The organism is Enterobacter cloacae complex sp. 2024EL-00214 (assembly GCF_043945575.1).
Lineage (GTDB): Bacteria > Pseudomonadota > Gammaproteobacteria > Enterobacterales > Enterobacteriaceae > Enterobacter > Enterobacter cloacae_P.
In genome coordinates this window covers 57,672-115,342 of sequence record NZ_JBIMRC010000017.1, presented here as the reverse complement: position 1 = coordinate 115,342, position 57,671 = coordinate 57,672, and the positions used below count along the sequence as shown (strand labels likewise).

Sequence of the window (57,671 nt, the reverse complement as noted above, 5' to 3'; positions counted from 1 at the left end):
GGGGTGAACGAGCGCAGCCAACGCACATGCAGCTTGAAGTATGACGGTTATATGCGAAGTTTTTATTAAAGAGGCTGCACAGCGATGGATTTACAGGTCGTTCCTACACTGGATACATTACGTCAATGGCTTGATGACGCTGGTATCACCTTTTTTGAATGTGATTCCTGCCAGGCGCTGCATTTGCCTCATATGCAAAATTTCGATGGCATTTTCGATGCCAAAATCGATCTCATCAACGACGTGATCCTCTTCTCTGCGCTGGCTGAAGTGAAACCGTCTGCGTTACTGGCACTGGCATCCGATCTGTCGGCTATCAATGCCAGTTCTTTGACGGTCAAAGCATTTCTCGACATACAGGATGATAATCTGCCAAAACTGGTCGTTTGCCAGTCTTTATTCGCCGGAGCGGGACTTTCCTTCAAACAGTTCTCCTGGTTCATGCGCCAGAGCGAAGAGCAAATTTCGATGGTAATGATGGAAGCCAATGCACATCATTTACTGTATAGCACTGAAGATGATGCAGAGAATAATGATGCACCTCCCAATTTTCTCCACTAAACCTGTCTGATATCCGCGCAGTCGCTGCCAGAGCGGCTGCATAACACCATTTTTTCTGCTGCTTTTAACCTTTCCTTAAAGAATATTTCACCTCCCTGAAAGCGGTTTCGGCTTATCACGTAGATATAACGTGCATAAAAAATTGATAAAAGGCGTTTTTTCGTCTGGGCTATAGCCGGAGACACGGGCTACAGTTATTCTTGCGATGCTTAAAAAAGCGAGCGAATACTGCCGGATAGAGTCTGTTATTTTATTTCGGTCAGAGCGACAAAATATGCATGGTTTTTGCATATCTTCAGATTGCATAGTTTTAGTTCGTTTGTTAACGAGCTTTCAGAAGGAATAACAATATGATCGCCTTGAATAAAAAATGGTTATCGGGTCTGGTTGCGGGTGCTCTGATGGCTGTCTCTGTCGGTACGCTCGCTGCGGAACAAAAAACGCTGCATATCTATAACTGGTCTGACTATATTGCACCGGACACGGTCGCCAATTTTGAAAAAGAGACCGGCATTAAAGTGGTTTACGACGTTTTCGATTCCAACGAAGTGCTGGAAGGAAAGCTGATGGCAGGCAGTACCGGGTTTGACCTCGTGGTACCTTCTGCAAGCTTCCTGGAGCGTCAACTGACGGCAGGTGTCTTCCAGCCGCTGGATAAAAGCAAACTTCCGAACTGGAAAAACCTCGATCCTGACGTGCTGAAGCTGGTGGCTAAACACGACCCGGACAACAAATACGCGATGCCTTACCTGTGGGCGACCACTGGTATCGGCTATAACGTTGATAAAGTCAAAGCGGTGCTGGGTAAAGACGTCAAGCTCGATAGCTGGGATGTGGTGCTGAAGCCTGAAAACCTTGAGAAACTGAAAAGCTGCGGCGTGTCATTCCTCGACGCACCGGAAGAGATTTTCGCCACCGTACTTAACTACCTGGGCAAAGATCCGAACAGCAGCAAAGCCGACGACTACACTGGCCCGGCTACCGATCTGCTGCTGAAGCTGCGTCCGAATATTCGCTACTTCCACTCCTCTCAGTACATTAACGACCTGGCAAACGGCGACATCTGCGTGGCTATCGGCTGGGCGGGGGATGTCTGGCAGGCGGCTAACCGTGCGAAAGAGGCGAAAAATGGCGTGAATATTTCCTACTTCATTCCAAAAGAGGGCGCACTGGCGTTCTTTGATGTCTTCGCGATGCCTGCTGATGCGAAAAACAAAGATGAAGCTTATCAGTTCCTCAATTACCTGATGCGTCCGGATGTGATTGCCCACATCAGCGACCACGTGTTCTACGCTAACGGTAACAAAGCGTCTGTACCGCTGGTCAGCGCGGAAGTGCGTGATAACCCGGGCATCTATCCGCCTGCGGATGTCTTCGCCAAGCTGTTTACCCTGAAGGTTCAGGATCCAAAAATTGACCGCGTGCGCACCCGTGCGTGGACCAGAGTGAAAAGCGGTAAATAATATTCAGTGAGTTCCAGGCCGGGCAGGCGTTAGTGCTGCCCGGCGATGCGCACCCTGATGGTGCGTTTGCACCAGTTTTGATTTATGCCGGAGAGCACCCCGTGAATGACGCGATCCCCCGCCCGCAGGCGAAAGTCCGTAAAGCGCTGACCCCGCTTCTTGAAATCCGTAACCTCACCAAATCTTTTGATGGCCAGCATGCCGTGGATGACGTCAGCCTGACTATCTACAAAGGTGAAATTTTTGCCCTGCTCGGGGCATCTGGCTGCGGTAAATCCACATTACTGCGTATGCTGGCAGGTTTTGAACAGCCCACCACCGGACAGATTGTGCTGGATGGTGTCGACCTCTCCCGCGTACCGCCGTATCAACGACCAATCAACATGATGTTCCAGTCTTACGCGTTGTTCCCGCACATGACGGTTGAGCAGAACATCGCTTTTGGCCTCAAGCAGGACAAACTGCCGAAAGCCGAAATTACCGCGCGAGTGGCGGAGATGTTGAGCCTGGTGCATATGCAGGAGTTCGCAAAACGTAAGCCGCACCAGCTCTCTGGCGGTCAACGTCAGCGTGTGGCGCTGGCCAGAAGCCTGGCGAAACGTCCGAAACTGCTGTTGCTTGATGAACCGATGGGCGCACTGGATAAAAAACTGCGCGACCGTATGCAGCTGGAAGTGGTGGATATTCTCGAACGCGTGGGAGTGACCTGCGTGATGGTGACCCACGACCAGGAAGAGGCGATGACGATGGCCGGGCGTATCGCGATTATGAATCGCGGTAAGTTTGTGCAAATCGGCGAGCCGGAGGAGATTTACGAGCACCCGACCACCCGCTACAGCGCCGAGTTTATCGGCTCGGTGAATGTCTTCGAAGGGTTGGTGAAGGCGCGCCATGACGACGGTCTGGTGCTTGAATCGCCGGGGCTGGTACACCCGCTGAAGGTGGACCCGGATGCCTCTGTGGTAGACAACGTTCCGGTTTATATCGCTCTGCGCCCGGAAAAAATCATGCTCTGTGAAGAGCCGCCAGCCGATGGCTATAACTTTGCCGTCGGGGAGGTGGTACACATTGCTTATCTGGGCGATCTCTCTATTTACCATGTGCGACTGACGAGCGGACAGATGCTCAGCGCTCAGCTGCAAAACGAACATCGCTACCGTAAAGGGCTACCCACCTGGGGTGACGAAGTGCGCCTGTGCTGGGATGCAGACAGTTGCGTAGTGCTGACGGTATAAGGAGCGGCCAATGAGTACACTTGAACCTCCAGCCCGCGCAGAAAAACCGGGCGGTTTTGCACACTGGCTGGCGCGCATACAGATGACACATGGCCGCAAGCTGGTGATCGCCATGCCCTACGTGTGGCTGATCCTGCTGTTTATGCTGCCGTTCCTGATTGTTTTCAAGATAAGCCTGGCAGAAATGGCGCGGTCTATTCCGCCATATACCAACCTGATGGAATGGGCCGATGGACAACTGACGCTGACGCTGAATGTCGGCAATTTCCTGCAATTGACGGACGATCCGCTCTATTTCGAAGCCTATTTGCAGTCATTGCAGGTGGCGGCGATCTCGACGATCTGCTGTCTGCTGTTGGGTTACCCGCTGGCGTGGGCAGTGGCGCACAGTAAGCCATCGACACGCAACATTCTGCTGCTGCTGGTCATTTTACCGTCATGGACGTCATTCCTGATCCGCGTTTACGCGTGGATGGGGATCCTGAAAAACAACGGCGTGTTGAATAACTTCCTGATGTGGCTGGGGGTTATCGACCAGCCGCTGACGATCCTGCATACCAATCTCGCGGTGTATATCGGGATTGTGTACGCCTATCTGCCGTTTATGGTGTTGCCAATCTATACCGCCCTGACGCGCATCGATTATTCGCTGGTGGAAGCCTCGCTTGACCTGGGAGCCCGCCCGCTGAAGACGTTCTTTAGCGTGATTGTTCCGCTGACCAAAGGCGGGATTATCGCCGGTTCGATGCTGGTGTTTATTCCGGCGGTTGGGGAGTTCGTGATCCCGGAACTGCTTGGTGGCCCGGACAGCATCATGATTGGCCGCGTGCTGTGGCAAGAGTTCTTCAACAACCGCGACTGGCCGGTGGCGTCGGCGGTGGCGATTGTGATGTTGCTGCTGCTGATCGTGCCGATCATGTGGTTCCACAAGCATCAGCAAAAACAGATGGGAGATCACGGATGAACAACTTACCGGTAGTGCGCTCCCCGTGGCGAATTCTGATCCTGGTGCTTGGGTTTACCTTCCTGTATGCACCAATGCTGATGCTGGTGATCTACTCGTTCAACAGCTCGAAACTGGTGACGGTGTGGGCGGGCTGGTCGACGCGCTGGTACAGTGAACTGTTCCACGATGATGCGATGATGAGTGCGGTGGTGCTAAGCCTGACCATTGCCGCCTGTGCCGCCACAATGGCGTCTGTCCTCGGCACTATTGCGGCAATGGTGATGGTGCGTTTTGGGCATTTTCGCGGAGCGAACGGTTTTGCTTTTATGATCACGGCACCGCTGGTCATGCCGGACGTCATCACCGGTCTGTCGCTGCTGCTGCTGTTTGTCGCCCTGGCGCATGCCATCGGCTGGCCAGCGGATCGCGGTATGCTCACCATCTGGCTGGCGCACGTCACCTTCTGTACCGCCTATGTGGCGGTGGTGATCTCTTCGCGTCTGCGCGAACTGGATCGCTCTATTGAAGAGGCGGCGATGGATCTCGGCGCAACACCGCTGAAGGTCTTTTTCATCATTACCCTGCCGATGATCATGCCTGCGGTGATCTCCGGCTGGCTGCTGGCGTTTACGTTGTCACTTGACGACCTGGTCATCGCCAGCTTTGTCTCCGGCCCGGGAGCCACGACGCTGCCAATGCTGGTCTTCTCCAGCGTGCGCATGGGGGTAAACCCGGAGATCAACGCCCTGGCGTCCATCATCCTCGGCGTGGTCGGAATTGTCGGATTTATCGCCTGGTATTTGATGGCGCGCGCGGAAAAACAACGCGTGCGTGATATCCAGCGTGCAAGACGCGGCTGAAGCATTTAAAATTTCCAGTGAAGTGCCGCGCATGACGCGGCACTGTTTTTCAGGGAAGTAAAACATTGGGATTATTAAAAAAATCACGTATTACGCACGCTCGTCCGAATGTTCCTGCGCTGGTGCAGGTGGCGGCGCTCGCCATTATTATGATCCGCTGTCTCGATGTGCTGATGATTCTGAACACCCTGGGCGCGCGCGGCATAGGGGAATTCATTCACCGCAGCGTGCAGACGTGGAATCTGACGCTGGTCTTTTTAAGCAGCCTGGTGCTGGTGTTTATCGAGATTTACTGCGCGTTCTCACTGGTCAAAGGGCGCAACTGGGCGCGCTGGGTTTATCTGCTGACGCAAATTGTTGCGGCAGGCTACCTGTGGGCGGCGTCACTGGGTTATGGCTACCCGGAACTGTTCAGCATTGCGGGGGAATCGAAGCGCGAGATTTTACGCGCACTGGTGATGCAGAAACTCCCGGATATGCTGGTGCTGTTCCTGCTCTTTGTGCCCGCATCCAGTCGGCGGTTCTTCCGTCTGCAATAATGTGTATAATCGCAGCCCTCGTGATTCTTAAGGTCTTCATATGCAGTGCGCACTCTATGACGCCGGTCGCTGCCGCTCCTGTCAGTGGATAGAACAGCCGGTTCCCCAACAACTCACCGCCAAAATGGCCGACCTGCAACAGCTGCTGGTTGAACACGCGGTGGGAGAGTGGTGCGCACCCGTTAGTGGGCCAGAGCAGGGTTTTCGTAATAAGGCCAAAATGGTGGTCAGCGGCAGCGTTGAAAAACCGCTGCTGGGGATGTTGCACCGCGACGGTACACCGGAAGATTTAACCGACTGTCCGCTTTATCCTGCGTCGTTTGAACCTGTTTTTGCCGCACTGAAGCCGTTCATTGCCCGTGCCGGGTTAACGCCCTATAACGTTGCCCGTAAGCGCGGCGAGCTGAAATACCTGCTTCTGACCGAGAGCCAGATTGACGGCGGTATGATGCTGCGTTTTGTGCTGCGCTCAGAGGCTAAGCTTGAGCAATTGCGTGCGGCGCTGCCGTGGCTTCAGCAGCAGCTTCCTCAGTTAAAGGTCATTACCGCGAATATTCAGCCGGTGCATATGGCAATCATGGAAGGGGACACAGAAGTTTTCTTCACCGGGGAGCATGCGCTGGCAGAAAACTTCAACGGTGTGCCGCTGTGGATCCGTCCGCAAAGTTTCTTCCAGACAAACCCGACGGTTGCGAGTGCGCTGTACGCCACTGCACGCGACTGGGTCCGCGCGTTAAATATCCGCCATATGTGGGATTTATTCTGCGGCGTGGGGGGATTCGGTCTGCACTGTGCCACCCCTGAAATGCAACTGACCGGGATTGAGATTTCTGCAGAAGCGATTGCCTGTGCAAAACAGTCCGCCGCTGAGCTGGGGTTAACAGACCTTCATTTCCAGGCGCTGGACTCAACCCAGTTCGCCACCGGCCAGGGCAATGTGCCGGAGCTGGTACTGGTCAACCCGCCACGGCGTGGCATCGGGAAAGCCCTGTGCGATTACCTGAGCCAGATGGCACCGGATTACATTGTCTATTCCAGCTGCAACGCGCAGACAATGGCAAAAGACATTGCCCATCTTCCGGGCTACCGTATCGAACGCGTTCAGCTTTTCGATATGTTCCCGCATACCGCGCATTATGAAGTGCTGACATTGCTCGTGAAATCTTAAACAAAATGTGAACTCTTCCCCTCTGCGAAATCAGGTAAGCTTAAGTCATCAGAATTGAATGAAGGCTTGTCCATGAAGCAGGTCCTGCTGGTGGAAGATGACCACGATATCGCGGCGCTTCTGCGCCTCAATTTAGAAGATGAAGGTTACGCCATTACCCACGAACCCGATGGGGGCAGTGCCTTGCACCGGCTGGAAAAACAGCCGTGGGATGCCGTCATCCTCGATTTGATGCTCCCTAATGTCGACGGACTGGAAATTTGTCGCCGTATCCGCCAGATGACCCGTTACCTGCCGGTGATCATCATCAGCGCCCGTAGTAGCGAAACCGACCGCATTACCGGGCTGGAAACCGGCGCTGATGATTACCTGGCAAAACCGTTCTCAGTGCAGGAGCTGATTGCACGCATCAAGGCGCTGTTTCGCCGCCAGCAGGCGATGGGGCAGGCGCAGACCACCGGACACGTTCAGGCTCACGGCCTGACGCTCGATCCGCTTGCGCGAACGGTACGCCTGCACGGGCAGGAGGTCGATCTCACCCCGCGCGAATTCGAACTGTTGTACTTCTTTGCCCGTCATCCTGGCGAGGTTTTCTCGCGTCTGGCGTTGCTTGAGCAGGTCTGGGGTTATCAGCACGAGGGTTACGAACATACCGTCAACACCCACATTAACCGCCTGCGTATCAAGATTGAAAAAGATGCCGCCGAGCCGGAGATCATTCGTACCGTCTGGGGTAAAGGCTACAAATTTGCGGAGCTGAATCAAGATGCGCCGCTTTAACCTGAGCCAGCGGCTGACGGTGCTGTTTATTCTGCTGCTGATGCTCTGCGCCACCGTTGCCTGCGCGGTGCAGCTCTACAGCAGCATGCAGTACGGCAACGCAATGGTGCAGCGGCTGTCCGGGGGACTGGCGCAACAGATTGTGCAGCGTGAACCGATTCTGGACGCCCAGGGCAGCGTCGACCGCCGCGTGTTGAAACCGCTGTTCGATCGGCTGATGACCTTTAACCCGAGCGTTGAGCTGTATGTCATCTCTCCCGACGGCGATCTGCTGGCCGATGCAGCACCTCCGGGCCATATTCAGCGGCAAAAAATCGATATTGCGCCATTGCAAACCTTCCTCAACGGTGCGGCAATGCCGGTTTTTGGAGACGACCCCCGTAGCCAGGGGCAGAAAGTCTTCAGCGTTACCCCATTGCGTCAGGACGGTGAGCTGAAAGGCTATCTCTACATTATTTTGCAGGGCGAAGAGTCAAATGCGCTGGCAGAGATGGCCTGGCATAAAGCGCTCTGGAGCACGGCACTCTGGTCGTTGTTGCTGGTGGCGCTGTTTGGCCTGCTGGCGGGGCTGCTGGTCTGGTACTGGGTGACGCGTCCGGTGAAACGCCTGACGCTGGAGGTCGCCGGGCTGGAGCAGGACAGCATGACTGCCATCAAACAGCTGGCGGCACAACCGCCGGAGCCCGCGGCAAATGATGAAGTGGCGATCCTGCGCAATACCTTTATCGAGCTGGCGCGCAAAATCACCACGCAATGGGATCTCCTGGCCGATAGCGACCGTCAGCGCCGGGAGTTTATTGCCAATATTTCGCACGATCTGCGCACGCCGCTTACCTCATTGCTGGGCTATCTGGAGACGCTGTCGCTCAAATCCGCCACGCTGACGCCGCAGGAGCACCAGCAATATCTCACCACCGCGCTGCGCCAGGGACAAAAGGTGCGGCATCTGTCGCAACAGCTGTTTGAACTGGCGCGTCTTGAGCACGGCGGTATAAAACCACAGCGCGAGCGCTTTGCGATGGGAGAGCTGATTTCCGATGTGGCGCAGAAGTTTGAACTGGCGGCGCGCACGCGTGAGCTGAATCTGCATATTGATGTGCCGGGGCCTCTGCCACTTTTAAACGCCGACGTGTCGATGATTGAGCGGGTGGTGACCAATTTGCTGGATAACGCGATACGCCATACGCCCCCGGGTGGCGAGATCCGCATGGCGGTGTGGCAGGAGAACGAGCAGCTGCAGGTCGAAGTGGCGGACAGCGGGGCAGGCATTGATGCTGCGCTGCGCGACGGGCTGTTTCAGCGTCCTTCTGCGTTAAACCCGCAGGCGTCACGGGAGAATCGCGGGGGGTTAGGGTTGTTAATTGTGAAACGGATGCTGGAATTGCACGGCGGTGGGATCAGGCTGATGGATTCGGTGAGCGGAGCCCGTTTTCGCTTCTTTGTACCACTGTGAGACGTTGCCGGATGGCTCGGGCTACAGACCCCCCGTAGGCCGAGCCACCCGACAACAAAGTATTACTGCGGGAACCACTGCTCGCTGATTTTCTGATACGTCCCGTCTGCTTTAATTGCTTTCAGCGCGCCGTTCAGTTTTTCCAGCAGGGCTTTGTTATCCGGACGAACCGCGATACCCAGACCGGTGCCAAAGTACTGCGGGTCGGTCACTTTTTCAGTGGCGGTACCCAGCTGCGGGTTGGTTTTCAGCCACTCGTTGACCACGGCAGTGTCACCAAACACGCCATCGATACGGCCATTTTTCAGGTCGATAATCGCGTTCTGGTAGCTGTCGTAGGCCACGGTTTTCACTTCAGGATGTTTGTCCTGCAGGTATTTCTGGTGCGTGGTGCCGTTTTCCATCCCAATGCGTTTGCCTTTCAGCTCGCCAAAGGATTTGTACTCGCCTTTTTTGGCAATCACTACCGCAGAGTTTGCATAGTACGGGTCGGTGAAGGAGACCTGTTTGCTACGTTCTGGGGTGATGTCCATACCGGAGATCACCGCGTCGTATTTCTTGAATTTCAGAGACGGGATCAGGCTGTCAAATGCGTGGTTGGTGAATGTGCAGTCGGCCTGCATCTGTTTGCACAGCGCTTTTGCCAGGTCAATATCAAACCCGACAATCTGGTTGCTGGCATCCAGTGATTCAAACGGTGGGTAGGTAGCAGAAACACCGAAATTGATTTTCTCAGCGGCGGATGCGCCAGCGGCGAAAGTTGCCAGTAATGCGGCCAGAACTAACTTTTTCATTGAATACTCCCGTCTGTCAATCTTGTCATTATGCGCCGTGTCTGCGGCATGGATGTACAATGCCAGTGATTGAATTTATATGCAATAAAAATGATTAAATATTATTTTTATCACAAAAAAAAGCGGGCAACCCATAAGGTTACCCGCATCGGGAATATAGATTTATGCACCTGAGTGATTAATTTCTGCGCTCGAACGCCAGCGCTTTACGTTCAATCAGACGCATCATCAACGTCAGCAGACCGTTCACCACCAGATACACCAGACCCGCTGCACCGAACACCATCACGTCGTAGGTACGTCCATACAGCAGCTGTCCGTGGCCCATCACTTCCATCAGCGTAATGGTGTAGGCCAGAGAAGTACTTTTGAATACCAGCACCACTTCGTTGGAATACGAGGACAGCGCACGCTTAAAGGCGTACGGCAGCAGTATAGCCAGCGTGTCTTTTTTGCTCATGCCCAGCGCACCGCAGGACTGCCATTGCCCTTCCGGGATCGCCCGGATAGCACCGTAGAACAGCTGGGTGGTATAGGCCGCACTGTTCAGGGAGAGAGCAATCAGGGCACACAGCCACGGTTCAGAGAGCAGATGCCAGATAACCGGATACTCCTGCAGCGACGGGAACTGGCCCGGGCCGTAGTAAATCAGGAAGATCTGCACCAGCAGCGGTGTACCGGTAAACAGGGTGATGTAGCCGCGCACAATCCACACCAGCACTGGCGTTTTCAGCGTCAGGATGATGGTGAAGATGAGTGCCAGGATCAGCGCCACGATGATGGACGCCACGGTCAGCGTCAGGCTGGTGTGCAGCCCTTTCATCAGCTCGGGTAAGTAGTCAAGCATCAGCCTGGTCTCCGTTCAAAACGTGTTGCACGCAGGTCAATCCGCTTCAGGATGTACTGACTCAGCAACGTGATCACCAGGTAGATAGCGGCCGCCACAATGTACCAGGTAAACGGTTCCTGGGTACGGGTGGCGATACTTTTGGTTTGCAGCATCAAATCATTCACGCTTATCAGGCTCACCAGCGCGGTGTCTTTCAACAGTACCAGCCACTGGTTACCCAGACCCGGCAGAGCATGACGCCACATCTGCGGCATCACCAGACGGAAGAAAATAGCCGCTTTCGATAAACCTAACGCCTGGCCAGATTCCCACTGCCCCTGCGGTACCGCTTTCAGCGCGCCGCGCAGGGTCTGCGAGGCATAGGCGGAGTAGAGCAGGGAGAGGGCGATCACGCCACACAGGAACGGGCTGACGTCAAAGTTTTCAATCTGCATCTGCACCGGGATCTGCGCAAACCCAAGATTGATGGTAAAGCCGTCTGACAGCGTTAACAGCAGCTGTGAGGAACCGAAATAGATAAACAGGACGACCAGAATCTCGGGTAATCCACGCAGCACGGTCACCAGCGCGGAACCCGTCCAGGCGACAGGGAACCATTTCGCTGATTCCCATACCGCAAAGAACATCGCCAGCACGAGGCCGATAATCAGTGCACAAACGGCAAGGCCGACGGTCATCCCGGCGGCGCTTGCTAAAGGAAAAATTTCATTCATCAGGAATTACTTCTGGAACCATTTTTTGTAGATGGTTTCGTAGGTGCCGTCTTTCTTCACTTTTTCCAGCGCAACGTTGAATTTCTGCTGCAGGTCAGTGTTGCCCTGACGCACGGCGATGCCGAGACCGGTACCGAAGTACGCTTTATCTGTCACTTTGTCACCAACAGCCGCCAGTTTGTCGTTCGCTTTCAGCCATTCAGTCACCACGGCGGTATCACCAAACACACCGTCAATACGGCCATTCTGCAGATCCAGCTTCGCATTCTGGTAGCTGTCATACGGAACGGTGGTGATTTCCGGGTGCTTATCGGTAATGAATTTCTGGTGGGTGGTACCGTTCTGCACGCCAACTTTCTTGCCTTTCAGCTGATCAATAGAGGTGAATTTCCCTTTCTGACCAATGAACAGGGCGGAGTTGTCATAGTACGGCGTGGAGAACAGCACCTGCTTTTCACGTTCAGGGGTGATGTCCATACCCGCCATCACGGCGTCGATACGGCGGAACTTCAGGCTTGGGATCAGGCTGTCAAACGCCTGGTTGCTGAAGGTACAGGTGGCGTCGATCTCTTTACACAGGGCGTTAGCCAGATCCACGTCGAAGCCAACAATTTTGTTGTTGGCGTCGATAGATTCAAACGGAGGATAAGACGCTTCGGTAGCGAAACGAATGGTCTGGGCTGCGGTAGCGGAAAGGCTGACGCTAGCAAGCAGCGCGGCAATCAATACTTTTTTCATTATCATTTTCCCTAACACATCAGTGAGATAAGTAATTTTTGAAGGCATCAGTTTGCGGGTTCGTGAAGCAGCTCGCATCACCTTGCTCAACGATATACCCGTTTTCCATGTAAACCACGCGGCTGGCGGTTTTGCGCGCCACTTCCACTTCATGGGTAACGATGACTTGTGTAATGTTGGTTTCCGCCAGCTCACGAATGATGCTCACGATCTGGGCGGTAATTTCCGGGTCCAGCGCTGCGGTCGGCTCATCAAACAGCAGAACCGCAGGCTCCATCATCAGAGCACGGGCAATGGCCACGCGCTGTTGCTGACCACCTGAAAGGTGCAGAGGATAACGGTCGCTGTACGGTTTAAGACGCAGACGTTCCAGCAACTTCTCGGCACGTGCCATCGCCTGATCTTTGCTTAAACCGAGCACGCGACAAGGCGCTTCAATCAGGTTTTGCAGGACGGTCAGGTGAGGCCAGAGGTTGTATTGCTGGAAGACCATGCCGACGTTTTGACGCAATTCGCGAATCGCTTTTTCTGACGGGGTTTTCGCGAAGTCAAAATGGTTGCCGGCAATCGCCAGCGTACCGGAACGGGGCATTTCAAGCAGATTAAGGACACGCAAAAGAGAACTTTTACCTGCGCCGCTTGGGCCAAGCAAAACCAACGTTTCGCCTTCCGGGCAGTTCAGCGTGATGTCAAACAGCGCCTGGTGTGCGCCGTAAAAGCAGTTAATGCCGTTTAGTTTAATACTCATCGGGGCAGTCTTTACTCATCCAGGCAATCTATAGCCATTGAAGCCGCAGATAGTACCGTTGACAGAATAGTTATGCAATATTTCTGCGTTAAAAGTTAAATATAACCCGCAAACCTCTCTAAACATAGCACAAAATAGTGAACCGCAAGGGCGACAAGTATAAATGTCGGCATTCCGTATGAAATGCCGCACATTTTACGGGGGTTACAATTTTATAACGGTTGGTTTAGCGGTTTTCAATCGACTGGCGAAGCGTACCTGCCGGGGCATGAACGCTACCGCCAACGTAGCGTACGTCGTCCACCGCCCAGCACTGACCTTCACGGATCATCAGCACTTCATCCTGCCAGGTCTGGGTGCCCTGGGTCAGTTTTACGCGCAGGGGAATGTTTCGTGCATCGGTGTTCGGGATTGTCGAGGCGCTGGCAACCTCGGCGCTGTCTGGCAGCGTAGCCCGGCTGGAGAACGGATCGGATTTCAGCAACGCGTTATGCTGCGGATCGCGCGACGCATCGGTGAGCCGCTTTGCCAGACCATCGCTCAGGTACGGACGCAGGGCCGTGATGTCGTTACTGCGGTGCTGAATGCGATAATCATAAAACTGCTGCGCCACGGTATCCGGGCCGCCATCAATACATGGGCCGCTGCGGGTACCGATATCCTTAAAGGCTGGCGTAACCGTGGTGGTACAGGCGCTGAGCACCAGCGCACAGGGCACTAAAAGCGTTAAAGCAGAGTAGCGCATGTTGATTTCCTTATTTATTAACTATCCTTTCAATCATAGCGTAACGAACCGATAATGCTGCCTGAGCAACACGCTAACGCATTGAACGCTAAAGAAGGAGATAAAGTATGCAATTTTCAACGACGCCAACCCTGGAAGGACAACCGATTATTGAATATTGCGGTGTGGTAACGGGCGAGGCCATTCTCGGGGCGAACATCTTCCGGGACTTCTTTGCCGGGATCCGCGACATCGTCGGTGGGCGTTCTGGCGCTTACGAAAAAGAGCTGCGTAAAGCGCGTGAAATTGCGTTCAAAGAGCTGGGCGAGCAGGCGCAGGCACTGGGCGCAGATGCGGTTGTAGGGATTGATATTGACTACGAAACGGTCGGTAAAGATGCCAGCATGCTGATGGTGAGCGTAAGCGGTACGGCGGTGAAAACCCGTCGATGAAGCGTACGCTCTCAACCTTCCTGCTGGCGCTGTTGCTGGCAGGCTGTGCCACGGAAAAAGGCATTGTTGATAAAGGTACCTATGAGCTGGATACCCGTCATCAGGCGCAGGCAGCCTACCCACGCATAAAGGTGCTGGTGCTCCACTACACCGCCGATGATTTTGACAGCTCGCTGGCAACGCTGACGGATAAAAACGTCAGCTCCCACTATTTGATCCCCGCGAACCCGCCTGTTCCTGATGGTAAACCGCGCATCTGGCAGCTGGTGCCAGAGAGCGAACTGGCCTGGCATGCGGGTATCAGCTTCTGGCGCGGCACTAACCGCATTAATGATACGTCTGTCGGTATTGAGCTGGAAAACCGTGGCTGGCAAAAGACCGGGGGGACGAAATCCTTCACACCGTTCGAGCCCGCGCAAATTGCGGCACTGATCCCTCTCGCCAAAGATATTATTGCCCGCTACGACATCAAACCGCAGAACGTGGTGGCGCATTCTGATATTGCACCGCAGCGCAAGGACGATCCTGGCCCGCTGTTTCCGTGGCAGGCGTTGGCAAAGCAGGGGATAGGTGCCTGGCCAGATCCCGCTCGCGTCGCGTTTTACATCAATGGCCGCCCACGTAATCAGGACGTGGATCGTGCGGCATTGCTCGATCTGCTGGCGCGTTATGGTTATGAAGTCCCTGACAACACGACAGAGCAGCAGCAGAAAAGAGTGATTACAGCGTTTCAGATGCATTACCGCCCCTCGCTGTGGAACGGTGTCGCGGATGTCGAAACGATGGCCATCGCCGAAGCGCTTTTAGAGAAATACGGGCAGGGGTAATTCCCCCCGTTTTTCAGGGTTTGAGTGGGGATCCTGTCCAGAATGAACCTAAGATTAATCTTAGGTTCAATGATGTTTAAATTATAGTTAATTGACTTAATATTACCCGAATCTATGATAGACACATAGCTCGCTAAGCAATCACACAATAAATCTTATAATCAGAGATTATTTCTCGGCCTGGTTTTTTATTTCAAATGGAATGCTCGCAGTATTGTTACTGCGGGTTCTCACATCTTAAATAAACATCTTAAAACGGGTATAACAATGTTAAGCATTTACGGTAAAAAATTACGCCCTCACAGTGAACTGGACGCCATTATTTCTGCAACTGAGGGCTATGAAGAAAAAACCTTAAAGAAATGGCAGAAAATAACAACCAGCGATAATGACTATATTCATATCATTGTCAGCGGTGAAGTTGAGTTCCGCCGCGAATCAGATGAACTGTGCATGTTCATGCTACAAGGTCAGTGTATCTTTGGCCTGTCATCAATTTATTACCAGTCGTCCCACATGTATGGCATGGTACGGACGACTGCGGTGGTTCGCTCTATCCCGAAAGTGGTTTTTGCTCAGCTGATGACGGAGAAAAACCTGTGGCCACAGCTCACTAAGGTGCTCTCCTGGTATATCTGCATGCTGAGCAAACGTGATGACGTTTTGGTTGCCCGCAGTGCTTACTCTGTTGTGCGCGAGTTTTTGTTAGAGATAAATGAACTGATTATTTATCATCAACGTGATATCAACGTTTATGACTATATTCAGGAATACACTAACCTGGCGCGCAGTACCATCATCAAAATACTTTCCGATCTGAAGAAAGGGCAATATATTGTGGTGGAAAAGGGTCGACTCCTTAACATCACCACCCTGCCGGAAAAATATTAATTATCCCAGTTGGTCTCCTTTTTTACCTGAGGGAGACCGGGTGTTCTCTTGATGTCCCACATTTGCCCGTGAATTATCCTGCGTTTCATCAACCGGTGGCGCGGGAATTTTGCCTTGTGAATAATCCTGCTCCTGTTCTTTTAATGCCTGCTTTAATAATTCGGCCACTGACGCATCTTCCTGGCCCGTGTTTGCGGGGGCATCCTCGTGTGCCTCGGTTCCCGGTAGGGTATCGTGCGACGTGTCGCGCGGAATATCCCCGTCAGGTGCCTGCTGCCAGTCTGCTGCATCACTATTGATCGGCATATCCTGCATGGCAGGGATCGCTTTTGCTGGCGGCTCCGGTTTGGGTTGCGGATGCGGGAACGGCTTACTCACGTACACATAATGCATATCCGAAAGCTGTGTTTCCGGTTTGGCGACGCTCGCCTTAACCGGCTCGGCTGCCGGGTGGCGCAGGTTCCAGTAAACATGCGTGTAAAGTCCGGCCACCAGCATGGTGCATAGTCCCAGCATCCACAATAACGTGTTACCGGCAATTTTCTTCAGGCTGGGGAAGCGGTACGAAAACCAGACGGCCTCCCCGGTTGCGTAGCTGCGCTGGGCCGCAAGACAGATTGTAGACATCAGGAATTCTTCTCCTGCGGTTTCACCGCCGTCGTGGTCTGAGGGACCTGGATCAGCACGCTCGGCGTCGTATGGGTTTCACGCATAAGCTGCATCAACGTATCTTCACCAGGAATGCCGTCCACATGCAGGTTCATTTTTTGCTGGAACTCGCGAGTGCGTTTCATCATCTCCGCCGTCCAGCTCCGGGAATGTGTTTCGGGCTGGGCGAGCACCTGGCTTAATTGCTGATCGAGCCAGGTCATATCTTTGCTGTCACTGGCGGTACTGATGGCGTTTTTACCCTCCGGCGTCAGGCGATGCAGCTGCGTATAATTGCCGGTCGCATGCTGACCGAACCAGTTACGGCTCACCTGCCAGGTGCGGTTGTTCATCAGCAGATCGATTGAATTGTCCCCGACGCGGGCGACGACGGCATAGTTAAGATGACCGCCCGTTTTCAGTTCACTGATCCACGGATAACCTTCATGCGCCAGTGCGTCCGGTGAGGCATTCCCCTGTTTACACATCAGGTTTACCTTCGCGGCGTTCTGACACAATGCTTCTTCTGCCGAGGTGTCATATCCCCAGACCAAATAAAGCTGGTGCATTGCATCCGCCTGATTGACCATTTCGTTGTCGATAACCGGTACCACGGGGCGGACTGCGTCCGGCGTCTGGTGTTTCCAGCTGGCCGGAACGGGTAGCCGGATGGGAAGTCTTGCATTCACAGAAGCGGTCAAATACCAGCCGCAGGCCGCAAACAGTACAGAGGCCAATAATCCAGTGGTTGCCAGGCGCTTACCGTGGTTTTTTGCCGGCAGGATCTCACCGGCTGCCAGGCGCAAATGGCGCGCGCCGACACTCTCCGCGCGTTCCGTCCACGCCGCCAGCATCGACAGATGTGCCAGCTCATTCAACTGGATGATGTTTCCCTTTGTCAGCGCATGCATTTTGCGTACGCGTGCCGCGGGTAACGGGGCGTGTTCGCACCCGTGTTCTTCACACTGCGCCTGCACGTAGCTGAGATATTCGCGGCAGGTCAGGGGGCGTAAAGTATGACGGGTATGAATGTATTCCCGCAGTTCAGGTTGTTGCATCAGCGCGGTGTCCTGACCGGCAGAACCCATCAGCACGACGGACAACCGGAAATCCAGCTCCCGGGCACGCGTGAGCAGCATCCCCAGTACTTCCCGGCAGTTATCTTTCATGGCTTCGCTGTGGGCGATCGTCAGGATTTTGGCTTTCGCTTTGCGTGAGGACGGCTCTTCCTGCCACTGGCGCAACACGGCATCCACCGCCTGAATACGGTTCTTGCTCTCTTTTGTTCCCGGGCTGAGTTTGTACAGCAGGCTACTGGCACTCAGTTTAGGAAAGGCATTAATGGAAAGTACGGCACTGTTGCTGGTTTTCAGCACGTCGCTGAACGAGTCCAACAGATGACTGTCATGATAAAAAAGCCCGGTGATCCCCGCCTGTTGGGTTTTCTCTTTCAGCAGGTTAAACACGTCCTGATGATAAGGCACCAGAAAATCCCCGGATAATCGGGTGATCTTCCTGAAAGGCGGATGTTTAAAACAAAAGTGGCTCTGATACATAACGATTTACCGTCTCTGATTAGGAATATACCCGTCATACTCCAGGTCGCAGGTGCGTTGGCTGCGTTCGCTGCGTTCGCTCACCCGGGTCACATAGTTTTTTATACGTCCGGGGATTCGCTCGCTTGCCGTCTGCCTGCAACCCGAATTATTTAGGGCATAGCAACAGGACGTGAAAGTAAGGTAAGCACCGGAAATGGTCAATTTGCACACAGGGTAAAAATATCTTCCTGGTAAGCCCTAACATCTGGGTTTTATACGGTCAATATTTTTCTTTATGAAAGTTGGTGGCAAAGTCAGTGGTCGCATTCGGGGCGGGTAATTACTATTTCCTCACATATTGGCGCAGTACGACGCTGCTTATTTTTGCTTTGCTAAAGGCCAGGTGAAAAATGAGATTCTCATTTCTGTCACAGTGGATCACCCCTTGTATTATGTTTGCGCTGCTGGTTTTCTGCGGTCAGCAAGGGTATATGACGTTTAAAGATTATAAAAAAGTTACGAATAAGTTGGCTAATTCAGATGAACAGCCACTGAGAAAACGTACCGAAGAAAATACGTTTACGCTTTTTACAGCGGCAGTGCGTCAGGATAATTTACCGGCTGCGGTAAAAGCCCCTCTGGCGGCGGAAATAGAAGGGATTGTCAGCAGTGACGATCCCTGGCTTTCCTTTGCTGTGATTAAAACGTCGGGTGGGCAGAAAAGCTATCGTGAAGGGGAATCGCTGTCTGGTTTTGGCGATGCTTATATTCAGGAGATCAATAAAGATAATGTGGTGGTTAATTATGAAGGTACTCCGCAGGTACTGGCATTAAAGCGTCCTGATTATTTTAAGGGCGGTATTGAAAGCGGCCCGGTCGCTAAATCAACGAAAGATGCCGGTGCTGATAGCGTACATCTGAATGATTATCTGGTGTTAAAACCCGTAATCGAAAAGGGCCAACTGGAAGGTTACAACATTAACCCAGGAAATGCGTCCGCTTTCTACAAGCATTCAAGGCTGCAAAAAGGGGACGTAGCGATAAAAGTGAATTCTGTCGATATGACCAATGAACGTGATGCAAAAACTATTGTTGCTAACTGGCCGAAAATGAAAGAAGCGGAGGTCGTCGTCAGACGTCACGCTCACCTTGAAAATATTCGGGTTAATGTTCTAAACAATTAACAAGTGTACAGACATGAAGAAATTTCCCTGGGCGTGCGTGGCGCTGACCGCATTGTCGTTATATTCGGGTTCGCTGTTCGCAGCTAACTTTAGCGCGAGCTTTAAAAACACGGATATCCGCGAGTTTATCGATACGGTGAGCCGTAATTTAAATAAAACCATTCTGGTCGATCCCTCTGTTCAGGGAACGGTCTCGGTCAGAACCTACAACGTGCTGACGGAAGATGAGTATTACCAGTTCTTCCTGAGCGTGCTCGATTTGTATGGTTTGTCGGTGATCCCGATGGATAACGGGATGGTGAAAGTCGTGCGTTCAAGCGTGGCGCGTACTGCCGGGGTTCCCGTTGCGGACAGCAAAAATCCAGGCAAGGGCGATGAGATAATCACCCGTGTGGTCAGGATGGAGAACGTCCCGGTACGTGAACTGGCTCCGCTACTGCGGCAGTTAAACGACGCCTCCGGCATCGGTAACGTCGTGCATTTTGAACCGTCAAACGTGCTGTTGCTGACCGGTAAAGCCTCCGTGGTTAACCGCCTGGTCGATCTGGTGCAGCGCGTCGACAAAGATGGCGTTCAGCGCCGTGAAATTGTGCCGCTGCACTATGCCTCGGCCAAAGCGCTTTCGGATATGTTGAATAACCTCAACAACGAAGAGCAGAAAGGGCAAAACGCACCGCAGCTGGCGACCAAAGTGGTGGCCGACGACGAAACCAATAGCCTGGTGATCAGCGGCCCGGAAGATGCGCGCGCGCGAACCCGCTCGCTGATTGGCCAGCTCGACCGCGAACAGAGCAATGAGGGCAACACCCGCGTGTTCTACCTCAAATATGCCAATGCCAGCAAAGTGGTTCCGGTGTTAACCGGGATTGGCGAGCAGCTGAAAGATAAACCGGGCACGGCAAAAAGTAAAACCGCGGCGGCGTCGACTGACCTGAATATTACCGCCGATGAATCGACCAACTCGCTGGTGATCACCGCGCAACCTAACGTGATGAATTCGCTGGAGAAGGTGATCGACAAACTCGATATCCGCCGTCCTCAGGTGCTGGTGGAGGCCATCATTGCTGAGGTTCAGGACGGTAATGGTCTGGATCTGGGCGTGCAGTGGACCAGCAAGCACGGCGGCGTACAGTTTGGCTCTACCGGCCTGCCGATTAGCCAGATTAAAAATGGCACGATGAAAGGGGCGAGTTTTACCGGTCTGGCAACGGGCTTCTTTAACGGTGATTTCGGTGCGCTGATGACCGCGCTTTCGACCGATGGCAAAAACGACATTCTCTCCACGCCAAGTGTGGTGACGCTGGATAACAAAGAAGCGTCGTTTAACGTCGGTCAGGATGTGCCGGTACTTTCCGGTTCACAAACCACCAGCGGCGACAACGTCTTTAATTCTGTTGAGCGTAAAACTGTCGGTACTAAGCTCAAAATCGTGCCACAGATCAACGATGGCGACATGATCCATCTGAAGATCGAGCAGGAAGTCTCCAGCGTAGACAACAGTGCAACAGAAGATGCCAGCCTTGGCCCAACCTTCAACACCCGCACCATCAATAACGAAGTGATGGTACACAGCGGGCAGACGGTGGTGCTCGGCGGCCTGATGGAAAACGTCACCAAACAGTCGGTCTCCAAAGTGCCTCTGTTGGGGGATATTCCACTTGTCGGGCAGCTGTTCCGCTACACCTCGCAGGACACGGCGAAGCGTAACCTGATGGTCTTTATCCATACCACCGTACTGCGCGACGACGACAACTACAGCGCGGCCTCGAAAGAGAAATACGACCAGATCCGTGCTCGTCAACAGCAGCGCGTGGAAGAGAAAAAGCTGGGGATTATCGAGCCGTCAGATAACGCCGTTTTACCGGCATTCCCGGGCCAGGGTAGCACCACGGCGGTAAAAGCCAGCGCCTCCACGCCGCGTAACCCGTTCAAAGAGTAGCAGGAGGTGCAACGTGGACGAGCTGAGTAACGCGCTCTGTAGCAGTAGCTACGCAAAGGATAACGGCATCCTGTTTTACCAAAACGATGTCTATATTCGTGACGATGCGCCAGCGTTTGCCCTGCTGGAAATGCGCCGGGTGCTGGGGCGCGCCTTTATCCCGGTGATCCTGACGCCTGAGGCGTTCGAGGAGATGCTGGCAAAAATCTGGCAGCAAAGCAGCGGTGTGTCCCAACAGCTGGTGGATGACATGGATGCGGATATTGATCTCATGGCGCTCACCGAGGAGATCCCCGATAACGAGGATCTGCTGGATAACGACGAAAACTCACCGGTGATCCGCCTGATTAACGCCATTCTCGGCGAGGCGGTGAAAGAGGGGGCATCGGATATTCATATCGAAACCTTCGAGCGCACGCTGAGCATCCGTTTTCGCGTCGACGGCGTGCTGCGCCCGGTGCTACAGCCTGCGCGCAAACTCGCGCCGCTGCTGGTGTCGCGTATCAAGGTGATGTCAAAACTGGACATCGCCGAAAAGCGTCTGCCGCAGGATGGTCGTATTTCACTGCGCATTGGCCGCAAGGCGATCGATGTGCGTGTGTCGACCATTCCGTCACAGTATGGCGAGCGGGTGGTTATGCGCTTGCTCGATAAAAGTAACCTGAAGCCGGATATTAATAAGCTCGGCCTGATTGACGAAGAGCTGGAGAGGTTAAAAGGACTGATTGACCGTCCGCACGGCATTATCCTGGTCACCGGGCCGACTGGCTCCGGGAAAAGTACCACCCTGTACGCCATTCTGTCGGCGCTTAACGGACACGAACGTAACATTCTGACCGTGGAAGACCCGATCGAGTATGAGCTGGAAGGGGTGGGGCAGACGCAGGTTAACCCGCGCGTGGACATGACCTTTGCCCGCGGGCTGCGCGCCATTTTGCGTCAGGACCCGGACGTGGTGATGATCGGCGAAATTCGTGACGGGGAAACCGCGCAAATTGCGGTGCAGGCGTCGCTCACCGGTCACCTGGTCATGTCTACGCTGCACACCAACAGCGCCGCAGGGGCGATTACCCGTTTGCGTGATATGGGTCTGGAGTCGTTTTTAATTGGATCATCGTTGCTCGGTGTCATTGCCCAGCGTCTGGTGCGTCGGTTGTGTATCCATTGCCGAACCACCAGTCCGCTGGATGACAATGAAAAGGCACTGTTCAGCTTCATGGACACACCACCACACGCGATTTATCGCGCCGTGGGCTGCGAACATTGTCGTCAGAGTGGGTATCAGGGGCGTGCGGGGATCCACGAGTTTTTGGTTGTCGATACCGCCATGCGCCGGGCTATTCATGAAGATAAAGATGAAATGTCCATCGAGACACAGCTCTTTAAGCAGGCCTACAGCCTGCGTGAAAACGGGCTGATGAAAGTCATCAGCGGCGTGACCTCTCTGGAAGAGGTGATGCGCGTCACCGCCGAACGCGGAGGGGATGAGTAATGGCCCTCTACGCGTGGACGGCGACGGATGCGGCAGGTAAAACACGGCGCGGTACCCAGCAGGCCGAAGGGCAAAAGCAGGTTCGCCAGTGGCTGCGTGAGCAGAAGCTTATGCCCGTCAGCATCACCGAAACCCGGGAGAAAGCGGAGTCTGGCAAGGCGAAAACGGGCGCAAAGCTCTCCACGCCGGTGTTGTCGATGTTTACCCGTCAGCTGTCGACGCTGGTCAATGCCGCGCTGCCGCTGGAGAGTGCGCTGAAGGCCATTTCTAAGCAGACGGAAGATAAAAAGCTGGCGGCGATGGTGGTGGAGATCCGCGAGAAAGTCGTGGAAGGACACACCCTGTTCGACGCATTCAGCCAGTTTCCCCGCACCTTCGACAAACTCTACTGTACGCTGGTGATGGCCGGTGAAAAAACCGGTCATCTGGGCGATGTGCTGGAAAAACTGGCGGAGTACAACGAGCAGCGCCAGAAGATGAAAAGCAAGCTGACGCAGGCAATGGTCTATCCGATTACGTTGACCGTTGTGGCCATCGCGGTGATCAGCATTTTGCTGGTGGCGGTGGTGCCGCAGGTGATTGAACAGTTCACCCACATGAAACAGCAACTGCCCATTACCACCCGCACGCTGATTGCGGTGAGCGATTTCCTGCAGGCGTATGGCATTTACATTGTCGGCGTGTTGGGTGGTGGTTTCGTCGGCTTCAGGGCCTGGCTCAGAAATGCCAAAAACCGCTTCAAATGGAACAGCTGGCTGGTGAATGGTTCGCCGATCAAAAAGCTGGTGTGCGCCATCAACAGCGCCCGCTATATCCGCACGCTGAGTATTCTGCAGGCAAGCAGCGTGCCGCTGCTGGAAGGGATGTATATCGCGATGGACGGTATCGAAAACCTTTATGCCCGGCAGGTGCTGGAGCAGGCGGCGGATACTGTGCGCCAGGGGGCATCATTATATGCGGCGCTGGAACAGGCGAGACTCTTTCCACCCACCATGTTGTATATGATTGCCTCCGGTGAAGAGAGCGGTGAATTAGGCAATTTAATGGATCGCGCGGCGGAAAACCAGGAATCGGCCTTACAGCATCGCATTACATTAACACTGTCGGTATTTGAACCGGCGCTGGTGGTATCAATGGCGACGATTGTTTTATTCATCGTCCTGTCAATATTACAACCGCTTCTGCAACTTAATAATATGGTAGGTTAAATCATGGCTATAAAAAGAAAACACCTGGCTCACCAGGCGGGCTTCACATTGCTCGAATTAATGGTGGTCATTGTTATTCTCGGTGTACTGGCGAGTATGGTGGTGCCTAATTTAATGGGTAACAAAGAAAAAGCGGATGCACAAAAAGCAACCAGCGATATTGTCGCCCTCGAAGGTTCTCTGGATATGTATAAGCTGGATAACCACCGCTATCCGACCACGGAGCAGGGGCTTCAGGCGCTGGTGACCAAACCTGAAATCGCGCCAGTTCCGAACGGTTACCGCGCAGATGGCTATATTCGCCGCCTGCCGCAGGACCCGTGGGGTAATGATTATCTGATGGTGAGCCCGGGTGAACATGGTGCGGTAGATGTATTTTCCGCTGGTCCGGATGGTGAAGCAAATACTGCAGATGATATCACCAACTGGTCACTGGATAAAAAAGATAAATAATGAAAAAACAACGTGGCTTTACGTTGCTGGAAATTATTCTGGCGCTGGTGATATTTGCCAGTTGCGCCATGATGGTGGTGTCAACAATACCGTCACGCAGCGGTGCGGATATATTTGGCCAGCAATTAAAAGCCCTTGTTGATTATGGTTCAGACCGCGCCGTGATGGACGGAAATATCGTGGGTCTGGTACTGACGGCGGATAAGTATCAGCTGGTCACGCCTGAAGATAAAAACGGCGAACGCCACTGGGTACCGTTATCCGCCGGACGGATTACCACCAACGGCGATTTTCCGGAAGAGATGCATGTTTCGCTTTCTCCACAGCGTCTGGCGGCGACGCCAGAGGCCGAACCGCAGGTGGTCTTTTTGCCTGATGGTGAGATCAGCCGCTTTACGCTGACGCTGCAAAGCTACGACAAACAGCATCACTTTCGCGTGGTGTCGCAAGGTGCTGCCCCGGTATCGGTAGAGAACGATGACTAAAGGCAAGGTTAAGCAACACGGGATGACGCTGCTGGAAGTGATGGTGGCGCTGGTCATCTTCTCCACCGCCGCGCTGGCGCTGATGAACTCGGTTTCCCTGAATGTACGCTTCACCCACGGTCTGGCCGATACGCTGCAGGCCAGTTGGGTCGCGGAAAACCAGCTCGCGGAAGCCCAACTGACCAAAAGCGATTTCCCTGATGCCGAAGAGCAGGGAACGGAAATCATGGGGGGACGCAGCTGGAACTGGCGCAAACAGCGGGTGAAAACGGCCAACAACGGTTGGGCGAACACGATCCGCGTTTATGCGGAAGGCGATGAAAGCCAGCCAGTTATCGCGCTGCAGATCATCCCGCCGGGAGAGAGCAAGTGAATAAGACCCGACGCCAGCGAGGATTTACCCTGCTGGAGATCATGATTGCGCTGACCATTTTTGCGGTGATCAGCACCCTGGCCTGGCAAATCCTGGACGGGGCGATGCGCACCAGCTCGGCAACCGATGCCAGCGCGGCGAAGCTCAACCAGCTTCAGCGTGCCTGGAGCCTGATGGAGCGCGATTTTTTCCAGCTCCAGGCGCGTGCGCCGCGTAATGAACCGGATCTGTTTCGTCAGGATGGCGATGCCATTGAACTGACGACCCTGAACGGGGTGAGTGGAACTGTTCAGCTGGAGCGCGTGCGCTGGCGGCTGGACGAAGGTCGCTTGTATCGGGATGTCTGGCCAGCCATTGATAGCCCTGCGGACGTCAAACCGGAAGAGGTGCCGATTGTCAGCGAGGTGAAATCACTGCAATGGCGCTTTTATCGCAACGGCTGGCTGAAAAGCTGGACGGACAGTGCCCATCAACCGGATGGCGTGGAGCTGACGCTCACCATGGAAAACGGTGACACCTGGCGATGGGTGTTTACCACTCCCGGAGATAGGCCAGAGGCCTCTGTCAGCGCACCAAAAGAGAGAACAGATGCGCCAGCCCCGGCACCGGAAGTCAAACCATGAGGCGATCGTATAAACAGAAAGGGGTTGCCCTGTTAGTTGTGCTGATCCTGCTGGTCATGATGTCGGCACTGGCGGCCAAAATTAGCCAGCAGTTCTGCCGCAACCTGCAGAAAACCCACTATCAGGTGAGCCAGCAGCAGTTGCGCTGGGCGATGCAGGAGCAGGAAAAGGTGGTGAAAAACCGGCTGCAGACCGATGCCAGCGGTGAAAGCAAAGCGCTCGCGCCTGACGGTGACTGGCATCAGCCGCTGGAAACTCAGGGCGATGATTATACGGTGGTAAGCCAGGTGGAGGATGCGCAGGACTGCTTCAACGTTAATAACCTGCTTGCCGCAGACAAGATTGCTCAGGGGCAAAATGCCCCCGCCGTACCGGAAAAACCGCGCAAGGAACAGATTGTCGAACACGTTTTGACGGACAGCGGTATCAGCCAGACCACGGCCGAAGAGATCTATCTGCAGCTGGTGGATTACCTGGATGGCGATACGACAACGGCTAAAGAGGGAGCAGAGACGGATGCCTGGGCGGCTGTTGTGCCTGCCCGCCTGCCGGCAAACCAGATGATGCGCACCATTGCAGAGATAAAGCTGTTACCTGCGTTTCCCGCCGCAGCGTACCCGAAAGTGAGCAAGCTGTTATGCGCGCTGCCGGACACGGCCAGCAAGGTGGATGTGAATACCCTTAAACCGGAACAGGCCGCCGTACTGGCCGCCATGTTTCCTGGAAAAATAAATGCAGATGATGCCGCTCGCCTGATCGCTTCGCGTCCTGAAACCGGCTGGGAAAGTATGGAAACGTTCAGCAAAGCGCTGGAACAGGCTTTCCCGCAGTTGAAAGATGAGTTACCGCAGGTGGCAGAACAGCTCGCCATCAATAGTCGGTATTTCCGCGTCAACTATACCGGCAATACCGATGAGCTAACGCTTCGCGTGGTGAGCCAGCTTCAGGTGAATAACGAAGCGGGTGAAATTGTGACGTGGCAACGTCGTTACCGAATGATTGAATAAGAAAAGTAGAACGCTATGAAACAGGTACTTTTTATTCGTCCCGACAGCCGTGAGGACGGGAAAATCGGGTGGTGTGAATTCGGCAGCCAGCAGGTGACAACGCTGGACAGCCAGGAGGCACTGACGATCCTTGCTGAACACCCGCTGGCATCCCGCGTCTGTTTGCTGTTGCCTGCCAGCGAGATGATCTTCCGTCACTTTACGCTGCCGAAAAAAGTGGCATCGCAGGCGACGGCGTTCTCGTGGATGGCGGAGGAGACGCTGATTGGCGAGGTGGATAATCTTCACTGGACGGTACTCCACAAGAAGGGGGGCGAAGTGGATGCGGTGGCCATTGATACCGGGATCTTGCATCAGTGGCTGGCCCGTTTTCATGAGGCGGGCCTGAAGGTCATTCAGGTATTGCCGGATGCCTGGTTGCTGCCTGTAGCCGCAGGTGGAAGTACGCTTATCGCGCTGGAGGAAAACTACTGGCTGCGCTTATCCCCCCATACCGCCTGTAACGTTGAGGCGAGCCTGTTGCCGCTGCTCATGCAAAAAACCGGTGAAGGAGAGGTGTGCTGCTATGGTGACATCCCTGCCGGTGTTGAGGCGGATGAACAGCTGGCGTGGCAGCACCCGTTAGTGTTGATCCAGCCGCAGTGGCAAAACTGCCGCGTCAATCTCCTGCACGGTGCCTTTAGCGCTAAAGCGGCAAACCGTGGGGCGACGAAAGGGCTAAAAGCCGCTGTCGTGGCAATGGGCCTTTTGTCGCTTGGCTTGCTGTCAGGGCCGCGTATTGCAATGGCGTGGACGCTGGTGCAGCAGGAAAACCAGGTTCAGGAGGCGATCGTGCAGCTTTATCAGCACCACTTCCCCAGCATGCGACAGCAGACCAACATCAAATACCACTTTGGTCAGAACATGAAGAAGCAGAGAAAGGGGATTTTCCTTCAACTGGACGCGCTGGAAAAAGCCCGGCAGTCCGTCCCGGCGATGGAAATTAATCTGCTTGAATACGATGACGCGCAAGGTGCATTGACGCTGAGCGTCAGTGCGCAAAACGCTCAGGCATTACAGGATTTTATTCATCAGGCCGGTACGCATTTTGATTTCTCTTTACAGCCAATTTCAAAGGATGCGCCGTATACCGCCATGATCACAGGGAAATATAAATGAAGGCACGAATCACACAGCTCAAATCTCGTTACCAGAATTACAGCGCCAGAGAAAAAGCAATATTAAAAATATGTTTGGCTGCAATATGCAGTGCTGTTGTTTATTACGCCGGGGTGATCCCACTGGATACCATGATTAAAGAGAGTCAGTCGGTACTGGCACGACAAACAGAAACGCTGAACTGGATGAAAGCAGAAATTGACAGGCATCATCTCCCGGTACAAAAAATTAAAACAGATAATCCACGTAGTGTGGTGGAGAACAGTGCGCACGAGATTAACTTAACGCTGACGGATGTCCGCCAGGATGGTCAGACGCTGGCGTTTGCCATTAACCGGGTTAACGTTTATGAATTAAAAAACTGGTTGCGAGAGATCAATCTGACGTCGGGCGTAAGGCTACAGAAAATGAATCTCACACCGGTGGATCATCTCAGCGATGTTAAAGCCGAAATCCAGTTGACCTGGAAAAAGGCAGTATGAATACGCTGATACTCGCGCGGGAGAGCTATCCTGTCGGGTTTGCTGTCATGAGCGGAGGACTCGGCGCGATCCTGGGGAGCTTTCTTGGCGTGGTCGCAGAGCGTGTGCCGGGAATGGTGATGGATGAGGAAAACTGCGGCAATCTCCTTTTTCCCGCGTCGCACTGTCCGGTGTGCCAGCATTCACTTCACGCGTGGGAAAATATACCGCTTATCAGCTGGCTGGTGCTTCGCGGGCGTTGTCGCTGCTGCCAGACGGCAATTCCACTGCGGTTATTTTTAATCGAACTTTTTACTGCGCTGTTTTTGGGGTTGACGGCCTGGTGCATACCCGGCGTTCAGGCATTGTTCTCGATCTGGGTGCTGGCGGCCTTTTTACTGCCGCTGGCGATGATTGACTGGCAGCATCAGCTTCTGCCGGATTGCCTGACGCAGCCGCTACTGTGGGCGGGGTTGTTGATACATGCATTTGACCATGCGCTACCGTTACGCGATGCGTTATTGGGGGCTGCGGTGGGTTACCTCTCGCTCTGGCTTCTGTACTGGACGTTTCGTCTGACAACCGGGCAAGAGGGGTTGGGGTATGGTGACTTTAAGCTTCTGGCCGCGTTAGGTGCCTGGTGCGGCTGGCAGGAGATACCCGTCATTGCGTTAGCTGCCGCGTTAAGCGGTATTGTCGGCTATTTTGCATTTAATAATTTAAATAAAAATAACCACGCTATTTCTTTCGGACCTTATCTGGCATTTGCCGGAATAGTGGTATTTATGGGCCAATCGTTCGCTTTCATTATTTGAATATTCAGGTCAAGTTTTTTTAAAAATCTTTTCGACGAGAAAATGAAAAGATGGCTCTTTTCTTTCAGTGTATCGTGACAGATATAAGCCAAACGGAATTCAGGCTTTTATCTTTTGATGGAGAAATATCACGCGTTACAAATGATTTGGTTTAAATGTGAGTTATGCGAAAAGTACCCCATATTTTAAAGGAAGATATGGGCTCGAATCTTTGTGAATAAATTTATCAGGAAATAAAAATGAAATTTATGAAGCCGAAATATCTGGCGCTCTTTATTGCAGCGGCAACCAGCTCTGCATTTGCAGCTGCGCCAGGTACACCGACTATTAGCAGCGGCAATGATAAATTTGCCCTCGTTGAAGTCGATCAGGCCGCGCAGGACTATAACAGCCTCGTCAAAGTACATAACGATGGCGTGGATGTGAAGGTGGAGTGGAACGTCTGGAGCGGTGATGCACCGACGTCAGCGAAAGTGCTGCTGGACGGGCAAACCGTGTGGTCTGGTGCGGGCAGTGCCTCTGGCTCTGCGACCTTTAAGGTGAAAAAAGGTGGTCGTTACCAGGAGCAGGTTGAACTCTGTAACGCCAGCGGTTGCACCAAAAGCGCCAGTAAGCTGATTATTGTCGCGGACACCGACGGTAGCCATTTGCTGCCGTTGAATACACCGCTGCAGGAAAACAACAAAACCTTCGCTCAGCATACGGATAAAGTGGTTGGTGCATACTTCCCTGAATGGGGTGTGTACGGTCGTAACTTCCCGGTGGATAAAATCCCGGCCGCCAACCTGAACCACATTCTGTACGGCTTTATTCCCGTCTGTGGCGGCGACGGCATCAACGATGGCCTGAAAACCGTCGAAAATGGCAATAGCTTTGCGGCGTTGCAGCGTGCCTGTGCAGGCCGTCCGGATTATACCGTGGCGATCCACGATCCGTGGGCTGCCCTGCAGAAACCACAGTCTGGCGTCTCCAACTGGGATGACCCATACAAAGGTAACTTCGGTCAGCTGATGGCGCTGAAAAAAGCGCACCCGGGCCTGAAAGTCCTGCCATCTATCGGGGGCTGGACCATGTCCGATCCGTTCTTCAAAATGAACGATCCTGCTATTCGCGCGCGCTTTGTCTCCTCTGTGAAAGATTTCCTGAAAACCTGGAAATTCTTTGACGGTGTGGATATCGACTGGGAATTCCCTGGTGGCGGTGGCGTGAATGAAACGCTGGGTAACATTCAGCAGGATAAAGCAACCTACACGGCCCTGATGCACGATCTGCGTGCAATGCTGAATGAGCTGTCGACGGAAACAGGCCGTACCTATGAACTGACCACGGCGATTGGTTCCGGCAAAGATAAGATCGACGACGTGGATTACACCACCGCTCAGCAGTACCTCGATCACATCTTCCTGATGAGCTATGACTTCTATGGCGCGTGGAGCAACACTGAACTGGGCCATCAGGCGGCACTGCATGCTCCGGCATGGCGTCCGGATACCGACTACACCACGGCTAATGGTGTGGATGCGCTGCTGCAACAGGGCGTACAGCCAGGTAAGATCGTTGTGGGGACCGGGATGTATGGTCGTGGCTGGACCGGCGTGCATGGCCAGACGGGTAACAATCCGTTCACGGGTACCGCAACAGGTCCTGTGAAGGGGACCTGGGAACCCGGCGTGGTTGACTATCGTCAGATTGTCAACGAATACAAAGGCAAGCCTGGCTGGGAATACGGCTATGACGCTGACGCCGAAGCGCCTTACGTCTTTAACAAATCCACCGGCGATCTGATCTCCTATGAAGATGCCCGCTCGGCGACCGCGAAAGGTAAGTACGTTCTGTCGAAACACCTGGGCGGCCTGTTCTCCTGGTCTATCGACTCGGATAATGGCGATATTCTGAATGCGATGAACGAAAGCCTGATGGGTGGCTCTGCACCGGTTGATCCGGTTGTGACTAACCATGCACCGGTTGCGACGGCGGCTGACCAGACCGTCACTGGCCCGGTCACCGTAACGCTGGACGGTTCCGCTTCTGCCGATCCGGATGGTGATGCGATCACCTACAAATGGACGCAGATCTCTGGTCCATCGGTAACCATCAGCAACAGCACGAAAGCGAAAGCGTCCTTCAACGTGTCGGCTGTCACCAGCAACCAGACGCTGGCTTTCCGCCTGACCGTGACTGACGCGAAAGGGCTGAGCAATGCGGTTGACGTACAGGTCGTGAACAAAGCGCCGAAAGCTAACCAGGCACCGGTTGTGAACCAGATGGAAGCCGTGACCCTGGAAGCAGGCCAGAGCTTTACCCTGAACGCACAGGCTGCGGATCCAGATGGTGATGCGCTGACCTACTCCTGGAGCGTTCCTGCCGATATGCATGCCACCGGTACGGATACCTCCAGCGTCACAATCACGGCACCAGAGGTAAGTTCAGACTCCAGCTACACCCTGAGCGTGATCGTTTCTGACGGTAAGACCAGCGTACAGTCCAACGTACAGGTCACCGTGACTCCGAAAGCCGTAGATAACGTGACCCCACCAGCAGATGACGTTACCCCACCTTCTGACGACGTGACTCCGCCAGCTGATGACGTAACACCGCCAGCTGACGAAGGTGCTGCGACAGGCAGCTGTGACAACCCGGTTGACGCCAATGCCAGCAAATATGCGGCATGGTCCGCCAGCAAGGTTTACAACAGCGGCGATACCGTCAGCAGCGATAACCTGGTGTGGAAAGCGAAGTACTGGACTCAGGGTAACAAACCTGGCTTTGGTGCCGACGCGTGGGAACTGGTCAGCCAGGTGAAAATGAACTGGCGTTCAGACATCGTTTATAACGGCGGTGAAACCACCACGTATCAGGGTTCTGTATACCGTGCGAAATGGTGGACCCGTGGTGATAAGCCAGGCAACAGCGATGTATGGGTGAAAGAAGGCGCGTCTGCGGACTGCAAATAATCTTCTGAACCAAAATTGCGGGTGCGATATTCGCCCGCAATACCCGACCACACCCCGCTTCGGGTGTGGTCAATTCTAAAATAACAGTGACGTGCGCAAGGAGAGGATGGGATATAACGTAAACAGGTGCAGAAATGAAACGCATAATTTTATTATTACTGTTAGTTAGCCAAAGCGTATTTGCAAACTGCTGGGATAAAGCGGCGCATTATTATCATGTCGATCCGTATTTATTATTTGCCATCGCGAAAGTGGAGTCGGGTATGAACCCTTACGCTATCGGCTGGAACCGTGATGGTTCACATGATGTAGGGTTAATGCAAATTAATAGCACGCATTTTGAAGAGTTACAGCGATATGGGATTGATGAGCGCCGTCTGATAACTGAGCCCTGCACCTCCATTATGGTGGGTGCCTCAATATTATCAAATATGATTAAAGTATACGGTTATAACTGGGAAGCAGTGGGTGCCTATAATGCCGGATTGAAAAAAGAAAATTATCCGCAGCGGATGATTTATGCCCATAAGGTCTGGCGTAAATATCAGGAAATAAAACCGCGTAGTACCTATGAATATTGATTTTTGTTTTTTGAAGAATGCCGTTCAGTGTTCTTCAGAAAATGAAAATAACTGCACGCTCAGGTTTATTTATTAACGGAATAATACATAAACCGGGTTTGCATTAACCATTGTTGCTTAAAAACAGGATTATTTGAGATGACTAAAAGGACTCTTCTGAGCGTACTCGTTGCAGGAGCATGTATTGCTCCGTTTATGGCTCAGGCTGCATCACTGCAGGCGACCAGCAGCGAACCGTACACCATGAAAGCCAGCGATCTGGCGAAAAAAGAACATGAGCTGACCAGTTTCCCACTGATGGCTTCCGTAAAGGACACCATCCGTACGCTGGATAACGCGCAGGTTGAAATGATCGAACCAGGTCGCGCGGCTAACCCGGATAACGTAAAACGTGTTGAAGGTATCGTGAAAGAGAGCGACTGGGAATACCTGTTCCCGATGCGCGCAGCCTCTTACACCTACAGCAACTTCCTGAAAGCAGTGGGCAAATTCCCGGCGCTGTGTAAGTCCTATAATGACGGACGTGACAGCGACGCGATTTGCCGTAAAGAGCTGGCAACCATGTTTGCGCACTTTGCCCAGGAAACCGGCGGCCATGAAAGCTGGCGTCCGGAGGCTGAATGGCGTCAGGCGCTGGTTCACGTCCGTGAGATGGGCTGGAGTGAAGGGCAGAAGGGGGGGTACAACGGCGAATGTAACCCGGAAATCTGGCAGGGCCAGACCTGGCCGTGCGGTAAAGACAAAGATGGCGACTTCGTGAGCTACTTTGGTCGCGGTGCTAAACAGTTGTCTTACAACTACAACTACGGTCCGTTCTCTGAAGCGATGTTCGGTACCGTTCGCACTCTGCTCGACAAACCGGAGCTGGTGGCAGATACCTGGCTGAACCTGGCGAGTGCCATCTTCTTCTTCGCTTATCCGCAGCCGCCAAAACCAAGCATGCTTCAGGTTATCGACGGAACCTGGCAGCCGAACGATCACGATAAAGCCAACGGTCTGGTACCGGGCTTCGGCGTGACTACCCAGATCATCAACGGTGGCGTAGAGTGCGGCGGCCCGACTGAAATCGCTCAGTCTCAGAACCGTATCAAGTACTACAAGGAGTTTGCTAACTACCTGAAAGTGCCTGTTCCGGCTAATGAAGTGCTGGGTTGTGCCAACATGAAGCAGTTTGATGAAGGGGGTTCCGGTGCGCTGAAGATCTACTGGGAGCAGGACTGGGGATGGAGCGCAGACACGCCAGACGGCAAGACGTACTCTTGCCAGCTGGTGGGCTACCAGACGCCATTCAGCGCGTTCAAAGAGGGTGATTACACTAACTGCGTGAAGAAATTCTACAACGTTAACATCATCAACGATGACGGTTCTTCCGTCACGCCTGCTGATGAAACACCGGTAACACCAGCGCCATCTGACGAGACGCCAGCACCAACGCCAACGCCAACGCCAGACGAGACCCCGGCTGAACCGGCGGTGGTAAACCATGCGCCAGTCGCGCAGATTGCCGGCCCGGTCGGCGCGGTTGAAGCCGGTGCTCAGGTTTCCCTGAGTGCGGAAGGTTCAACCGATCCGGATGGTAACACGCTGACCTACACCTGGCGTTCCCAGGACGGCACCACGGTGACCGGCCAGGACAAAGCGGTTGTCACCTTCACGGCTCCGGAGTCTGCTACGGCTCAGCAGATTGAAGTGAGCCTGACCGTCAGCGACGGTGAACTGAGCAGCACGACGACCTATCTGCTGAACGTGAAAGCGAAAGCGGCCACGCCGTCGAAAGACGAAGGCACTTCCGGCTCTTACGCAGCGTGGAGCGCGAACAGCAAGTACAAGGCAGGTGATATCGTGAACAACCACGGTAAACTGTTCCAGTGCAAACCGTTCCCGTACAGCGGCTGGTGTAACAACGCCCCGGCATACTATGAACCAGGCGCAGGTCTGGCATGGTCTGACGCCTGGACGGCTCTGTAAAAACAAACGGCAACCGAAAGGTTGCCGTTTTAGTTCGTGTATACCATTATCACCAGTATGATGAAACATTTACTTTATTGCATATAACATTACCGCAAGTGAACAAGCGAAAAAGGCAATAATCATGCTAAAATAAAAATGTATCACGTATATTCTGGTGAGTTTTTTAGGAAGCGAACGTATAAACTCTACATCATTAATGTTTTCACTATATTTGGACTTTTTATTATATAACATAGGCCATAATATGAAACTCATCTTCATATTATATCCCGCTAAAAAAAATGGTGATGATGTATAAAATAAATCTGTACTCAATGGTAACTTTCCAAATTTATTTTTATATAAATCACATATAGTATAAAAATTTCTATTGGCTATAAACATTAGAATGTATATAATTATACCTCCTAAAAATACTATACCTATTAAACTTAAAGTAATTGATGATTTATTAATCATTTTCTCTCTATGCCCTATAGATAAAATAATAACTCTTACTTTTCCCCTGTTTTATTTTGTCGCATTGTATATTACCTCACCGGATGTTTCACCTATCTTTTCTCCAGCCTTGCTTACGCCAAATGCTGCCGCTGCCTGTACAACGATCCCGCAAGCAATACCTCCAACGCCGCCCTCTGGAGCACTTAATGCAGTCAATACTACTGAACATATTGCGGTTGCACCAGACTCGATTGAAGCATTAAACATCGCAGGAACTAACAAACCTCCTGAAAACCTGCCAATTTCGGTATAAGCCGTTTTTTCACAATCTCTGCCAATTGTACAGGCATCATAAATAGAATTAGCACCATTCAATGCAGATAGACCAATACTAACTGCATTGAATTTTTTCATTAACTTAGCCAGTTTTGCCGATTTTTCTATATATGTTGCATAACCTTCAATATCGTTAACCCCTGTCTGATTCCATTTATGGACAATTGAAGACGAAGATAATCTTAGTGCTTTTTTCATATCATCATATTGAGTAAGACCAATGTGCTCCCTAAATATTTTTAAAAATATCCAATCCAGTTTTTTGAATAATTGTTTTCGTTCTGCAAAAAATTGCTCACTAATTAACGTCCCATGCGTTATATATTGATTTTTATATGCATCCTGAATTTGCTTTAATGTATTTTCAATTTCTCCAAAATATTTTTCTGACATATCACTAAGAATGCCACCATAGTCAGAACTATATGATGTAAACATATCTATTACATGTCTGCTTTGATACAAAAATCTTGCTTCATCTAATGTTAATGATTCTAGTGCACTATCAATTTTATCTCTGGCTTTCTCGATATGTTTTATTTGATCTGCATCCTGCTTTTCTGGATCTGCAATAATCAAAATTGAACCAGGTTTTTTCTTTATATCGGGATTTAATTTCTTATACAGCTCACGCGTTCCCTCCGGGGGATTAACAAAAATATAAGATTCATATGTTGAGGGAGTAGCCTCATAGGGTAATACGCAAAATCCCGCATCTACTGGTTCGCGTTGTTCTTCCTCTTTTACTGGCACAGGGGAAATTGGTTTTGGAGGTGTGGCTGCTGGTGGCTGAGGAGAGAAAGTTGGTGTTGACGCCGGTTTTGGTGCTATCGGGGTTGGTATGGACGATTGAAGTCTTTGAGGTCTGGATACAGGCTCATCATCATAAGACATCGAAAAATCAGAAGGGATAAATTCACATTTACAATCACAACTTCCCCGACTATGCAAAGTCCCTGCTGCTGCTACACCATCTATAGAATAGAACGGAATTCCACCCAAAATAGTATGAACCTGTTTATCAACTCCACATATGTATTTATCTCCATTTCTGGCTGTAGGTTGCCCTGTTAATGAATGTTGCGCATAACCTGTAATGATTGAGCCACCACATGATGTTTTACAGCCCACAGTCAAAAAATATCCTCTCGCCATAATATTCACCTTCTCCATTAGTTGAATCGTTAATAATTAAGTGCCATTTTGGCTGTAAGATATTATACATTTTACATATGAGAATTGGGGGGGGATCACATTTATTACGTGGGGAAAAGTAACTAAAAATCAAATTATCACCACCGAGAATTATATATTGAATATCATTCCTGGTGGTGATAATTACTGTGGAATAACTGATTTAGAACTTCATTAACTCATGCAGTTTACTTTCCAATTTTAAAAGCGCTTCTAATTTTTCTTCATTGTAATCATATCTGTCGTAGTGTACAGATGAAACATCATGTAAAGCATGGTGCTGTATTCTGTCACGAATTTCTTTTGTGATTTTCAGTTGTCCAGCCAGAGTCTTAAACGTTCGGCGGAAATCTCGTGGGATAAATTTAATCACCTGGTGTTTTTTACAGAAGCGTTCAATATTATCAGACAGCATATCGCTGGACATATGTTTTGTTGGTCCCTGTGAATGTTTTCCATTCAAACCAGAAGCTAATTTATCTTTCCAGCGTTTGACCTTTTGACCGTAACCCTGATTAGGGAATAAATATTCATGTTCAGGATAACGTGAAATCATTATGTCGATCAATTCTATTGCGGAATCGCAGAGGATGAAATGATACCATTTTTTTGTTTTCGAAATCGCCGGAGGAACAGACAACGCCTTATTCTTTTTATCGTAATATTTTTTTTGCCTCTTCCCCTATGGGAGAGGTGCAGGGTGAGGACATCAGGTCGCACTCCCTGTCTTTTGCAGGATGGCGTAGCGCTTACCAGGCCTACATGAGGCCGGGTCTCTTAGCGGTGCAATTTCCCGTGATCGCGTAACCACGCCGCCGTGCGCACAATCCCTTCATCCAGCGTCACAATCGGTTTATACCCCAGCTCGTTCTCAGCGCGTGAAATATCCAGCGTAAAGTCAAAGTTGAGCTTTGAGACGCCATAGTGCGTCAGCGCGGGCTCTTTGGCGGATTTACTGCCAAAACGCTCCATACTGCGGGCGATCATATCCAGCATCGGGTAGGGCACAGAGCGAATACGGCAGTGGATCTGCAACTCGTCAATCAGCCGCTGCACAATGCTGCGTAGCGTGCAGGACTCGCCGTTAGTGATGTTGTACGCGCGGCCTGACACCAGCTTATCGCAGTCCGGCTGGCTCGCCAGCCACATGGCGTGTACGGCGTTTTCGTAATAAGTCATATCCACCAGCGCATCGCCACCCCGTGGCAGCAGTACGCTACCGTAGTGGTGCATCATCTGCGCCAGACGTGGGATAAACACTTTGTCATGCGGGCCGAACAGGCTTTGCGGACGCAGCACGGTAAACCGCGTATGCGGGTTCGACTGCGCCAGCAGGTCGATCACCTCTTCGCTGGCCGCCTTGCTGCGGGCAAACTCACAGGCAAAACGCGCCGGACGGAAATCTTCCTGAATATCGCGGTGGTGGTGATAGTCGAAATAGAGTGATGGTGAAGAGATATGAATAAAGTTACGTACGCCCCATGCAACGGCCCATTCGCCCAGACGGCGCGTGGCGCGCACGTTGGCGAGATCAAAGGCTTCCTGCGTGCCCCACGGGGAAGTAAAACTGGAGCAGTGCCACAGCGTATCAATACCGGCGAGCATCACTTTTGCCTGAGAAGAAACCAGCTCCGTCAGGTCGGCGTGGACAAATTCTGCACCCATTTTTTGCAGAAGTTTACCCATTGCTTCATTGCGACCGGTCGCCCTGACGCTGATGCCTTTGTTGCGCAGAAACTCGACCGCATTTCGGCCTAAGCCGCTGGTCGCCCCGGTAACCAGTACCTTCATATCAATCCACTGTGTTGAAAAAGAATTTCGTGCGCATTCTTTCGTGAATTACGGCGCTATGCAATGGGAAAGGTGAAAGAATAAGAGTTTTATTTAGCATTTTTCCTGCTTTTGTGCTGCCAGTTGCGCAATACGTTTGGCCATTCCGCGGAAGATAAACAGGTGCGCGGGGATCATGAACAACCAGTAGAACAGACCCGGCATACCGTGAGGATGCCACCAGGCGCGCACATCCAGTTCACGGTGGTCGCCTTTGTCTTTGAGGGTAAAGCAGAGTCGACCCAGCCCTGGCGCTTTCATACCGAACAGCAGCGCCAGCTGTTTTTCCGGCTCGACGATAATCACCTTCCAGCTGTCGACCGTATCGCCCACCTCAAGATACGGGTGAGCAGGACGGCCTTTCGCCAGCCGATGGCCGACGAGCAGATCCATCGCGCCACGCGTTTGCCAGAGGATATTGCCGAAGAAATAGCGCTCTTTACCGCCAATCTGGTTCACGACTTCCCACAGCGCCGCGAGGCTGGCAGAGGTTTTGACCGTGCAGCCTGCCTGTTTTGGGTAATAGCCATACTCCGGTCGCCAGCGGGCAAATGCCTGCGCGTCATAACCCCAGTCGCTGGAGTTCACCAGTTTCTCTTCCTCTTTCAGCGTGTTGCGAACCGCGTCGTCAAAGCGGATCAACGTCTGTGGGATCAGCGCGCGCAGTTCGCGATCGTCTGCCAGTAGATCGTGCTTTAGCCCCTGGATCAGCGCTTTCGCGGTGGTTGGCGGCACCGAGGTAATAACATTTAAAAACCAGACCGAGATCCAGCGGGTCGGGAAGGGGATAGGGACCAGCCAGCGTCGGCGGCCACTGACGTTCATGAAATGTTCAAATTGTTCCTGATAGCTCAGCACTTCAGGGCCAGCGGCTTCCAGTACGCGATGTGTGTCGGTTGGGTGATCCAGCAACGCCACCAGATAATGAAGTAAATTCTCCAGCGCAATTGGCGTGGTGCGCGAGCGCACCCAGCGCGGTGGCGTGAGTACCGGCAGGTTGTAGACCATATCGCGCATCACTTCGAATGCGGCGGAACCGGCTCCCACGATGATCCCCGCCCGTAGTTCGGTGACGGGAATATTCGCGCTGCGCAACGTGTCAGCCGTGAGCTGGCGGGCGCGAAGGTGATCGGACTGTTCATTTGCGGGAGCCTGTAGCGAGCTTAAAAATATCACCTGCTTTACCGGCGTTTGCCGCAGGGCGTCACGGACGTTCATTGCCACCTGACGCTCGTGGGCAATAAAATTCCCACCTTCACCCATGCTGTGGACCAGGTAGTAAAGCGTATCGACCCCTTCCAGCAGGGCAGGAAGTTCTTGTGGCCAGTTGAGATCGACGCTGTGACAGGTCACGCCGGGCAAATTTTGTTTTTGCAGGCGCTCAATGCTGCGTGCCGCTGCCAGCACCTGGTGCCCCTGCTGGCTTAACGCAGACGTCAGGTGCTGACCGATATACCCACTGGCACCAAGCACCAGAATACGTTGCGGCACGTTATGCTCCTTACTTAACGCTGTAAAAATGCCTGCCAGTGTTTCACCACCTCTGACAGCTGTTCACGGCTAACATCGAGATGCATAACCAGACGCACCACCGGAGAGGCATTAATCAACACGCCACGCGCTTTCATAAATTCACCCAGCGCGGCAGCGTGCTCGTCACCCACGCGGACAAACAGCATATTGGTGTCGTGACGCATCACGTCGGCACCGATTTCGCGCAATTGAGTCGCCATCCATGCCGCGTTGTCGTGATCGTCCTTCAGGCGCGCCACGTTGTTTTTCAGGGCATATAACCCTGCCGCCGCCAGAATCCCCGCCTGACGCATTCCGCCGCCGGTCATCTTACGCCAGCGGTTGGCGCGTTTGATGTAGTCCGCATTGCCGACCAGCAGGGAACCTACCGGTGTACCCAGGCCTTTAGAGAGGCAAATGGTGAACGAGTCACAATATTGGGTGATCTCTTTCAGCTCGCAGCCATACTCCACCACGGCGTTAAAGATGCGCGCGCCGTCAACGTGCAGCCCCAGCTTGCGCTCGCGGGTAAATTCCCATGCGGCTTTCAGATACTCACGCGGCAGCACTTTGCCATTATGGGTATTTTCCAGACTGAGCAGTTTTGTACGGGCGAAGTGGATATCGTCAGCTTTGATTTTTGCGGCGATCTTATCGAGCGGCAGGGAGCCGTCCGGTGCGGCATCAATCGGCTGTGGCTGAATGCTGCCGAGCACCGCTGCGCCGCCCGCTTCATACAGGTAGTTATGCGCACCCTGGCCGACGATATACTCTTCACCGCGTTCACAGTGGCTGAGTAGCCCCACCAGGTTCGCCTGGGTGCCGGTTGGCAGGAACAGCGCGGCCTCTTTACCGCTCAGTTCTGCGGCATAACGCTGCAGTTCGTTGACGGTTGGATCGTCACCATAGACGTCGTCCCCGACCGGGGCGGCCATCATCTCTTCGAGCATGGCACGGCTCGGGCGGGTAACAGTATCGCTGCGTAAATCAATCATTTCACATCCCTTTAATGTCAGAGGTCATGTGAAATGTTTTACCTGAGCCAGTTGGTTTTTGCCAGTTCGATCACTTCATCACCGCGTCCGCTGATAATGGCGCGCAGCATGTAGAGGCTAAATCCTTTGGCCTGCTCCAGCTTGATCTGCGGCGGGATTGCCAGCTCTTCTTTGGCGACCACGACATCCACCAGCACCGGTCCGTCGATGGTGAAGGCGCGCTGGAGCGCTTCGTCCACATCAGCGGCTTTTTCCACGCGGATACCGGTGATGCCGCACGCTTCAGCGATACGGGCGAAATGGGTATCGTGCAGTTCGGTACCGTCGGTGAGATAACCACCGGCCTTCATCTCCATCGCCACGAAGCCCAGCACACTGTTGTTAAAGACCACGATTTTAAGCGGGAGCTTCATCTGTACCACCGACAGGAAATCACCCATCAGCATGCTGAACCCGCCGTCGCCACACATTGCCACCACCTGACGCTCTGGCACGGTGGCTTTCGCTCCCAGCGCCTGCGGCATGGCGTTGGCCATTGAGCCGTGGTTAAACGAGCCCAGCAGGCGGCGCTTACCGTTCATTTTCAGGTAGCGCGCTGCCCAGACGGTTGGCGTGCCCACATCGCAGGTAAAGATGGCGTCGTCGTCAGCAAAATGGCTGATTTGCTGTGCCAGGTATTGCGGATGGATGGCCTTATCGCTCGGTTTGGCGAGATCGTCCAGGCCTTTACGCGCATTGCGGTAATCACTCAGGGCTTTATCGAGGAATGTCCGATCTGTTTTTTCTTCAAGGTGCGGCAGCAGGGCGGCCAGGGTGGATTTGATGTCACCCACCAGCGCCATATCGACTTTGCTGTGCGCGCCAATGCTGGCCGGGTTGATATCAATCTGAATGATTTTGGCATCCGTCGGGTAGAACGGACGATAAGGGAATTGAGTGCCGAGCAAAATGAGCGTGTCGGCGTTCATCATAGTGTGGAAACCGCTGGAAAAACCAATCAGCCCGGTCATGCCCACATCGTACGGGTTATCGTACTCCACGTGTTCTTTGCCGCGCAGGGCGTGGACAATCGGGGATTTCAGTTTACCGGCAAACGCCAGCAGTTCCTGATGTGCCCCCGCGCAGCCGCTGCCGCACATCAGGGCGATGTTGCTGGAGTAACGCAGCAACTGCGCCAGTTTTTTCAGTTCCTCTTCGGTGGGCGTAACCACCGGCTGCGGCGCGTGATACCAGTGGCTGCTGGCACTTTCCGGTGCTGCCCTGAGTGCCACATCGCCCGGCAACACCACGACGGAAACTCCCCGGTTCAGTACGGCTTTGCGCATCGCAATCGCCAGTACCTGAGGGATCTGCTCCGGTGTGGAAACCAGCTCGCAGTAGTGGCTGCATTCACGAAACAGCTCCTGAGGATGGGTCTCCTGAAAATAGCCGCTGCCGATTTCCGTCGAGGGGATGTGAGCCGCTATCGCCAGCACCGGCACATGGTTGCGGTGGCAGTCAAACAGGCCGTTGATCAGGTGTAAGTTTCCCGGCCCGCATGACCCGGCACAGACGGCCAGTTCACCCGTGAGTTGCGCTTCGGCTCCGGCGGCAAAGGCGGCAACCTCTTCATGACGGGTTGGCATCCATTCAATGGTTTTCATCTTGTTGAGACTGTCACTGAGTCCGTTCAGGGAGTCGCCAGTGACGCCCCAGATACGTTTTACACCAGCCTGTTCGAGGGTTTTTGCTATGTATGCAGCCACGGTTTGTTTCATGAGTGTCCCGCTCCTTTTTGTCATATCGCTTACAAGCTTAGAAGAAAGCCTCTGTATTGCCTGCCAAATCCCCCCTATTAACGGGTGCTTTTCAGATGTCATTATCCGACATAATCTGGTGATACCACGGGTGAAAACAGGAATCATTCCAAATGGTTAAATCATTGTTAACTGCTGTTAATAAAAAGCTAGCGTGCGACGATCTTGGCAAACTTTTGTTACGACTTGCCGTTGGCGGGCTGATGTTGTTTCACGGATTACACAAATTATTGGGCGGCGTTGGGTTCATCAGTCATTTGCTGGTGGAAAAAGGGCTACCGGGGTTCATTGCTTATGGCGTCTTGATTGGCGAAGTCGTGGCACCGATCCTGATCATTCTTGGTTTCCTTACACGTCCCGCAGCGCTGGTACTGGCATTTACGATGGTGGTGGCATGGCTGATGGTGGGCACGGGTGAAACCTTTGCGCTCGACGCCGTAGGCGCGTGGGCGATGGAGAGCCTGGTCTACTTCTTTATGGGTTCACTCGCGATAGCGTTTTTAGGGGCAGGGCGTTACGCAGTGGGGAAAGACCCCGCGTGGCGGTAGTGTCATTGTCGGTCGGGTAAACGCAGTACCACCCGACAAAAAGCCCGGTGGCGCTAACGCTTACCGGGCCTACGAGTGAACGTTTACCGTTTATGCGAGAACAAGGTCACCCTGCGGGTGACATGAGCAGGCCAGTACATACCCTTCGGCGATTTCCGCGTCGGTCAGCGTCATGGTGCTGGTCACGGTGTAGTTACCGTCCACCACTTTCGTCTTACAACAACCGCACACGCCAGCACGACAGGCAGCAACGACCGGCACGTTGTTGCTTTCCAGCGCTTCCAGCAGCGTGGTGCCCACGCGGCCAAAGAAGGTTTGCGCCGGTTGCAGTTTGGTGAACTTCATACCGCTGGTCGCCGCTTCCGCCACAGGCGTAAAGAACTGTTCTTTGAAGAAGCGGGTGACACCCAGCGCTTTCACGTCCTCTTCGACAATGTCCATATACGGCGCAGGGCCGCAGGTCATCACGGTGCGTGAGGCAATATCCGGCACGTTTTGCAGCAGCTCGCGGCTCAGGCGACCGGCCACAAAGCCGTGGGTAGCATTGTTTTCAGCAACCAGCGTGACCGGATAGTTACGCCATTCGTCGGCAAAAATCACATCTTCCGGTGAACGGACGCTGAAGATCACCTGCACGTCGGACTGCGGGCGGTTTTTAGCCAGCCAGCGGCGCATTGACATCACCGGTGTTACGCCACAACCAGCGGCCAGCAGCAGGAATTTATCCTCTGCCTTGTCGTCACAGGTGAAATCCCCCTGCGCGTCAGACAACCAGATATAGTCACCACGTTTCACGTCACGGGTCAGCCACTGAGAGCCAGCGCCGTCATCAATGCGACGGATAGTGAGCGTAATGTACTCGCTCACACCCGGCGTAGAGGAGATGGTGTAGGCGCGCAGGGTGTCCGCCGCGTTGCGGACACTGACCAGCGCATACTGACCGGCACGATACGGATAGTAGTCATGACACTGCAGTGACAGCGTCCACACGTCCGGCGTCTCCTGACGGATGTGATGAACCTGCATCCGCCACGGACACTGTGAGGTTGGCATCGTCATCAATAGCTCCTTACGCGCTCAGCAGTTGCTTCATATCATCTTCAACGTTAGTGACGGAACGCAGACCGAATTTCTCGTTCAGTACGGCCAGCAGATCCGGCGTCAGGAAGCCTGGTGCTGTTGGGCCGGTCACAATGTTGGTCACACCCAGAGAGAGCAGGGTCAGCAGGATGACAATCGCTTTCTGTTCGAACCAGGAGAGCACCAGCGACAGCGGCAGATCGTTCACGCCACAGCCCAGTTTTTCAGCCAGAGTGACGGCCAGAATGATGGCAGAGTAAGCATCGTTACACTGACCGGCATCCACCAGACGTGGCAGACCTTCGATGTCACCGAAGTCCAGTTTGTTGAAGCGGTACTTACCGCATGCCAGGGTCAGGATCAGGCAGTCGTCCGGTACGCTGGTGGCAAAATCGGTGAAGTAATTACGTTCGCCGCGCGCGCCGTCACAGCCGCCGATCAGGAAGATGTGACGCAGTTTTTCACGGCTGACCAGGTCAATCAGCGAATCCGCAGCGCCCAGCAGAGTTTCGCGGCCAAAGCCGACGGTGATCAGGTGTTCGATTTCGCTGTACGGGAAGCCCGCCATTTGCTGTGCCTGGGCAATAACCGGGCCGAAATCGTCGCCTTCGAGGTGGCTCACACCCGGCCAGCCAACGATACTGCGGGTCCAGATGCGGTCGTCATACGCGCCTACGGTTGGGTCGATGATGCAGTTAGAGGTCATCACGATTGGGCCAGGGAAGCGGGCGAACTCAACCTGCTGGTTCTGCCAGCCGCTGCCGTAGTTACCGACCAGATGTTTGAACTTACGCAGTTCAGGGTAGCCGTGCGCGGGCAGCATTTCCCCGTGGGTATAAACGTTAACGCCGGTACCTTCAGTCTGCTTCAGCAGGTTGTAGAGATCTTTCAGGTCATGGCCGGAGATCAGGATGCACTTACCTTCGGTCGCCTTCACGTTGACCTGAGTTGGGGTCGGGTGGCCGTAGGTGTTGGTTTCACCGGCATCCAGAATGCTCATCACTTTGAAGTTCATCAGCCCGATTTCCATCGAGCACTCCAGCAGCGCGTTCATGTCGGAAGGCCAGGTACCCAGCCACGCCATAATTTTGTGGTACTGCGCATAAATATCGTTGTCGTACTGGCCGAGAACGTGCGCGTGCTCCATATAGGCCGCCGCACCTTTCAGGCCGTACAGGCACAACAGACGCAGACCGAGAATGTTCTCGCCAATCGCCGCTTTGTCTTTGTTCGGGGTAAATTCTGCCGCCTGGCGCTGCAGTTCGCCCAGGTCATCGCTCACCAGTTGCAGCTCCGCCATTGGGTTATCCACGCGGGCGCTGGCGTCTGCATTCAGACACTGTGCTTTGAGCGCTTCGCGCAGGGCGATGGCTTCGCGGGCGTAACCCACAATGCGAGGAGAATCAAAGTTTACGTTAGTCAGCGTGGAGAAAAATGCGCGAGGGGCGAAACTGTCTACGTAGTGGTCGATAATGCCGTATTCACGGGCTTTGAATGCCCATGCGGAAAGTCCTTGCAGGGAAGCAATCAACAGATCCTGCAGGTCTGACGTCTCTGCCGTTTTGCCGCACATACCTTGCGCGTAGGAGCAGCCATTACCTGCCGGAGTACGGATGGTTTGTTCACATTGCACACAAAACATAATCACACCTGTTAAAGTTATATTTGATATACATGTTTTAGATTATGCCTGTGCCAGAACGGAGAAAAGTTCTTTCTGCTACAAAATAGAGGGATATTGATTTAGCGCAATTTTGGCGGCAGGTTGACTACCGCCAAAGAAGTATCAGGCGGAGAAGAACGCCATCAGAACAGGTACCAGCAGGCTCAAAATAAAGCCGTGTACGATGGCGGCAGGCACCATCTCCAGGCCGCCAGAACGTTGTAACACCGGCAGGGTAAAGTCCATTGAGGTCGCACCACACAGACCGAGCGCGGTAGAGCGGCTACGGCGCACCAGTCCCGGGATCAGCATGATGGCAATCAGCTCGCGTGCCAGGTCATTAAAGAAAGCGGCGCTGCCAATGACCGGGCCGAAAGATTCGGTGAGCAGAATACCGGAAAGGGAATACCAGCCAAAACCCGACGCCATTGCCAGGCCGGTTTTCAGCGGCAGGTCGAGAATAAAGGCGTTAATCACCCCAGCGGCCATTGAACTGCCAATCACCACAACGGCCACAATCATTCCCCGGCGGTTGAGGACAATCTGCTTCAGCGTCATGCCATTATTTCGCAGCTGTATACCAATCAGGAACAGCAGGAATATCAGCGTATATTCGCTGGCTTCCGTGGCGTGTTGTAAAAAGGACCATCCGGTGAGTCCCAGAAGAAAACCGAGTACCACGACGCCGCATAATTTTAACGATTCCAGCGCCATTGCAATACGGGAAGGCAGTTTTTCCTGATGATGATTATTTTTCCATGGAATAGAGCGTTCCAGCCAGAACAGCGCGGCAATATTGCACAGCAAAATAACCACAACAGTTACGGCAGAATAATGCAGGATCGACAGCAAATTGGCGGCCAGGTTATCCAGAAACGCCAGGCTAATCCCCATAAAGAAAAGAATGACGTAGACAATCCAGCTGAGAAAACGATTGATGAGCCTTAGTGCTGATTCTCGATGCAGCGGGATAAGGTAGCCCACAATCAGGGGCAGCAGAATGATGAGGAGTCCTGAAAACATGAACAGCCGGTCCTTTTGAATGTCTGTTAAGTATCTGTTAAGCGCCAGAAACACTACCCAATAAAGGCTGTCCAGTAAAGCGGCAAAAGAAAGCCGGGTAGCGTGAACGCTTACCCGGCCTGTATTCAGGAGGGGTTGTGCGGCAAGATGCCCTCACCCCGACCCTCTCCCACGGGGAGAGGAAGAAAACAATTAATCACGTTTTTCCAGCAGAGTGCGGTACAGCAAGCCGCCCAAAATACCACCGATGATTGGCATCACCCAGAACAGCCACAGCTGCTCAAGCGCCCAGCCGCCCTGGAAAATCGCGACTGCAGTACTACGCGCCGGGTTAACAGAGGTGTTGGTGACCGGAATAGAGATCAGGTGGATAAGCGTTAATGCCAGACCAATGGCGATAGGGGCAAAGCCCGCCGGTGCCTGTTTGTCTGTTGCACCGTGGATAACCAGCAGGAAGCCTGCGGTCAGCACAATTTCAATGACGATGGCAGACAGCATGGAGTAGCCGCCTGGAGAGTGTTCACCGAAGCCGTTAGAGGCAAAGCCGCTGGCTGCTGCGTCAAAGCCTGCTTTGCCGCTGGCGATGACATACAGAACCGCCGCAGCAATAATACCACCGACGACCTGGGCAACAATGTAGCCGATAACGTCTTTGGCCGGGAAACGACCGCCCGCCCATAAGCCTAATGTCACTGCCGGGTTAAAGTGACCACCGGAAATATGTCCCACGGCATACGCCATGGTTAATACGGTTAAGCCAAATGCCAGCGCGACACCGACAAAACCAATTCCTAATTCCGGGAATGCTGCTGCCAGAACAGCACTACCGCAGCCACCAAACACTAACCAGAATGTACCAAAGCATTCCGCTGCTAATTTCCTGAACATAACCACCTCAATAATAAAATTCCGCACGCTTGCTTGCGTGCAGGCTATATCGCCATAAAAGGGATGACGACTCAAAGAGCCATTATTTTAAAAACCAACAACACCCCTTCGCCACTCAAATAAACTCTGTAAGTTTGATTTAAGGCAATGTGATGTCAATCCTTGTTCAAATTGGTAGTGAATACAGCATAGACCAATTCTCGGGCGGTAGTATCTTGTGCAGCTATACCTAATTCAAATTAAATCTGACAGGAAGATTCTGGTTTTTTCTGGCTACTTCGGAATAATCGAGGTGTATTACAGTGTCCTGCCGGGCTTTGTGCCGTTATACTCCTGATAACTTGAAGGAAAAAGTGATCGTTTCTCGGGGGATTTATGCTTCTCGAACGTGTGGAAATAGTCGGATTTCGCGGTATCAACCGCTTATCTCTGCTTCTTGAGCAGAACAATGTTCTGATTGGGGAGAATGCCTGGGGTAAGTCCAGCCTGCTGGATGCGCTTACGCTGTTGCTTTCGCCCGAGGATGATCTCTACCACTTCGTGCATGATGATTTCTGGTTCCCGCCTGGGGATGTGGCGGGGCGCGAGAAGCATCTGCACATTATTCTGACCTTCCGTGAATCTGAGCCGGGGCGTCACCGTGTGCGCCGCTTCCGCCCGATGTCAGAGTGCTGGGTGCAATGCAATGATGATTTTCATCGTATTTTCTACCGGCTGGAAGGTGAGCTGGCCGAGAACGGCAGCGTGCTAACCCTGCGCGAATTCCTGGATGCCAAAGGCGACACTATTCCGTTAAATGACATTGACGAACTGGCCCGTCATTTGATCCGCCTGACGCCGGTACTGCGCCTGCGAGATGCACGCTTTATGCGGCGTATCCGTAACGGTACGGTGCCGAATATGCCGGAAGTGGAAGTCACCGCCCGCGAGCTGGATTTCCTGGCGCGTGAGCTGGTTTCGCGCCCGCAGAATCTTACCGATGGTCAAATTCGCCAGGGGTTGTCCGCAATGGTACAACTGCTGGAGCACTACTTTTCCGAGCAGGGGACATCGCAGTCACGTAATCGCCTGATGCGCCGCCGTTCTCACGATGAACAGCGAAGCTGGCGTTATCTCGACATCATTAACCGGATGATCGACAGGCCTGGCGGTCGAACGCACCGGGTGATCTTACTGGGGCTGTTCTCCACGCTTTTGCAGGCTAAAGGTACTATCCACCTGGATCGCGATGCACGTCCGCTGCTGCTGGTGGAAGACCCGGAAACGCGCCTGCACCCGATTATGCTCTCCGTTGCGTGGCACTTACTGAACCTGCTGCCCCTCCAGCGCATTACGACTACCAACTCTGGTGAGCTGTTATCGCTTACGCCGGTCGAATATCTCTGCCGCCTGGTGCGTGAATCATCACGCGTTTCTGCTTACCGGCTTGGGCCGGGTGGGCTAAACGCGGAAGATGGACGCCGTATCGCGTTTCATATCCGCTTTAACCGTGCATCGTCGCTGTTTGCGCGCTGTTGGCTGTTGGTTGAAGGGGAAACGGAAACCTGGGTTATCAACGAACTGGCGCGCCAGTGTGGACACCATTTCGATGCGGAAGGTATTAAGGTCATCGAGTTTGCCCAGTCAGGGTTAAAGCCACTGATTAGATTCGCCCGTCGGATGGGCATTGAATGGCACGTACTGGTGGACGGTGACGAGGCCGGTAAAAAATATGCTTCTACGGTCCGCAGCCTGCTGAATAACGAGCGGGAAGAAGAACGTGACCATTTAACCATGCTGCCAGCGATGGATATGGAACACTTTATGTATCGTCAGGGGTTCGACGATGTTTTCCACCGCGTTGCGATGGTGCCGGTGGATGTGCCTATGAATATGCGCCGGGTGATCGCCAAAGCGATCCACCGTTCGTCAAAACCCGATCTGGCTATTGAAGTGGCAATAGAAGCCGGGAAGAGAGGCGTGGAGTCTGTTCCAACGCTACTGCGCAAAATGTTCTCCCGCGTACTCTGGCTGGCTCGCGGGAGAGCGGATTAACCGTGGGTGGCCTGGTTTACCTGGTCGATCAGGCTATCCAGTAGCTCATAGCGGCGGCGGTATTCCGAGCGTTTTTTGCTCGCAATTTCTTCCATCGGTTTGCGTGGCATGGTCAGCGGTAGCGCAAAGTTACCGTTGTCCTGCTGTTGGCCGCCGATGGAGAGCCAGAAGCTGTCGTAATCGGCCAGCAGTTTTCCCTCTTTTTTCTTACGATAGCGCCAGCTGCGGTAGATATGGGTGGCGTTACTGACCGCGACAATCTGCTCCACCGGGAAGACGGCTCCGATCGTCATGGCGGCTTCAACCAGCAGACGTTTCGGGAACAGGCCGTGGCATGCTTTGGTCGCGCCCTGGATCAGCTCATGTGGAACATGGGCTTTTGCCCCCTGCAGGCCACCGATAAAGAGCGTCGTTTTCCCTTCAAACGGGCACAGGGTGAAGGTCATTTCTGCCAGCACCGTGTTCTGTTGGTCACAAAAAGCGAGAGTGGCTTCGCCTTCTTTATCCAGAAACGCATCGGCGCACAGGCGGATGGTAAATTGCTGCTCATCTTTACCGGTTAACGTCAGCAACGTTATACCCTGTTTAGAAAGATAGCCATTTAGCAGCGTCGACGGAAGCTGACGACTCATTGTCTGATAGTGCCAGCTAAGCGATTCCAGCGTATGTCGGCGATCCATATTTACGGTCAGCCACGGGCGATGCAGACGGCACGGTAACCCTGGCTGCACATGTAACATCTGCATCAGGCGAGGTTGTTTTGCCAGGCTTGCCAGCAGGCGTGCCGTGTTGAACGGTGTAGCCAAAGAACGTAGTACAAACTTACGTCGATAGGACGGGTTTTGCCACGCAAGCCCGGGCGTGATTGTCCCGGAGGCCAGGCTTTTAAATAATTGCCAGCCGGATTTAGGCTGTGGCAAGTGTGAATGAGGTGTATCGACGATGGAAGACATGTTAGATCCCTTCTTGTGGAAGATCTTTATTTCAACAGGAGGTATATCAACGTCTCGTAAACAAATTGTGACGATTCCAGAAATTTGAGGTTTCGTTGAGGTGCGGTTTAGATAGAATCAACAGTTATGATTGCCAGAACATTCATTGGGAATATTTATGAATCTTAAGGGAAAACGCAGAAAGCTGGTTCTGCTGCTGGCGGTGGTGGCCTTAGTCGGCGGATTCTGGCTCTGGAAAGTGCTGAATGCGCCCGTGCCGCAATATCAGACGCTGATTGTTCGTCCGGGTGAACTGCAACAAAACGTGCTGGCGACGGGCAAACTTGATGCTCTGCGCAAGGTTGATGTGGGTGCTCAGGTGAGCGGTCAGTTGAAAACGCTGTCGGTTGAGATTGGCGATAAGGTGAAAAAAGGTCAGTTGCTTGGCGTTATCGATCCTGAACAGGCCGAAAACCAGATCCGCGAAGTGGAAGCGACGCTGATGGAGTTGCGTGCGCAGCGCAGCCAGGCCCTGGCGGAACGTAATCTTGCTCAGGTCACACTGACCCGTCAGCAGGCGCTGGCTAAAACGCAGGCGATATCGCAACAGGATCTGGATACCGCAACAACGGCGCTGGCAGTAAAACAGGCGCAGATTGGCACTATCGACGCGCAAATTAAGCGCAATCAGGCTTCGCTGGATACGGCAAAAACCAACCTCGACTACACGCAAATCGTGGCACCGATGGCCGGGGAAGTCACTCAGATAACCACCCTGCAGGGACAAACCGTGATTGCGGCGCAGCAGGCACCGAACATTCTGACGCTGGCGGATATGGGCACCATGCTGGTGAAAGCACAGGTTTCTGAAGCGGATGTGATTCACCTTAAACCGGGGCAAAGCGCCTGGTTTACTGTGCTGGGCGATCCGCAGACCCGCTATGAAGGTGTGCTGAAAGATATTCTGCCAACGCCGGAAAAAGTCAACGATGCCATCTTCTACTATGCCCGCTTTGAAGTGCCAAACCCGCAAGGTGTGCTGCGTCTGGACATGACCGCGCAGGTGCATATTCAGCTGACCGGTGTGAAAAACGTATTGACCATTCCACTCTCTGCGCTGGGCGGAGCCGCCGGGGACAGCCGCTATAAGGTGAAAGTGCTGCGCAATGGCGAAACGCGTGAACGTGAAGTGGTGATTGGCGCGCGTAACGACACTGATGTGGTGATAGTGAAAGGGCTGGAAGAGGGTGAGGAGGTTGTCACCAGCGAAAGTCTGCCCGGAGCCGTTAAATGACGGCGTTGCTTGAGTTAAATAACATCCGTCGCAGTTATCCGTCGGGTGATGGCCCGGTGGAGGTGCTGAAGGGTATTTCCCTGCGCGTCGAGGCGGGCGAGATGGTGGCGATTGTTGGCGCGTCGGGTTCCGGCAAATCGACGCTGATGAACATTCTCGGCTGCCTGGATAAACCGACCAGCGGGACGTATCGCGTTGCCGGGGCGGACGTCTCCACGCTGGATGATGACGCGCTGGCGAAATTGCGCCGTGAACATTTCGGCTTTATTTTTCAGCGCTATCATCTGCTTTCTCATCTGAGTGCGGCACAGAACGTTGAAGTTCCGGCGGTGTATGCCGGTGTGGAGCGGAAAAAACGCCTTGAGCGCGCACGAGAGCTGTTGACGCGTCTGGGGCTGGCGGAGCGGGTGGATTATCAACCGTCGCAGCTTTCCGGCGGCCAGCAGCAGCGCGTCAGTATTGCGCGGGCGCTGATGAACGGTGGACAAGTCATCCTCGCCGATGAACCCACAGGTGCGCTCGACAGCCGTTCCAGCGAAGAGGTGATGGAGATCCTCCACCAGCTTCGCGACCAGGGGCATACGGTGATCATCGTGACTCACGATCCGCTGGTGGCTGCGCAGGCCGAACGCATTATTGAGATCTATGACGGCGAGCTGGTCAGTAACCCGCCAGCCCGACGGACGAAGGATGCCGTACAGAAAGAGACTTTGCCCACCTCGTCCGGCTGGGGGCAGTTCTCCAGCAGTTTTCGCGAAGCGTTGACAATGGCCTGGCTGGCAATGGCGGCCAATAAAATGCGCACATTGCTGACCATGCTCGGCATTATCATCGGTATCGCGTCGGTGGTGTCGATAGTGGTGGTAGGTGACGCGGCAAAACAGCTGGTGCTGGCGGATATCCGTGCCATTGGCACCAACACCATTGACGTCTACCCCGGCAAAGATTTTGGTGATGACGAACCGCAGTATCAGCAGGCGCTGAAATATGACGACCTGACGGCCATCCAGAAGCAGCCGTGGGTGAATTCAGCCACACCTGCGGTGTCGCAAAACCTGCGTCTGCGCGTAGGCAATGTCGACGTGGCGGCCAGCGCCAACGGCGTCAGCGGCGACTACTTTACTGTTTACGGCATGACCTTTAGCGAAGGGGCTACCTTTAATGCCGAGCAACTGGCGGGCAGGGCGCAGGTGGTGGTTCTGGATGCCAACTCACGCAGGCAGCTCTTCCCCAATAAAACCCGCGTGGTGGGCGAAGTGATCCTCGTCGGGAACATGCCTGCGACGGTTATCGGTGTGGCGGAAGAGAAACAGTCGATGTTTGGCAGCAGTAAAATCCTGCGCGTCTGGCTGCCGTATACCACCATTTCCGGGCGGATCATGGGGCAGTCCTGGCTCAACTCCATCACCGTGCGCGTGAAAGAGGGCTACGACAGTGCGCTGGCCGAGCAGCAGCTTGAGCGGCTGTTAACCCTGCGCCACGGGAAGAAGGATTTCTTCACCTGGAACATGGATGGCCTCTTGAAAACGGCGGAAAAGACCACACGTACTCTTCAGATGTTCCTGACGCTGGTGGCGGTGATTTCACTGGTTGTTGGTGGGATCGGAGTGATGAATATCATGCTGGTGTCGGTGACGGAGCGCACGCGGGAGATAGGTATCCGCATGGCGGTTGGAGCCAGGGCAAGCGATGTGCTGCAACAGTTTTTGATTGAAGCGGTGCTGGTGTGTCTGGTTGGCGGTGCGATGGGCATTGCACTCTCGATGATGATCGCCTTTATGCTTCAGCTCTTTTTACCCGGCTGGGAAATTGGCTTCTCACCGGTGGCGATCCTGACGGCGTTTTTATGCTCAACCGTTACCGGTATTTTGTTTGGCTGGCTGCCGGCGCGAAATGCGGCGCGGCTGGATCCGGTGGATGCGCTGGCTCGGGAATAACCCGAAAATAAAAATGCCAGCCGATCGGGCTGGCATTTTGCCTGCGGGATGTACACAATGAAACAGAGAGCTATGCAACCGTCTCTGCTTCAATGGGCACGATAAGGCTTGCGTGATTGCCTTTTGGCCCCTGGTGTACATCGAACCGGACGGATTGCCCGGCTTTGAGCGTTCTGTAACCATCCATCTGAATGGTGGAATAGTGAGCGAAGATATCCTCGCCGCCGCCTTCGGGGCAGATGAAGCCAAACCCTTTGGCGTTGTTGAACCACTTAACAGTACCCATTTCCATGCTTCGACATCCTTCGTAAATCTTATAAATTAAGATGGAATGAACCGGTGGTGGAGTGGGGGCTGTTCAAAACCTCGCCATCTCACGCTTGTACAATTTAGATAAACGAAAGAAGCCGTCAAGCGTTTGGCGCTGGAGTTGGGACAACAATCAACCAAAGTTTGAAGCAGTTAACGCTATTGCTACGGTTTGTGACAGACATCGCGGATGACAGTAATAGATGATTGTTATCTAACATCTGAGGTAGATTCAAAGTGATTATGCAAAATGGGTAAGACTAACGACTGGCTGGATTTTGACCAGCTGGCGGAAGATAAAGTGCGTGACGCGCTAAAACCGCCATCCATGTATAAAGTTATGTTAATGAACGATGATTACACGCCGATGGAATTTGTTATTGACGTGCTACAAAAGTTCTTTTCTTATGATGTAGAACGTGCAACGCAACTGATGCTTACCGTTCATTATCGTGGCAAAGCTATCTGCGGTGTCTTTACAGCCGAAGTGGCGGAAACCAAAGTGGCGATGGTGAACGACTACGCGAGGGAGAACGAGCATCCGTTGCTATGTACGCTGGAAAAGGCCTGATAAGGCATAAAATTGGGGGAGGTGCCTATGCTCAATCAAGAACTGGAACTCAGTTTAAACATGGCTTTCGCCAGAGCGCGTGAGCACCGACATGAGTTTATGACCGTCGAGCATTTACTGCTCGCGCTGCTTAGCAACCCATCCGCCCGCGAAGCGCTGGAAGCCTGCTCTGTGGATCTGGTGGCGCTACGTCAGGAACTCGAAGCCTTCATCGAACAAACCACACCGGTGCTGCCAGCCAGTGAAGAGGAGCGCGACACGCAGCCGACGCTCAGCTTCCAGCGTGTCTTGCAGCGTGCGGTATTCCACGTCCAGTCTTCCGGACGTAGCGAAGTGACTGGTGCAAACGTATTAGTCGCCATCTTCAGCGAGCAGGAGTCCCAGGCGGCCTATCTGCTGCGCAAACACGAAGTCAGCCGACTCGACGTGGTTAACTTTATCTCTCACGGAACGCGGAAAGACGAGCCTAACCCGGCGTCGGACTCCAGCAATCAGGTCAATAACAATGAAGAGCAAGCAGGAGGGGAGGATCGTATGGAAAACTTCACCACCAACCTTAACCAGCTCGCTCGCGTTGGCGGTATCGACCCGCTGATTGGCCGCGATAAAGAGCTGGAGCGCGCTATCCAGGTGCTGTGCCGTCGCCGTAAGAACAACCCGCTGCTGGTGGGGGAATCTGGCGTGGGTAAAACCGCGATTGCCGAAGGCCTTGCCTGGCGTATTGTGCAGGGCGATGTGCCGGAAGTGATTGCCGATTGCACCATCTACTCGCTGGATATCGGTTCTTTGCTGGCGGGCACCAAATACCGTGGTGATTTTGAAAAACGCTTCAAGGCGCTGTTAAAACAGCTGGAGCAGGACACCAACAGCATTCTGTTTATCGATGAAATTCATACCATCATCGGTGCAGGTGCAGCCTCCGGTGGCCAGGTGGATGCTGCTAACCTGATCAAACCGCTGCTTTCCAGCGGCAAGATCCGCGTGATTGGCTCCACGACCTACCAGGAGTTCAGCAACATTTTCGAAAAAGACCGTGCTCTGGCGCGCCGCTTCCAGAAAATCGACGTGACGGAGCCGTCCGTTGAGGAAACGGTGCAGATCCTTAACGGTCTGAAGCCGAAATATGAAGCCCACCACGACGTGCGTTATACCGCCAAAGCGGTGCGTGCGGCGGTGGAGCTGGCGGTGAAATACATCAACGACCGTCATCTGCCGGATAAGGCGATTGACGTGATTGATGAGGCGGGCGCGCGGGCACGTCTGATGCCAGCCAGCAAGCGTAAGAAAACCGTTAACGTGGCGGATATTGAGTCGGTGGTGGCACGCATCGCGCGTATCCCTGAGAAGAGCGTTTCTCAGAGCGACCGTGATACGCTGCGTACCCTCGGCAACCGCCTGAAAATGCTGGTCTTTGGTCAGGACAAAGCCATTGAGGCCTTAACCGAAGCGATTAAGATGGCTCGCGCCGGACTGGGGCATGATCATAAACCTGTTGGTTCCTTCCTGTTCGCCGGCCCGACCGGTGTCGGGAAAACCGAGGTGACGGTTCAGCTCTCCAAAGCGCTGGGCATTGAGCTGCTGCGTTTTGATATGTCTGAGTACATGGAGCGTCACACCGTCAGCCGTTTGATTGGTGCACCTCCGGGCTACGTGGGCTTTGATCAGGGCGGCCTGCTCACCGATGCGGTGATCAAGCATCCGCACGCGGTACTGCTGCTTGATGAAATCGAGAAAGCGCACCCGGATGTGTTCAATATCCTGCTGCAGGTGATGGACAACGGGACGCTGACCGACAACAACGGGCGCAAGGCGGACTTCCGCAACGTGGTGCTGGTGATGACCACCAACGCCGGGGTGCGTGAAACTGAACGTAAATCTATCGGCCTTATCCACCAGGATAACAGCACCGATGCGATGGAAGAGATCAAGAAGATCTTTACGCCGGAATTCCGTAACCGTCTGGACAACATTATCTGGTTCGATCACCTCTCTACCGCGGTGATCCATCAGGTGGTGGATAAGTTCATCGTCGAGTTGCAGGTTCAGCTGGATCAGAAAGGCGTGTCGCTGGAAGTGAGCCAGGAGGCCCGCAACTGGCTGGCTGAGAAAGGCTACGACCGTGCGATGGGTGCGCGTCCGATGGCGCGTGTGATTCAGGATAACCTGAAGAAACCGCTGGCGAACGAGCTGCTGTTTGGCTCGCTGGTGGACGGTGGTCAGGTGACCGTGGCGCTGGATCAGGCGAAGAATGAGCTGACGTACGATTTCCAGAGTGCGGCGAAGCATAAGCCGGAAGCGGCTCACTGAGTTGAACGTTAAACTTAAAAACCGGGCATTTGCCCGGTTTTTTTATGCCTGATTCTGGCAGACCGCACTATCTGTTCCCTCTCCCTGTGGGAGAGGGCTAGGGTGAGGGCATCAGGGCGCAGAGGAATTTTGCGAGGCGCTTTCCAGTATTTGATGATGCCGATTGCTGGATAAATTCACAGTAATAAAATGGCGACGCACCTGCAAAATCAGGTGTCAGGATTGGCGTCCTGATACACACATATGGAAAGATGTTGCTCACAGCAACGTTACTGGTTTCGTTCACTCTTTTTTTAGCTGCGGTATAATCCGTATCTTCAAATATGGTGGGCTGAACTGGGGCTTCTTT

Annotated in this window: 53 protein-coding genes; 33 read left to right on the top strand and 20 right to left on the bottom strand. The window is 53.4% G+C overall.

Annotated features, from left to right (window positions below):
- The first annotated feature begins 84 nt into the window (after positions 1-84).
- The 9 genes from ACHHZ6_RS18120 (at position 85) to ACHHZ6_RS18080 (ending at position 9,005) form a co-directional block, all read left to right on the top strand.
- Positions 85-561, top strand: coding sequence for a YbjN domain-containing protein (locus tag ACHHZ6_RS18120; protein WP_395122826.1), 477 nt, complete (start codon positions 85-87; stop codon positions 559-561).
- Positions 562-911: 350 nt separating this feature from the next.
- Positions 912-2,024, top strand: coding sequence for a spermidine/putrescine ABC transporter substrate-binding protein PotF (gene potF / locus ACHHZ6_RS18115; RefSeq protein WP_196391057.1), 1,113 nt, complete (start codon positions 912-914; stop codon positions 2,022-2,024).
- Positions 2,025-2,125: 101 nt separating this feature from the next.
- Positions 2,126-3,259, top strand: a complete 1,134-nt coding sequence (gene potG / locus ACHHZ6_RS18110; RefSeq protein WP_182274314.1) for a putrescine ABC transporter ATP-binding subunit PotG — start codon at positions 2,126-2,128, stop codon at positions 3,257-3,259.
- A 10-nt stretch (positions 3,260-3,269) separates the two neighbouring features.
- Complete coding sequence (gene potH, locus ACHHZ6_RS18105) at positions 3,270-4,223, top strand: putrescine ABC transporter permease PotH (RefSeq protein WP_182274315.1); 954 nt, start codon at positions 3,270-3,272, stop codon at positions 4,221-4,223.
- A complete protein-coding gene (potI, locus tag ACHHZ6_RS18100; RefSeq protein WP_182274316.1) occupies positions 4,220-5,065 on the top strand; it encodes a putrescine ABC transporter permease PotI in 846 nt (281 codons plus the stop codon). The genes potH and potI overlap by 4 nt, the downstream gene beginning before the upstream one ends.
- Before the next feature lie 65 nt (positions 5,066-5,130).
- Entirely contained in the window at positions 5,131-5,604 is a 474-nt protein-coding gene (locus ACHHZ6_RS18095; RefSeq protein WP_182274317.1) for a YbjO family protein, read from the top strand.
- Between the two features lie 40 nt (positions 5,605-5,644).
- On the top strand, positions 5,645-6,772 hold the full coding sequence (gene rlmC / locus ACHHZ6_RS18090) for a 23S rRNA (uracil(747)-C(5))-methyltransferase RlmC (protein ID WP_395122825.1): 1,128 nt from the start codon (positions 5,645-5,647) through the stop codon (positions 6,770-6,772).
- A 72-nt stretch (positions 6,773-6,844) separates the two neighbouring features.
- Positions 6,845-7,552, top strand: coding sequence for a response regulator transcription factor (locus ACHHZ6_RS18085; RefSeq protein ID WP_395122824.1), 708 nt, complete (start codon positions 6,845-6,847; stop codon positions 7,550-7,552).
- On the top strand, positions 7,539-9,005 hold the full coding sequence (locus ACHHZ6_RS18080; protein ID WP_395122823.1) for a sensor histidine kinase: 1,467 nt from the start codon (positions 7,539-7,541) through the stop codon (positions 9,003-9,005). The genes ACHHZ6_RS18085 and ACHHZ6_RS18080 overlap by 14 nt, the downstream gene beginning before the upstream one ends.
- Before the next feature lie 62 nt (positions 9,006-9,067).
- Here the strand turns inward: ACHHZ6_RS18080 and artJ are convergent, their stop codons facing one another.
- From artJ to ACHHZ6_RS18050, 6 genes are all read right to left on the bottom strand, one after another.
- Positions 9,068-9,799 (bottom strand): arginine ABC transporter substrate-binding protein ArtJ, encoded by a 732-nt coding sequence (gene artJ, locus ACHHZ6_RS18075; protein WP_182274321.1) that lies wholly within the window; start codon positions 9,797-9,799, stop codon positions 9,068-9,070.
- Between the two features lie 178 nt (positions 9,800-9,977).
- Complete coding sequence (artM, locus tag ACHHZ6_RS18070) at positions 9,978-10,646, bottom strand: arginine ABC transporter permease ArtM (RefSeq protein WP_182274322.1); 669 nt, start codon at positions 10,644-10,646, stop codon at positions 9,978-9,980.
- Positions 10,646-11,362 (bottom strand): arginine ABC transporter permease ArtQ, encoded by a 717-nt coding sequence (artQ, locus tag ACHHZ6_RS18065; protein WP_182274323.1) that lies wholly within the window; start codon positions 11,360-11,362, stop codon positions 10,646-10,648. Before artQ ends, artM begins: the two co-directional genes overlap by 1 nt.
- 6 nt (positions 11,363-11,368) lie before the next feature.
- Entirely contained in the window at positions 11,369-12,100 is a 732-nt protein-coding gene (gene artI / locus ACHHZ6_RS18060) for an arginine ABC transporter substrate-binding protein ArtI (protein WP_395122822.1), read from the bottom strand.
- 19 nt (positions 12,101-12,119) lie between these two features.
- Positions 12,120-12,848: an arginine ABC transporter ATP-binding protein ArtP gene (gene artP, locus ACHHZ6_RS18055; RefSeq protein WP_182274325.1), complete on the bottom strand. Its 729-nt coding sequence runs from the start codon at positions 12,846-12,848 to the stop codon at positions 12,120-12,122.
- A 226-nt stretch (positions 12,849-13,074) separates the two neighbouring features.
- Positions 13,075-13,593 carry a lipoprotein gene (locus tag ACHHZ6_RS18050; protein ID WP_182274326.1) on the bottom strand — a complete coding sequence of 173 codons (519 nt, stop codon included), beginning with the start codon at positions 13,591-13,593 and terminating at the stop codon, positions 13,075-13,077.
- Positions 13,594-13,700: 107 nt separating this feature from the next.
- Here ACHHZ6_RS18050 and ACHHZ6_RS18045 point away from each other — a divergent pair, with 107 nt between their 5' ends.
- From ACHHZ6_RS18045 to ACHHZ6_RS18035, 3 genes are all read left to right on the top strand, one after another.
- Positions 13,701-14,024, top strand: coding sequence for a heavy metal-binding domain-containing protein (locus ACHHZ6_RS18045; RefSeq protein ID WP_182274327.1), 324 nt, complete (start codon positions 13,701-13,703; stop codon positions 14,022-14,024).
- Entirely contained in the window at positions 14,021-14,851 is an 831-nt protein-coding gene (locus ACHHZ6_RS18040) for an N-acetylmuramoyl-L-alanine amidase (RefSeq protein ID WP_395122821.1), read from the top strand. The genes ACHHZ6_RS18045 and ACHHZ6_RS18040 overlap by 4 nt, the downstream gene beginning before the upstream one ends.
- A gap of 267 nt (positions 14,852-15,118) precedes the next feature.
- Positions 15,119-15,742 carry a helix-turn-helix domain-containing protein gene (locus ACHHZ6_RS18035; RefSeq protein ID WP_182274329.1) on the top strand — a complete coding sequence of 208 codons (624 nt, stop codon included), beginning with the start codon at positions 15,119-15,121 and terminating at the stop codon, positions 15,740-15,742.
- Here ACHHZ6_RS18035 and ACHHZ6_RS18030 read toward each other — a convergent pair whose 3' ends face one another.
- Entirely contained in the window at positions 15,743-16,369 is a 627-nt protein-coding gene (locus ACHHZ6_RS18030) for a hypothetical protein (RefSeq protein ID WP_395122820.1), read from the bottom strand.
- On the bottom strand, positions 16,369-17,946 hold the full coding sequence (locus tag ACHHZ6_RS18025) for a peptidoglycan-binding protein (protein WP_395122819.1): 1,578 nt from the start codon (positions 17,944-17,946) through the stop codon (positions 16,369-16,371). The genes ACHHZ6_RS18030 and ACHHZ6_RS18025 overlap by 1 nt, the downstream gene beginning before the upstream one ends.
- 434 nt (positions 17,947-18,380) lie before the next feature.
- On the opposite strand from ACHHZ6_RS18025, the gene gspC reads away from it, so the two are divergent.
- The 15 genes from gspC (at position 18,381) to ACHHZ6_RS17950 (ending at position 34,629) form a co-directional block, all read left to right on the top strand.
- Complete coding sequence (gspC, locus tag ACHHZ6_RS18020) at positions 18,381-19,112, top strand: type II secretion system protein GspC (RefSeq protein WP_395122818.1); 732 nt, start codon at positions 18,381-18,383, stop codon at positions 19,110-19,112.
- A gap of 13 nt (positions 19,113-19,125) precedes the next feature.
- Positions 19,126-21,051 (top strand): type II secretion system secretin GspD, encoded by a 1,926-nt coding sequence (gene gspD, locus ACHHZ6_RS18015; RefSeq protein WP_182274333.1) that lies wholly within the window; start codon positions 19,126-19,128, stop codon positions 21,049-21,051.
- A gap of 13 nt (positions 21,052-21,064) precedes the next feature.
- Complete coding sequence (gene gspE / locus ACHHZ6_RS18010; RefSeq protein ID WP_182274334.1) at positions 21,065-22,543, top strand: type II secretion system ATPase GspE; 1,479 nt, start codon at positions 21,065-21,067, stop codon at positions 22,541-22,543.
- Positions 22,543-23,751, top strand: coding sequence for a type II secretion system inner membrane protein GspF (gene gspF / locus ACHHZ6_RS18005; RefSeq protein ID WP_182919690.1), 1,209 nt, complete (start codon positions 22,543-22,545; stop codon positions 23,749-23,751). The genes gspE and gspF overlap by 1 nt, the downstream gene beginning before the upstream one ends.
- 3 nt (positions 23,752-23,754) lie before the next feature.
- The gene (gene gspG, locus ACHHZ6_RS18000) at positions 23,755-24,204 is read left to right on the top strand and encodes a type II secretion system major pseudopilin GspG (protein WP_182274336.1); all 450 of its coding nucleotides are present in this window, start codon (positions 23,755-23,757) and stop codon (positions 24,202-24,204) included.
- Positions 24,204-24,689: a type II secretion system minor pseudopilin GspH gene (gene gspH / locus ACHHZ6_RS17995; protein ID WP_182274337.1), complete on the top strand. Its 486-nt coding sequence runs from the start codon at positions 24,204-24,206 to the stop codon at positions 24,687-24,689. The genes gspG and gspH overlap by 1 nt, the downstream gene beginning before the upstream one ends.
- On the top strand, positions 24,682-25,062 hold the full coding sequence (gene gspI, locus ACHHZ6_RS17990) for a type II secretion system minor pseudopilin GspI (protein WP_182274338.1): 381 nt from the start codon (positions 24,682-24,684) through the stop codon (positions 25,060-25,062). Before gspH ends, gspI begins: the two co-directional genes overlap by 8 nt.
- Positions 25,059-25,685, top strand: a complete 627-nt coding sequence (gene gspJ, locus ACHHZ6_RS17985; protein WP_182919691.1) for a type II secretion system minor pseudopilin GspJ — start codon at positions 25,059-25,061, stop codon at positions 25,683-25,685. Before gspI ends, gspJ begins: the two co-directional genes overlap by 4 nt.
- Entirely contained in the window at positions 25,682-26,692 is a 1,011-nt protein-coding gene (gene gspK, locus ACHHZ6_RS17980; protein ID WP_182919692.1) for a type II secretion system minor pseudopilin GspK, read from the top strand. Before gspJ ends, gspK begins: the two co-directional genes overlap by 4 nt.
- Positions 26,693-26,707: 15 nt before the next feature.
- Positions 26,708-27,850, top strand: coding sequence for a type II secretion system protein GspL (gene gspL, locus ACHHZ6_RS17975; protein WP_395122817.1), 1,143 nt, complete (start codon positions 26,708-26,710; stop codon positions 27,848-27,850).
- Positions 27,847-28,332, top strand: coding sequence for a type II secretion system protein GspM (gene gspM, locus ACHHZ6_RS17970; RefSeq protein ID WP_182274342.1), 486 nt, complete (start codon positions 27,847-27,849; stop codon positions 28,330-28,332). The genes gspL and gspM overlap by 4 nt, the downstream gene beginning before the upstream one ends.
- Positions 28,329-29,126: an A24 family peptidase gene (locus ACHHZ6_RS17965; protein WP_182919695.1), complete on the top strand. Its 798-nt coding sequence runs from the start codon at positions 28,329-28,331 to the stop codon at positions 29,124-29,126. The genes gspM and ACHHZ6_RS17965 overlap by 4 nt, the downstream gene beginning before the upstream one ends.
- 239 nt (positions 29,127-29,365) lie before the next feature.
- Entirely contained in the window at positions 29,366-32,080 is a 2,715-nt protein-coding gene (locus ACHHZ6_RS17960; protein ID WP_395122816.1) for a glycosyl hydrolase family 18 protein, read from the top strand.
- Positions 32,081-32,214: 134 nt separating this feature from the next.
- Positions 32,215-32,661 (top strand): type III secretion system invasion protein IagB, encoded by a 447-nt coding sequence (gene iagB / locus ACHHZ6_RS17955; protein WP_395122815.1) that lies wholly within the window; start codon positions 32,215-32,217, stop codon positions 32,659-32,661.
- 138 nt (positions 32,662-32,799) lie between these two features.
- A complete protein-coding gene (locus tag ACHHZ6_RS17950) occupies positions 32,800-34,629 on the top strand; it encodes a chitinase (RefSeq protein WP_182919698.1) in 1,830 nt (609 codons plus the stop codon).
- A 513-nt stretch (positions 34,630-35,142) separates the two neighbouring features.
- On the opposite strand, the gene ACHHZ6_RS17945 is transcribed toward ACHHZ6_RS17950, so the two are convergent.
- The 6 genes from ACHHZ6_RS17945 to poxB form a co-directional block, all read right to left on the bottom strand.
- Positions 35,143-36,564, bottom strand: coding sequence for a PAAR domain-containing protein (locus ACHHZ6_RS17945; protein WP_395122814.1), 1,422 nt, complete (start codon positions 36,562-36,564; stop codon positions 35,143-35,145).
- A 202-nt stretch (positions 36,565-36,766) separates the two neighbouring features.
- Complete coding sequence (locus ACHHZ6_RS17940) at positions 36,767-37,159, bottom strand: hypothetical protein (RefSeq protein ID WP_395122813.1); 393 nt, start codon at positions 37,157-37,159, stop codon at positions 36,767-36,769.
- A 221-nt stretch (positions 37,160-37,380) separates the two neighbouring features.
- Positions 37,381-38,394: an NAD(P)-dependent oxidoreductase gene (locus ACHHZ6_RS17935; RefSeq protein ID WP_182274349.1), complete on the bottom strand. Its 1,014-nt coding sequence runs from the start codon at positions 38,392-38,394 to the stop codon at positions 37,381-37,383.
- Between the two features lie 93 nt (positions 38,395-38,487).
- A complete protein-coding gene (locus ACHHZ6_RS17930; RefSeq protein WP_196391066.1) occupies positions 38,488-39,924 on the bottom strand; it encodes an SDR family oxidoreductase in 1,437 nt (478 codons plus the stop codon).
- 14 nt (positions 39,925-39,938) lie between these two features.
- Complete coding sequence (ltaE, locus tag ACHHZ6_RS17925; RefSeq protein ID WP_395122812.1) at positions 39,939-40,940, bottom strand: low-specificity L-threonine aldolase; 1,002 nt, start codon at positions 40,938-40,940, stop codon at positions 39,939-39,941.
- A 38-nt stretch (positions 40,941-40,978) separates the two neighbouring features.
- Positions 40,979-42,697, bottom strand: a complete 1,719-nt coding sequence (poxB, locus tag ACHHZ6_RS17920; protein WP_395122811.1) for a ubiquinone-dependent pyruvate dehydrogenase — start codon at positions 42,695-42,697, stop codon at positions 40,979-40,981.
- 152 nt (positions 42,698-42,849) lie between these two features.
- Between poxB and ACHHZ6_RS17915 the strand changes: the two genes are divergently transcribed.
- The gene (locus ACHHZ6_RS17915; protein ID WP_182919704.1) at positions 42,850-43,284 is read left to right on the top strand and encodes a DoxX family protein; all 435 of its coding nucleotides are present in this window, start codon (positions 42,850-42,852) and stop codon (positions 43,282-43,284) included.
- Between the two features lie 90 nt (positions 43,285-43,374).
- On the opposite strand, the gene hcr is transcribed toward ACHHZ6_RS17915, so the two are convergent.
- From hcr to aqpZ, 4 genes are all read right to left on the bottom strand, one after another.
- Positions 43,375-44,343 carry an NADH oxidoreductase gene (gene hcr, locus ACHHZ6_RS17910; protein WP_395122810.1) on the bottom strand — a complete coding sequence of 323 codons (969 nt, stop codon included), beginning with the start codon at positions 44,341-44,343 and terminating at the stop codon, positions 43,375-43,377.
- 10 nt (positions 44,344-44,353) lie between these two features.
- Positions 44,354-46,006, bottom strand: a complete 1,653-nt coding sequence (hcp, locus tag ACHHZ6_RS17905; protein ID WP_182274355.1) for a hydroxylamine reductase — start codon at positions 46,004-46,006, stop codon at positions 44,354-44,356.
- Between the two features lie 144 nt (positions 46,007-46,150).
- Positions 46,151-47,050 (bottom strand): lysine exporter LysO family protein, encoded by a 900-nt coding sequence (locus ACHHZ6_RS17900; protein WP_182919705.1) that lies wholly within the window; start codon positions 47,048-47,050, stop codon positions 46,151-46,153.
- A 192-nt stretch (positions 47,051-47,242) separates the two neighbouring features.
- A complete protein-coding gene (gene aqpZ, locus ACHHZ6_RS17895) occupies positions 47,243-47,938 on the bottom strand; it encodes an aquaporin Z (protein ID WP_182274357.1) in 696 nt (231 codons plus the stop codon).
- A gap of 375 nt (positions 47,939-48,313) precedes the next feature.
- Here aqpZ and ACHHZ6_RS17890 point away from each other — a divergent pair, with 375 nt between their 5' ends.
- Entirely contained in the window at positions 48,314-49,972 is a 1,659-nt protein-coding gene (locus ACHHZ6_RS17890; protein WP_395122809.1) for an ATP-dependent endonuclease, read from the top strand.
- On the opposite strand, the gene ACHHZ6_RS17885 is transcribed toward ACHHZ6_RS17890, so the two are convergent.
- Positions 49,969-50,925, bottom strand: coding sequence for a VirK/YbjX family protein (locus tag ACHHZ6_RS17885; RefSeq protein WP_395122808.1), 957 nt, complete (start codon positions 50,923-50,925; stop codon positions 49,969-49,971). The genes ACHHZ6_RS17890 and ACHHZ6_RS17885 overlap by 4 nt on opposite strands.
- Before the next feature lie 157 nt (positions 50,926-51,082).
- Between ACHHZ6_RS17885 and macA the strand changes: the two genes are divergently transcribed.
- Complete coding sequence (gene macA, locus ACHHZ6_RS17880; RefSeq protein WP_395122807.1) at positions 51,083-52,198, top strand: macrolide transporter subunit MacA; 1,116 nt, start codon at positions 51,083-51,085, stop codon at positions 52,196-52,198.
- Entirely contained in the window at positions 52,195-54,135 is a 1,941-nt protein-coding gene (macB, locus tag ACHHZ6_RS17875) for a macrolide ABC transporter ATP-binding protein/permease MacB (RefSeq protein WP_182274361.1), read from the top strand. The genes macA and macB overlap by 4 nt, the downstream gene beginning before the upstream one ends.
- A 70-nt stretch (positions 54,136-54,205) precedes the next feature.
- Here macB and cspD read toward each other — a convergent pair whose 3' ends face one another.
- The gene (cspD, locus tag ACHHZ6_RS17870) at positions 54,206-54,427 is read right to left on the bottom strand and encodes a cold shock-like protein CspD (protein WP_008499993.1); all 222 of its coding nucleotides are present in this window, start codon (positions 54,425-54,427) and stop codon (positions 54,206-54,208) included.
- Between the two features lie 267 nt (positions 54,428-54,694).
- Here cspD and clpS point away from each other — a divergent pair, with 267 nt between their 5' ends.
- Both clpS and clpA read left to right on the top strand, forming a co-directional pair.
- Positions 54,695-55,015, top strand: a complete 321-nt coding sequence (gene clpS, locus ACHHZ6_RS17865) for an ATP-dependent Clp protease adapter ClpS (protein ID WP_182274362.1) — start codon at positions 54,695-54,697, stop codon at positions 55,013-55,015.
- 27 nt (positions 55,016-55,042) lie between these two features.
- Positions 55,043-57,322 (top strand): ATP-dependent Clp protease ATP-binding subunit ClpA, encoded by a 2,280-nt coding sequence (gene clpA / locus ACHHZ6_RS17860; RefSeq protein ID WP_182274363.1) that lies wholly within the window; start codon positions 55,043-55,045, stop codon positions 57,320-57,322.
- Positions 57,323-57,671: the final 349 nt, after the last annotated feature.

What these genes read in the sequence shown, in the direction of transcription:
- ACHHZ6_RS18120 (WP_395122826.1), top strand. Translation starts at nt 85, where the DNA reads ATGGATTTACAGGTCGTTCCTACACTGGATACATTACGTCAATGGCTT.
- potF (WP_196391057.1), top strand. Translation starts at nt 912, where the DNA reads ATGATCGCCTTGAATAAAAAATGGTTATCGGGTCTGGTTGCGGGTGCT.
- potH (WP_182274315.1), top strand. Translation starts at nt 3,270, where the DNA reads ATGAGTACACTTGAACCTCCAGCCCGCGCAGAAAAACCGGGCGGTTTT.
- potI (WP_182274316.1), top strand. Translation starts at nt 4,220, where the DNA reads ATGAACAACTTACCGGTAGTGCGCTCCCCGTGGCGAATTCTGATCCTG.
- rlmC (WP_395122825.1), top strand. Translation starts at nt 5,645, where the DNA reads ATGCAGTGCGCACTCTATGACGCCGGTCGCTGCCGCTCCTGTCAGTGG.
- ACHHZ6_RS18085 (WP_395122824.1), top strand. Translation starts at nt 6,845, where the DNA reads ATGAAGCAGGTCCTGCTGGTGGAAGATGACCACGATATCGCGGCGCTT.
- ACHHZ6_RS18080 (WP_395122823.1), top strand. Translation starts at nt 7,539, where the DNA reads ATGCGCCGCTTTAACCTGAGCCAGCGGCTGACGGTGCTGTTTATTCTG.
- artJ (WP_182274321.1), bottom strand. Translation starts at nt 9,799, where the DNA reads ATGAAAAAGTTAGTTCTGGCCGCATTACTGGCAACTTTCGCCGCTGGC.
- artM (WP_182274322.1), bottom strand. Translation starts at nt 10,646, where the DNA reads ATGCTTGACTACTTACCCGAGCTGATGAAAGGGCTGCACACCAGCCTG.
- artQ (WP_182274323.1), bottom strand. Translation starts at nt 11,362, where the DNA reads ATGAATGAAATTTTTCCTTTAGCAAGCGCCGCCGGGATGACCGTCGGC.
- artI (WP_395122822.1), bottom strand. Translation starts at nt 12,100, where the DNA reads ATGAAAAAAGTATTGATTGCCGCGCTGCTTGCTAGCGTCAGCCTTTCC.
- artP (WP_182274325.1), bottom strand. Translation starts at nt 12,848, where the DNA reads ATGAGTATTAAACTAAACGGCATTAACTGCTTTTACGGCGCACACCAG.
- ACHHZ6_RS18050 (WP_182274326.1), bottom strand. Translation starts at nt 13,593, where the DNA reads ATGCGCTACTCTGCTTTAACGCTTTTAGTGCCCTGTGCGCTGGTGCTC.
- ACHHZ6_RS18045 (WP_182274327.1), top strand. Translation starts at nt 13,701, where the DNA reads ATGCAATTTTCAACGACGCCAACCCTGGAAGGACAACCGATTATTGAA.
- ACHHZ6_RS18040 (WP_395122821.1), top strand. Translation starts at nt 14,021, where the DNA reads ATGAAGCGTACGCTCTCAACCTTCCTGCTGGCGCTGTTGCTGGCAGGC.
- ACHHZ6_RS18035 (WP_182274329.1), top strand. Translation starts at nt 15,119, where the DNA reads ATGTTAAGCATTTACGGTAAAAAATTACGCCCTCACAGTGAACTGGAC.
- ACHHZ6_RS18030 (WP_395122820.1), bottom strand. Translation starts at nt 16,369, where the DNA reads ATGTCTACAATCTGTCTTGCGGCCCAGCGCAGCTACGCAACCGGGGAG.
- ACHHZ6_RS18025 (WP_395122819.1), bottom strand. Translation starts at nt 17,946, where the DNA reads ATGTATCAGAGCCACTTTTGTTTTAAACATCCGCCTTTCAGGAAGATC.
- gspC (WP_395122818.1), top strand. Translation starts at nt 18,381, where the DNA reads ATGTTTGCGCTGCTGGTTTTCTGCGGTCAGCAAGGGTATATGACGTTT.
- gspD (WP_182274333.1), top strand. Translation starts at nt 19,126, where the DNA reads ATGAAGAAATTTCCCTGGGCGTGCGTGGCGCTGACCGCATTGTCGTTA.
- gspF (WP_182919690.1), top strand. Translation starts at nt 22,543, where the DNA reads ATGGCCCTCTACGCGTGGACGGCGACGGATGCGGCAGGTAAAACACGG.
- gspG (WP_182274336.1), top strand. Translation starts at nt 23,755, where the DNA reads ATGGCTATAAAAAGAAAACACCTGGCTCACCAGGCGGGCTTCACATTG.
- gspH (WP_182274337.1), top strand. Translation starts at nt 24,204, where the DNA reads ATGAAAAAACAACGTGGCTTTACGTTGCTGGAAATTATTCTGGCGCTG.
- gspI (WP_182274338.1), top strand. Translation starts at nt 24,682, where the DNA reads ATGACTAAAGGCAAGGTTAAGCAACACGGGATGACGCTGCTGGAAGTG.
- gspK (WP_182919692.1), top strand. Translation starts at nt 25,682, where the DNA reads ATGAGGCGATCGTATAAACAGAAAGGGGTTGCCCTGTTAGTTGTGCTG.
- gspL (WP_395122817.1), top strand. Translation starts at nt 26,708, where the DNA reads ATGAAACAGGTACTTTTTATTCGTCCCGACAGCCGTGAGGACGGGAAA.
- gspM (WP_182274342.1), top strand. Translation starts at nt 27,847, where the DNA reads ATGAAGGCACGAATCACACAGCTCAAATCTCGTTACCAGAATTACAGC.
- ACHHZ6_RS17965 (WP_182919695.1), top strand. Translation starts at nt 28,329, where the DNA reads ATGAATACGCTGATACTCGCGCGGGAGAGCTATCCTGTCGGGTTTGCT.
- ACHHZ6_RS17960 (WP_395122816.1), top strand. Translation starts at nt 29,366, where the DNA reads ATGAAATTTATGAAGCCGAAATATCTGGCGCTCTTTATTGCAGCGGCA.
- iagB (WP_395122815.1), top strand. Translation starts at nt 32,215, where the DNA reads ATGAAACGCATAATTTTATTATTACTGTTAGTTAGCCAAAGCGTATTT.
- ACHHZ6_RS17950 (WP_182919698.1), top strand. Translation starts at nt 32,800, where the DNA reads ATGACTAAAAGGACTCTTCTGAGCGTACTCGTTGCAGGAGCATGTATT.
- ACHHZ6_RS17945 (WP_395122814.1), bottom strand. Translation starts at nt 36,564, where the DNA reads ATGGCGAGAGGATATTTTTTGACTGTGGGCTGTAAAACATCATGTGGT.
- ACHHZ6_RS17940 (WP_395122813.1), bottom strand. Translation starts at nt 37,159, where the DNA reads ATGATTTCACGTTATCCTGAACATGAATATTTATTCCCTAATCAGGGT.
- ACHHZ6_RS17935 (WP_182274349.1), bottom strand. Translation starts at nt 38,394, where the DNA reads ATGAAGGTACTGGTTACCGGGGCGACCAGCGGCTTAGGCCGAAATGCG.
- ltaE (WP_395122812.1), bottom strand. Translation starts at nt 40,940, where the DNA reads ATGATTGATTTACGCAGCGATACTGTTACCCGCCCGAGCCGTGCCATG.
- poxB (WP_395122811.1), bottom strand. Translation starts at nt 42,697, where the DNA reads ATGAAACAAACCGTGGCTGCATACATAGCAAAAACCCTCGAACAGGCT.
- ACHHZ6_RS17915 (WP_182919704.1), top strand. Translation starts at nt 42,850, where the DNA reads ATGGTTAAATCATTGTTAACTGCTGTTAATAAAAAGCTAGCGTGCGAC.
- hcr (WP_395122810.1), bottom strand. Translation starts at nt 44,343, where the DNA reads ATGACGATGCCAACCTCACAGTGTCCGTGGCGGATGCAGGTTCATCAC.
- hcp (WP_182274355.1), bottom strand. Translation starts at nt 46,006, where the DNA reads ATGTTTTGTGTGCAATGTGAACAAACCATCCGTACTCCGGCAGGTAAT.
- ACHHZ6_RS17900 (WP_182919705.1), bottom strand. Translation starts at nt 47,050, where the DNA reads ATGTTTTCAGGACTCCTCATCATTCTGCTGCCCCTGATTGTGGGCTAC.
- aqpZ (WP_182274357.1), bottom strand. Translation starts at nt 47,938, where the DNA reads ATGTTCAGGAAATTAGCAGCGGAATGCTTTGGTACATTCTGGTTAGTG.
- ACHHZ6_RS17890 (WP_395122809.1), top strand. Translation starts at nt 48,314, where the DNA reads ATGCTTCTCGAACGTGTGGAAATAGTCGGATTTCGCGGTATCAACCGC.
- ACHHZ6_RS17885 (WP_395122808.1), bottom strand. Translation starts at nt 50,925, where the DNA reads ATGTCTTCCATCGTCGATACACCTCATTCACACTTGCCACAGCCTAAA.
- macA (WP_395122807.1), top strand. Translation starts at nt 51,083, where the DNA reads ATGAATCTTAAGGGAAAACGCAGAAAGCTGGTTCTGCTGCTGGCGGTG.
- macB (WP_182274361.1), top strand. Translation starts at nt 52,195, where the DNA reads ATGACGGCGTTGCTTGAGTTAAATAACATCCGTCGCAGTTATCCGTCG.
- cspD (WP_008499993.1), bottom strand. Translation starts at nt 54,427, where the DNA reads ATGGAAATGGGTACTGTTAAGTGGTTCAACAACGCCAAAGGGTTTGGC.
- clpS (WP_182274362.1), top strand. Translation starts at nt 54,695, where the DNA reads ATGGGTAAGACTAACGACTGGCTGGATTTTGACCAGCTGGCGGAAGAT.
- clpA (WP_182274363.1), top strand. Translation starts at nt 55,043, where the DNA reads ATGCTCAATCAAGAACTGGAACTCAGTTTAAACATGGCTTTCGCCAGA.